At 71.8% G+C, this 55,148-nt stretch carries 53 protein-coding genes, 1 tRNA gene and 1 pseudogene (1 of these 55 running past the window's edge); 28 read left to right on the forward strand and 27 right to left on the reverse strand.

Annotated features, from left to right (window positions below; all coding sequences use genetic code 11):
- Together ACIWQI_RS09630 and ACIWQI_RS09635 are read left to right on the forward strand one after the other, a co-directional pair.
- Positions 1 to 1,111, forward strand: a 1,111-nt coding sequence (locus ACIWQI_RS09630) for a hypothetical protein (RefSeq protein WP_396656981.1), incomplete at its 5' end; no start/stop codon positions are given.
- A gap of 109 nt (positions 1,112 to 1,220) precedes the next feature.
- Positions 1,221 to 1,763, forward strand: coding sequence for an ASCH domain-containing protein (locus ACIWQI_RS09635; RefSeq protein WP_396657165.1), 543 nt, complete (start codon positions 1,221 to 1,223; stop codon positions 1,761 to 1,763).
- Here ACIWQI_RS09635 and ACIWQI_RS09640 read toward each other — a convergent pair.
- From ACIWQI_RS09640 to ACIWQI_RS09675, 8 genes and pseudogenes are all read right to left on the reverse strand, one after another.
- The gene (locus ACIWQI_RS09640) at positions 1,694 to 3,256 is read right to left on the reverse strand and encodes an alpha/beta hydrolase (RefSeq protein WP_396656982.1); all 1,563 of its coding nucleotides are present in this window, start codon (positions 3,254 to 3,256) and stop codon (positions 1,694 to 1,696) included. The two genes, ACIWQI_RS09635 and ACIWQI_RS09640, sit on opposite strands and share 70 nt — an antisense overlap.
- Before the next feature lie 104 nt (positions 3,257 to 3,360).
- Positions 3,361 to 3,815: pseudogene (locus ACIWQI_RS09645) on the reverse strand (SRPBCC family protein).
- 132 nt (positions 3,816 to 3,947) lie between these two features.
- Entirely contained in the window at positions 3,948 to 4,634 is a 687-nt protein-coding gene (locus ACIWQI_RS09650) for an ABC transporter ATP-binding protein (protein WP_396656983.1), read from the reverse strand.
- Positions 4,631 to 6,331 (reverse strand): ATP-binding cassette domain-containing protein, encoded by a 1,701-nt coding sequence (locus ACIWQI_RS09655; RefSeq protein ID WP_396656984.1) that lies wholly within the window; start codon positions 6,329 to 6,331, stop codon positions 4,631 to 4,633. The genes ACIWQI_RS09650 and ACIWQI_RS09655 overlap by 4 nt, the downstream gene beginning before the upstream one ends.
- Positions 6,331 to 7,557 carry an ABC transporter substrate-binding protein gene (locus ACIWQI_RS09660; RefSeq protein ID WP_396656985.1) on the reverse strand — a complete coding sequence of 409 codons (1,227 nt, stop codon included), beginning with the start codon at positions 7,555 to 7,557 and terminating at the stop codon, positions 6,331 to 6,333. Before ACIWQI_RS09660 ends, ACIWQI_RS09655 begins: the two co-directional genes overlap by 1 nt.
- The gene (locus tag ACIWQI_RS09665) at positions 7,527 to 8,408 is read right to left on the reverse strand and encodes a branched-chain amino acid ABC transporter permease (RefSeq protein ID WP_396656986.1); all 882 of its coding nucleotides are present in this window, start codon (positions 8,406 to 8,408) and stop codon (positions 7,527 to 7,529) included. Before ACIWQI_RS09665 ends, ACIWQI_RS09660 begins: the two co-directional genes overlap by 31 nt.
- Positions 8,409 to 8,412: 4 nt before the next feature.
- The gene (locus ACIWQI_RS09670) at positions 8,413 to 9,837 is read right to left on the reverse strand and encodes an amidase (protein ID WP_396656988.1); all 1,425 of its coding nucleotides are present in this window, start codon (positions 9,835 to 9,837) and stop codon (positions 8,413 to 8,415) included.
- Between the two features lie 87 nt (positions 9,838 to 9,924).
- Positions 9,925 to 10,500, reverse strand: coding sequence for a TetR/AcrR family transcriptional regulator (locus tag ACIWQI_RS09675; RefSeq protein WP_396656990.1), 576 nt, complete (start codon positions 10,498 to 10,500; stop codon positions 9,925 to 9,927).
- Positions 10,501 to 10,595: 95 nt separating this feature from the next.
- Between ACIWQI_RS09675 and ACIWQI_RS09680 the strand changes: the two genes are divergently transcribed.
- Positions 10,596 to 12,206 (forward strand): MFS transporter, encoded by a 1,611-nt coding sequence (locus ACIWQI_RS09680; RefSeq protein ID WP_396656992.1) that lies wholly within the window; start codon positions 10,596 to 10,598, stop codon positions 12,204 to 12,206.
- Positions 12,207 to 12,298: 92 nt separating this feature from the next.
- Complete coding sequence (locus ACIWQI_RS09685) at positions 12,299 to 12,715, forward strand: PRC-barrel domain-containing protein (protein WP_396656994.1); 417 nt, start codon at positions 12,299 to 12,301, stop codon at positions 12,713 to 12,715.
- A 7-nt stretch (positions 12,716 to 12,722) separates the two neighbouring features.
- Here the strand turns inward: ACIWQI_RS09685 and ACIWQI_RS09690 are convergent, their stop codons facing one another.
- The 3 genes from ACIWQI_RS09690 to ACIWQI_RS09700 are packed head-to-tail and all read right to left on the reverse strand — an operon-like array spanning position 12,723 to position 15,115.
- Positions 12,723 to 13,547, reverse strand: a complete 825-nt coding sequence (locus ACIWQI_RS09690; protein WP_396656996.1) for an ABC transporter permease subunit — start codon at positions 13,545 to 13,547, stop codon at positions 12,723 to 12,725.
- Complete coding sequence (locus tag ACIWQI_RS09695) at positions 13,544 to 14,464, reverse strand: ABC transporter ATP-binding protein (protein ID WP_396656997.1); 921 nt, start codon at positions 14,462 to 14,464, stop codon at positions 13,544 to 13,546. Before ACIWQI_RS09695 ends, ACIWQI_RS09690 begins: the two co-directional genes overlap by 4 nt.
- A gap of 18 nt (positions 14,465 to 14,482) precedes the next feature.
- Positions 14,483 to 15,115: a TetR/AcrR family transcriptional regulator gene (locus ACIWQI_RS09700; protein ID WP_396656999.1), complete on the reverse strand. Its 633-nt coding sequence runs from the start codon at positions 15,113 to 15,115 to the stop codon at positions 14,483 to 14,485.
- A gap of 134 nt (positions 15,116 to 15,249) precedes the next feature.
- Between ACIWQI_RS09700 and ACIWQI_RS09705 the strand changes: the two genes are divergently transcribed.
- Complete coding sequence (locus tag ACIWQI_RS09705) at positions 15,250 to 15,744, forward strand: hypothetical protein (protein WP_396657001.1); 495 nt, start codon at positions 15,250 to 15,252, stop codon at positions 15,742 to 15,744.
- Between the two features lie 6 nt (positions 15,745 to 15,750).
- Here the strand turns inward: ACIWQI_RS09705 and ACIWQI_RS09710 are convergent, their stop codons facing one another.
- On the reverse strand, positions 15,751 to 16,416 hold the full coding sequence (locus tag ACIWQI_RS09710) for a DUF6624 domain-containing protein (protein ID WP_396657003.1): 666 nt from the start codon (positions 16,414 to 16,416) through the stop codon (positions 15,751 to 15,753).
- A 37-nt stretch (positions 16,417 to 16,453) separates the two neighbouring features.
- Between ACIWQI_RS09710 and ACIWQI_RS09715 the strand changes: the two genes are divergently transcribed.
- A complete protein-coding gene (locus ACIWQI_RS09715; protein WP_396657004.1) occupies positions 16,454 to 18,130 on the forward strand; it encodes an aminotransferase class V-fold PLP-dependent enzyme in 1,677 nt (558 codons plus the stop codon).
- Between the two features lie 40 nt (positions 18,131 to 18,170).
- Here the strand turns inward: ACIWQI_RS09715 and putP are convergent, their stop codons facing one another.
- Both putP and ACIWQI_RS09725 read right to left on the reverse strand, forming a co-directional pair.
- Complete coding sequence (gene putP / locus ACIWQI_RS09720; RefSeq protein ID WP_396657005.1) at positions 18,171 to 19,703, reverse strand: sodium/proline symporter PutP; 1,533 nt, start codon at positions 19,701 to 19,703, stop codon at positions 18,171 to 18,173.
- A 122-nt stretch (positions 19,704 to 19,825) separates the two neighbouring features.
- Positions 19,826 to 20,326 carry an Lrp/AsnC family transcriptional regulator gene (locus ACIWQI_RS09725; protein ID WP_396657006.1) on the reverse strand — a complete coding sequence of 167 codons (501 nt, stop codon included), beginning with the start codon at positions 20,324 to 20,326 and terminating at the stop codon, positions 19,826 to 19,828.
- A 113-nt stretch (positions 20,327 to 20,439) separates the two neighbouring features.
- Here ACIWQI_RS09725 and ACIWQI_RS09730 point away from each other — a divergent pair, with 113 nt between their 5' ends.
- Together ACIWQI_RS09730 and ACIWQI_RS09735 are read left to right on the forward strand one after the other, a co-directional pair.
- Complete coding sequence (locus tag ACIWQI_RS09730; protein ID WP_396657008.1) at positions 20,440 to 21,669, forward strand: trans-sulfuration enzyme family protein; 1,230 nt, start codon at positions 20,440 to 20,442, stop codon at positions 21,667 to 21,669.
- A 45-nt stretch (positions 21,670 to 21,714) separates the two neighbouring features.
- Positions 21,715 to 21,933, forward strand: coding sequence for a hypothetical protein (locus ACIWQI_RS09735; RefSeq protein WP_396657009.1), 219 nt, complete (start codon positions 21,715 to 21,717; stop codon positions 21,931 to 21,933).
- Between the two features lie 21 nt (positions 21,934 to 21,954).
- On the opposite strand, the gene ACIWQI_RS09740 is transcribed toward ACIWQI_RS09735, so the two are convergent.
- The gene (locus ACIWQI_RS09740) at positions 21,955 to 22,557 is read right to left on the reverse strand and encodes a DUF1992 domain-containing protein (protein ID WP_396657011.1); all 603 of its coding nucleotides are present in this window, start codon (positions 22,555 to 22,557) and stop codon (positions 21,955 to 21,957) included.
- On the reverse strand, positions 22,554 to 23,399 hold the full coding sequence (locus ACIWQI_RS09745; protein WP_396657013.1) for a transposase: 846 nt from the start codon (positions 23,397 to 23,399) through the stop codon (positions 22,554 to 22,556). The genes ACIWQI_RS09740 and ACIWQI_RS09745 overlap by 4 nt, the downstream gene beginning before the upstream one ends.
- An 85-nt stretch (positions 23,400 to 23,484) precedes the next feature.
- On the opposite strand from ACIWQI_RS09745, the gene ACIWQI_RS09750 reads away from it, so the two are divergent.
- The gene (locus ACIWQI_RS09750; protein WP_396657014.1) at positions 23,485 to 24,534 is read left to right on the forward strand and encodes an NAD(P)-dependent alcohol dehydrogenase; all 1,050 of its coding nucleotides are present in this window, start codon (positions 23,485 to 23,487) and stop codon (positions 24,532 to 24,534) included.
- On the opposite strand, the gene ACIWQI_RS09755 is transcribed toward ACIWQI_RS09750, so the two are convergent.
- Entirely contained in the window at positions 24,499 to 25,698 is a 1,200-nt protein-coding gene (locus ACIWQI_RS09755) for an ROK family protein (protein WP_396657015.1), read from the reverse strand. The genes ACIWQI_RS09750 and ACIWQI_RS09755 overlap by 36 nt on opposite strands.
- 149 nt (positions 25,699 to 25,847) lie before the next feature.
- On the opposite strand from ACIWQI_RS09755, the gene ACIWQI_RS09760 reads away from it, so the two are divergent.
- Genes ACIWQI_RS09760 through ACIWQI_RS09775 form a run of 4 tightly spaced genes read left to right on the forward strand, consistent with a single transcriptional unit; the run spans position 25,848 to position 31,352 of the window.
- Positions 25,848 to 27,179, forward strand: a complete 1,332-nt coding sequence (locus ACIWQI_RS09760) for an extracellular solute-binding protein (protein ID WP_396657016.1) — start codon at positions 25,848 to 25,850, stop codon at positions 27,177 to 27,179.
- A 3-nt stretch (positions 27,180 to 27,182) separates the two neighbouring features.
- Positions 27,183 to 28,169, forward strand: coding sequence for a carbohydrate ABC transporter permease (locus tag ACIWQI_RS09765; RefSeq protein ID WP_396657018.1), 987 nt, complete (start codon positions 27,183 to 27,185; stop codon positions 28,167 to 28,169).
- A gap of 1 nt (position 28,170) precedes the next feature.
- Positions 28,171 to 29,034, forward strand: coding sequence for a carbohydrate ABC transporter permease (locus tag ACIWQI_RS09770; protein ID WP_396657019.1), 864 nt, complete (start codon positions 28,171 to 28,173; stop codon positions 29,032 to 29,034).
- Positions 29,031 to 31,352: a glycoside hydrolase family 3 N-terminal domain-containing protein gene (locus ACIWQI_RS09775; protein WP_396657021.1), complete on the forward strand. Its 2,322-nt coding sequence runs from the start codon at positions 29,031 to 29,033 to the stop codon at positions 31,350 to 31,352. The genes ACIWQI_RS09770 and ACIWQI_RS09775 overlap by 4 nt, the downstream gene beginning before the upstream one ends.
- Here the strand turns inward: ACIWQI_RS09775 and ACIWQI_RS09780 are convergent.
- Positions 31,330 to 32,349, reverse strand: coding sequence for a LacI family DNA-binding transcriptional regulator (locus ACIWQI_RS09780; protein ID WP_396657023.1), 1,020 nt, complete (start codon positions 32,347 to 32,349; stop codon positions 31,330 to 31,332). The genes ACIWQI_RS09775 and ACIWQI_RS09780 overlap by 23 nt on opposite strands.
- 115 nt (positions 32,350 to 32,464) lie before the next feature.
- On the opposite strand from ACIWQI_RS09780, the gene xylA reads away from it, so the two are divergent.
- Entirely contained in the window at positions 32,465 to 33,658 is a 1,194-nt protein-coding gene (gene xylA / locus ACIWQI_RS09785; protein WP_396657024.1) for a xylose isomerase, read from the forward strand.
- A gap of 157 nt (positions 33,659 to 33,815) precedes the next feature.
- Positions 33,816 to 35,099 (forward strand): xylulokinase, encoded by a 1,284-nt coding sequence (xylB, locus tag ACIWQI_RS09790; RefSeq protein ID WP_396657025.1) that lies wholly within the window; start codon positions 33,816 to 33,818, stop codon positions 35,097 to 35,099.
- Between the two features lie 81 nt (positions 35,100 to 35,180).
- Here xylB and ACIWQI_RS09795 read toward each other — a convergent pair whose 3' ends face one another.
- Positions 35,181 to 35,378 (reverse strand): hypothetical protein, encoded by a 198-nt coding sequence (locus ACIWQI_RS09795; RefSeq protein ID WP_396657026.1) that lies wholly within the window; start codon positions 35,376 to 35,378, stop codon positions 35,181 to 35,183.
- A gap of 201 nt (positions 35,379 to 35,579) precedes the next feature.
- Between ACIWQI_RS09795 and ACIWQI_RS09800 the strand changes: the two genes are divergently transcribed.
- From ACIWQI_RS09800 to ACIWQI_RS09815, 4 genes are all read left to right on the forward strand, one after another.
- Positions 35,580 to 35,942, forward strand: a complete 363-nt coding sequence (locus ACIWQI_RS09800) for a hypothetical protein (RefSeq protein ID WP_396657027.1) — start codon at positions 35,580 to 35,582, stop codon at positions 35,940 to 35,942.
- 30 nt (positions 35,943 to 35,972) lie between these two features.
- Positions 35,973 to 36,548, forward strand: coding sequence for an asparagine synthase (locus tag ACIWQI_RS09805; RefSeq protein ID WP_396657029.1), 576 nt, complete (start codon positions 35,973 to 35,975; stop codon positions 36,546 to 36,548).
- A gap of 104 nt (positions 36,549 to 36,652) precedes the next feature.
- Positions 36,653 to 36,725 (forward strand) — tRNA-Arg (locus tag ACIWQI_RS09810).
- A 92-nt stretch (positions 36,726 to 36,817) separates the two neighbouring features.
- Entirely contained in the window at positions 36,818 to 37,867 is a 1,050-nt protein-coding gene (locus ACIWQI_RS09815; RefSeq protein ID WP_396657031.1) for a pyridoxal-phosphate dependent enzyme, read from the forward strand.
- A gap of 3 nt (positions 37,868 to 37,870) precedes the next feature.
- Here ACIWQI_RS09815 and ACIWQI_RS09820 read toward each other — a convergent pair whose 3' ends face one another.
- Positions 37,871 to 38,029, reverse strand: a complete 159-nt coding sequence (locus ACIWQI_RS09820; protein WP_396657033.1) for a hypothetical protein — start codon at positions 38,027 to 38,029, stop codon at positions 37,871 to 37,873.
- Positions 38,030 to 38,128: 99 nt separating this feature from the next.
- On the opposite strand from ACIWQI_RS09820, the gene ACIWQI_RS09825 reads away from it, so the two are divergent.
- On the forward strand, positions 38,129 to 38,494 hold the full coding sequence (locus ACIWQI_RS09825; RefSeq protein WP_396657035.1) for a VOC family protein: 366 nt from the start codon (positions 38,129 to 38,131) through the stop codon (positions 38,492 to 38,494).
- 2 nt (positions 38,495 to 38,496) lie between these two features.
- On the opposite strand, the gene ACIWQI_RS09830 is transcribed toward ACIWQI_RS09825, so the two are convergent.
- A complete protein-coding gene (locus tag ACIWQI_RS09830) occupies positions 38,497 to 39,348 on the reverse strand; it encodes a TIGR03620 family F420-dependent LLM class oxidoreductase (RefSeq protein ID WP_396657037.1) in 852 nt (283 codons plus the stop codon).
- Between the two features lie 107 nt (positions 39,349 to 39,455).
- Between ACIWQI_RS09830 and ACIWQI_RS09835 the strand changes: the two genes are divergently transcribed.
- The 6 genes from ACIWQI_RS09835 to ACIWQI_RS09860 all read left to right on the forward strand — a co-directional run bounded on the left by ACIWQI_RS09835 (position 39,456) and on the right by ACIWQI_RS09860 (position 45,111).
- On the forward strand, positions 39,456 to 40,934 hold the full coding sequence (locus tag ACIWQI_RS09835; RefSeq protein WP_396657039.1) for an L-serine ammonia-lyase, iron-sulfur-dependent, subunit alpha: 1,479 nt from the start codon (positions 39,456 to 39,458) through the stop codon (positions 40,932 to 40,934).
- 145 nt (positions 40,935 to 41,079) lie between these two features.
- The gene (locus ACIWQI_RS09840; RefSeq protein WP_396657040.1) at positions 41,080 to 41,535 is read left to right on the forward strand and encodes an Hsp20/alpha crystallin family protein; all 456 of its coding nucleotides are present in this window, start codon (positions 41,080 to 41,082) and stop codon (positions 41,533 to 41,535) included.
- A 143-nt stretch (positions 41,536 to 41,678) separates the two neighbouring features.
- Positions 41,679 to 42,695 carry a DUF2804 domain-containing protein gene (locus ACIWQI_RS09845; RefSeq protein WP_396657042.1) on the forward strand — a complete coding sequence of 339 codons (1,017 nt, stop codon included), beginning with the start codon at positions 41,679 to 41,681 and terminating at the stop codon, positions 42,693 to 42,695.
- 197 nt (positions 42,696 to 42,892) lie between these two features.
- On the forward strand, positions 42,893 to 43,507 hold the full coding sequence (locus tag ACIWQI_RS09850; RefSeq protein WP_396657043.1) for a TetR family transcriptional regulator: 615 nt from the start codon (positions 42,893 to 42,895) through the stop codon (positions 43,505 to 43,507).
- A 54-nt stretch (positions 43,508 to 43,561) separates the two neighbouring features.
- Positions 43,562 to 44,380 carry an ABC transporter ATP-binding protein gene (locus tag ACIWQI_RS09855; protein WP_396657045.1) on the forward strand — a complete coding sequence of 273 codons (819 nt, stop codon included), beginning with the start codon at positions 43,562 to 43,564 and terminating at the stop codon, positions 44,378 to 44,380.
- Entirely contained in the window at positions 44,377 to 45,111 is a 735-nt protein-coding gene (locus ACIWQI_RS09860; protein ID WP_396657047.1) for an ABC transporter permease, read from the forward strand. Before ACIWQI_RS09855 ends, ACIWQI_RS09860 begins: the two co-directional genes overlap by 4 nt.
- 6 nt (positions 45,112 to 45,117) lie before the next feature.
- Here ACIWQI_RS09860 and ACIWQI_RS09865 read toward each other — a convergent pair whose 3' ends face one another.
- Complete coding sequence (locus ACIWQI_RS09865; RefSeq protein WP_396657049.1) at positions 45,118 to 45,549, reverse strand: MarR family winged helix-turn-helix transcriptional regulator; 432 nt, start codon at positions 45,547 to 45,549, stop codon at positions 45,118 to 45,120.
- Positions 45,550 to 45,602: 53 nt separating this feature from the next.
- On the opposite strand from ACIWQI_RS09865, the gene ACIWQI_RS09870 reads away from it, so the two are divergent.
- Positions 45,603 to 47,393, forward strand: coding sequence for a DUF2207 family protein (locus tag ACIWQI_RS09870; RefSeq protein ID WP_396657167.1), 1,791 nt, complete (start codon positions 45,603 to 45,605; stop codon positions 47,391 to 47,393).
- Positions 47,394 to 47,447: 54 nt separating this feature from the next.
- On the opposite strand, the gene ACIWQI_RS09875 is transcribed toward ACIWQI_RS09870, so the two are convergent.
- The 3 genes from ACIWQI_RS09875 to ACIWQI_RS09885 all read right to left on the reverse strand — a co-directional run bounded on the left by ACIWQI_RS09875 (position 47,448) and on the right by ACIWQI_RS09885 (position 50,156).
- On the reverse strand, positions 47,448 to 48,896 hold the full coding sequence (locus ACIWQI_RS09875) for a DUF222 domain-containing protein (protein WP_396657051.1): 1,449 nt from the start codon (positions 48,894 to 48,896) through the stop codon (positions 47,448 to 47,450).
- 311 nt (positions 48,897 to 49,207) lie between these two features.
- Entirely contained in the window at positions 49,208 to 49,873 is a 666-nt protein-coding gene (locus ACIWQI_RS09880; protein ID WP_396657052.1) for an SDR family NAD(P)-dependent oxidoreductase, read from the reverse strand.
- A gap of 79 nt (positions 49,874 to 49,952) precedes the next feature.
- Positions 49,953 to 50,156 (reverse strand): hypothetical protein, encoded by a 204-nt coding sequence (locus ACIWQI_RS09885; protein ID WP_396657053.1) that lies wholly within the window; start codon positions 50,154 to 50,156, stop codon positions 49,953 to 49,955.
- Positions 50,157 to 50,365: 209 nt separating this feature from the next.
- On the opposite strand from ACIWQI_RS09885, the gene ACIWQI_RS09890 reads away from it, so the two are divergent.
- Positions 50,366 to 51,607: an NAD(P)-binding domain-containing protein gene (locus tag ACIWQI_RS09890; protein ID WP_396657054.1), complete on the forward strand. Its 1,242-nt coding sequence runs from the start codon at positions 50,366 to 50,368 to the stop codon at positions 51,605 to 51,607.
- Here the strand turns inward: ACIWQI_RS09890 and ACIWQI_RS09895 are convergent.
- Together ACIWQI_RS09895 and ACIWQI_RS09900 are read right to left on the reverse strand one after the other, a co-directional pair.
- The gene (locus tag ACIWQI_RS09895) at positions 51,597 to 54,710 is read right to left on the reverse strand and encodes an ATP-binding protein (protein ID WP_396657055.1); all 3,114 of its coding nucleotides are present in this window, start codon (positions 54,708 to 54,710) and stop codon (positions 51,597 to 51,599) included. The genes ACIWQI_RS09890 and ACIWQI_RS09895 overlap by 11 nt on opposite strands.
- A 15-nt stretch (positions 54,711 to 54,725) precedes the next feature.
- Positions 54,726 to 55,148, reverse strand: the 3' end of a protein-coding gene (locus ACIWQI_RS09900; protein ID WP_396657056.1) for an NAD(P)/FAD-dependent oxidoreductase. It continues 783 nt past the right edge of the window; only the last 423 of its 1,206 coding nucleotides appear in the window; its start codon lies beyond the right edge, outside the window; its stop codon occupies positions 54,726 to 54,728.

A 55,148-nucleotide genomic window follows, 5' to 3' on the forward strand; every position in this document is an offset into this window, starting at 1 on the left:
CGGTGAGTCCGTGCCCGCGGCCTGGAATCCGCACCGCCTGGAGTACGCGTTCGCCGTGCAGGCCGAGCTGCCGTCCGGCCGCGTCGTGCTCGAGGCTCCCGAGTACACGTCGGGGCGGGTCGACTGGTCCGACTTCGACGCGGTCGAAGGCGATCTTGGCGCCGCACCGGCCGATCGCGCCGGCGTGACCCGATCTGCCGCGATGATCCCCTCCCCGGCGTCGTTCCCGGGCATGCCGGCCGACCGGCTGTGGGAGTTCGAGGACGCCCACGCCTACCTCGGCGGGCTGGAGGCCGGCCCGACCGACCTCGTCAAGATGGCGCTGGTGGAGTTCGCCCTCACCTACGGCGTCGACTGGTTCATCCTGCCGGTCGATGTCGCCGCGGGCAGCGTGATGCGCGTGGCATCGCTCACGGTGCGCGACACCTTCGGCCGCTCGGTGCCCGTCGGTCCGGCACGGACACCGGGCGGCTGGAGCATGTTCGGGCTCACGGCATCCGCCGACACGTCCTCGCGCGCCGACGTCTTCGTCATCCCGCCCGCGGTCACCCATGTCCTGGAGAGCGACCCGCTCGAGGAGGTCTCGCTGTTCCGGGACGAGATGGCGAACCTCGTGTGGGGAGTCGAGCGCGTGGTGCAGTCGCCGCTCACCGGCGAGCCAGTCGACCGCGCCCACGGGGCCCCGCCGATCTCGCTGCGGCAGGAGATGCCTGAGACTCCGACAGACGCATCCATCATCTACCGGCTCATGTCACCGGTCGCCGACCACTGGGTGCCGTTCGTCGCCGTGCCCGTCGCCGGCGGCCCCGCCGGGGCCATCGAGCTGGAGCGCAGGCGCCTGGTCCACCTCACCGACACCGGCAGCTACACGACCCACCCGCTGGGTGTGCTGCTGCGCTCGGCGCCCGACGCGGATCCGATGACCGACCATCTGCGGATCGCGGAGGAGGAGGTCCCCCGCGACGGGGCGATCGTGACCCGCCGCTATCAGATGGCGCGCACCCCGGACGGCGGACGTGCGCTCTGGATCGGCCGACGCAAGCGCACCGGTCAGGGCGAGGGATCCAGCGGCCTTCGCTTCGACACCGCGCTGCGCCCCGGTGAGCTCTGATGCGTCGCGCCGTCCGCCGGCGCGCCGTGCCCGATGTGCGAGGATCATGCGGGTGAGCCCGTCCAGCCAGGAGGATCCGCCGCCGATCGACCGGGGCGCCGCGGCCGCGATGTGGGACGCGTACGCCAGGGCGCACCCGGAGGCGGTCGCCGCGTGCCCCGAGTACACGGTGGAGAGGTTCGGCGACTCGGCCGCGCTGGCCGACGAGCTGCTCGCCGCGGTCCTCAGCGGAACCAAGCGCGCGACGTCGGAGCTGGTCGCGGCGTACCGCGCGGACGGCGACGACCTGCCCCGCATCGGATCCCACTGGATCGCATGCGACGGGTCGGGTGCCCCACGGATCGTCATCCGCAGCACCGCGCTGAGGATCGGGCCCTTCGCGAGCGCCGACGCGGCCTTCGCGTTCGCCGAAGGCGAGGACGACAGGACGCTGGAGAGCTGGCGCCGCGAGCATCGTCGCTACTGGACCCGGACGGCGGCCGCGCGCGGCGCGGAGTGGTCGGAGGACGACGAGATCGTCTTCGAACGGTTCGTCGTGGTCTGGCCGCCCGAGCATGCCGACCGCCACGACCTGCCGGCGGCTCAGGAGAACGGGGCGACGTCCGACGTGCACACGGTGCCCGGCGGAGGTGTCTCGAGGTCGACGAGGTAGCGCACCCGCCATCTGTCGACGCACGCGCTCGGGTCCTGGAAGGTCGGATGCCCGTAGCCCTCGTTCGTCAGGAGCACGGCGTTGCCGAGCAGCTCCTGCGTCGCCACGGCGCTGGCATAGCCCGTGTTGGGGTCATACCTGTTGTTGATGAGGAGGATCGGCACCTCGGTCGTCACATCCCACGGGCCCACCAGAGGGTGGTCTCCCGACGCCGGCCATCCCGACGCACACGGCGCCCACAGCCACCAGCCCTGGATCGCCCCGCCCATGCGGCTGTTCTCGGTGAACTCGCCGATCACCTCCGGCCACGCGTCCACGCTCTTGTCGGCAGGGGCGTCGAGGCACGAGATCGCCGACGACTTCGTGGCCTCCGTCCACATGGCCGTGGTGCGCGCCGCGGCCGCCGCAGTCGCCAGCGTCGAGGCATCCCCCTCCACCGCCGCTTCGAGCTGCTCCGCCCACGCCGGCCAGAGCGACGGGTTGCGCAGCGCCGCGAACGACGACATCACGAGATCGTTGTACGCGAGGTCTTCCGGCGGGTCGGCGTTCGGGGCGGGCAGACCCTGCTTCGCCAGTTCGAAGAGGCGATCGAGTCGCTCGGCGACGGGTTCGCCGTGCCCCGCCAGGGCGCACTTGTCACCCCCGGCGGCCTCGCAGGTCGCGATGAACTGCTCGAACACCCCGTCCGCCGACGATGCGCCGTCTGCGGCGCGCACCTCGGCGCTGGTCGCGTATTCGACGATGTTGACCAGGCCGTCCAGCAGCATGGCCCGCAGGTGCTCGGGGTACATGTTGGCGTAGACCTGGCCGATCACCGTGCCGTACGACAGCCCGACGTACGTCATCTTGTCCTCGCCGACCAGCTCGCGCATGTGCTCGAGGTCGCGCACCGTCTCGATCGTGGAGACGTGGGAGAGCAGATCGCCCATGACCTCGCCGCAGCGGCGGGCCAGCTCCTTCGAGTGTGCGGCGAAGGCGGCCGACTCCTCGGCGGTGGAAGGAAGGCGGATGCCTGCCCAGAACTCATCCGCCTCGGCGGAGGTCTCGAAGCAGTCGATGGGCGAGCTGGCATGCGTGCCGCGCGGATCCCATCCGATCCAGTCGAACCGGCCGTCTCCCCAGGCGTCGAGGTCGTCGCCGGCGCCCTTGATGAGTCCGACACCGGTGTCGCCGGGGCCGCCGGGATCGGTGAAGATCGTGCCGATGCGCTGATCCGGCTTGGTCGCGAGATGCTTGATGACCGCCAGCTCGATCTGGCGCCCGTCCGGGTCGTCCCAATCGAGCGGCACCGGGATCGTCGCGCACTCCAGTCCGTCTCCGCACGCCGTCCAGGCGATTCCGGCGACAGCCGTGCCGGTGGGATCGGGATCGTCACCCGACGCTGCCGTGCAGCCGACGAGGGCCAGCAGTGCGGCGGCGGTCACGACGGTCGACAGCGCACGACGGTTCCTGACGACGACCCCCGAGGGGTGCGCCGGGGCGGTTGCGTCCACAGGGACCCCCAGGTGCGACGGTCGGGCGTCGCCAGGATCCTCGATACTCCTCCCGCACTCGTGGTGTCAACCGGTGGCCTGCGGCAGGCTGCGGCTGCACTCGCTCAGGCCGGGACGTCTCCGCGCCAGGCGCCGGTCGCGCCGCCGCTGTTCTCGATGAACTCCTTGAAGTTCTCCAGATCCTTGCGGACCGCGTGCCCGCCGGCGCCGACGAGGTTGCCGACCTGCTCTGCGAAGCCCTCGGGCTCCCAGTCGATCTGCACCGTCACGCGGCTCGAGTCGTCGCTCAGCTTGTGGAAGGTCACCACTCCGGAGTGGGCGGTGTCGCCGCCCGTGCTCGTCCACGCGACCCGCTCATCCGGGTGCTGCTCGGCGATGGCGGCGTCGAACTCGCGCTCCACGCCGGCGATGTTGACCTTCCAGCGGGTGTTCCGGTCGTCGAGCTGCACCACGGACTCGACCTCGTCGAGGAACCGGGGGAAGGTCTCGAACTGCGTCCACTGGTTGTAGGCGACGCGCACGGGGCGTCGACGTCGATGTGTTCGATGATCTGAGCCATTTGTCTCACCTTGTCCATAGGGGCTTTCCCTCCACTGTGAACAGTCGACGCAGACCACGCCCAGGGGTTGACCTCTCGCGCCCGGGCCGCTAACCCGCGCGCCCGAGGCGTGCTCCGTCGCGGCGGACGGGCTCAGATCACCAGGAAGTCGAGCAGGCGCTGCGGATCGTCGCGCACCTCGGCGGCCGGGGCGTCGAGCACGATCGATCCCTTCTCCATCGCCAGGACCCGGGTGGCCGCGGCCACGAGCGCATCGGGCGACTGGTCCACCAGGAGCACCGCGACGCCGGCGGCGGCGAGCTCGCGGAAGGCGGCGAGCACGTCACGCACGAGCGACGGCTGCAGCCCCTGCGAGAACTCGTCGACCAGGATCGCCTTCTCGCCGGCGAGCATCGCGCGTGCGAGCCCGAGCTGCTGCTTCTGCCCGCCCGAGAGGTCGCCGGCGTCGACGTGCCGGCGCTCCCGGATGACCGGGAACAGCGCCGTCACATCGACGGGAGGCTCGTAGCCTCGCCGACGGGCGAGCGCGAGGTTCTCGGAGACGGTGAGGCGCGGGAAGACGCCCCGGTCGTCAGGCAGGAAGGACAGGCCCGCCCGGGCCGCGAGGTCGGCGCGGCCGGACCGCAGCGCCCGCCCTCCGAGCCTCAGCTCGCCGCCGATCGCGGGAAGCTGGCCGGCGAGGGTGCGCATGGTGGTGGTCTTGCCCATGCCGTTGCGACCGAGGAGGGCCGTCACTTCGCCCGGGGCGATGGTGAGGTCCAGGCCGGTGACGACCGGGACGCCGTCGTAGCCGGCGTCGAGCGCGTGCGCCTCGATCATTTCACCGCTCCCAGGTAGGCATCCTGCACGTCGTCGCGGGCGGCGATCTCCGCCATCGTGCCCTCGGCGAGGAAGCGTCCGTTCGCCAGGACCACGACCCGGTCGGCGAGTTCGCGGACGATGTCCATGTCGTGCTCGACGATCACCATCGTCGCGCCGGTCTCGGTGGCGACGCGGCGCAGCAGACGGGCCAGCGCGACCGACTCCTCGTGCGAGAGGCCGGCCGCCGGCTCGTCGAGGATCACGATCTCCGGTCCCCAGGTGAGCACCATCGCGAGCTCGAGGGAACGCCGGTCGGCCAGCGGCAGCGCCGCGGCGGACCGTGCGTCGTCGGTCTCGAAGCGTGCCAGCGCCTCGGGCAGCGGCCGCGCTTCGAGCGCCTCGCTGCGCGCGAGCCGGAGGTTGTCGGCGGGGGAGAGCTCGGTGAACACACTCGGGATCTGGAAGACCTTTCCCATGCCGGCGAGGGCGCGGCGGTGGATGCGCCAGCGGCTCGCGTCGGCGTCGAAGATCGCGACGCTGCCGCCGCTTGCCGACACGTCTGCGGCGACGATGTTCAGCAGGGTCGTCTTGCCCGCCCCGTTGGGGCCGATGAGGCAGAGCACCTCGCCGGTGGGGACGACGAGATCCACGCCCTCGAGCACCGCGGTCGCGCCGAACGACTTGCGGATGTCGGTGGCCCGCAGCGCGACGTCGCTGCGCGCGGGTGCAGCCCGCCGCGGCGCCGGGGCGGGCAGGCGCGCATCCTGGGCGGCGGTGCGGTGGGCGGGCCGGCGGAACACGCGGCGCACGAGGCCGACCAGTCCCCCGGGTGCGAACCGCACGACGATGAGGAAGATCACGCCGAGCACGAGCAGATACCACGACCCGATCGCCTCGCCGAGGTACTGCTGGCCCATGGTGACCAGCACAGCGCCTGCGAAGGCGCCGATGATCGTGCCGCGACCGCCCACGGCCAGCCAGACGAGCACCTGGGTGGAAAGGAGGATGCCGGCGGCCGACGGCGACACCAGGCCCATCACCGGCGCCGCGATCGCGCCTGCGGCCGCCGAGACCGCGGCGCTGACGATCAGCGAGGTCAGCCGGGTGCCGCGCACGTCGATGCCGAGGTGGGCGGCGCGGTCCGGGTTGAGGTTGACGGCGAGCACCCGGCGCCCGAGGCGCCCGCGGAGCACGAAGACCCAGACCGCGGCGACGATCAGCAGCACGGAGCCGGCGGTGATGTAGTAGTCGGGGATGAGTCCATGCGAGCGCACCACGATGCCGTTGCTGCCGTTGGTGACATCCGCCCAGGTCCGCGCCAGCTGCTCGAACAGCAGCGTGAGCGCGAGCGTGAGGATCGCCATGGTGGAAGGCAGAGCGCGGCGGCCCAGCCCCGCCATTCCGATCACGAGGGCGACCACGACGGCGATGAGGATGCCGGCGACTCCGCCGACGACGCCGGGCAGGCCCTCCCGCGCGGCGATCGCCCAGCCATAGGCTCCGAGGCCGAAGAACGCGGCGTGGCCGATGCTCACGATCCCGGTGCGGCCCCAGGCGATGTCGAGGCCGAACGCGAACAGCCCGTACACCAGCGCGAGGGTCAGCAGCGCGAGCGGATACGGCGGGAGGGCGAACGGGGCGAGCCCGAGCAGCACCACGGCTGCGGCGAACCCGAGGGCTCGCCGCAGCCGCACGCGCGGTTCGACGGCGGTCATCACGAGCAGGAGCGCGCCGTCGTGTCGTCGATCGGGTCGAGCACCTCGAGCGTCGTGTACACGCCGCCCTCGTCGATGCGGACCAGCACCATATCGCTGACGACGTAGTGGTTGTCCTCGCGGAAGCCGAGGTTGCCCAGCAGGCCGTCCAGGCGGATGGTCGACATCTGCTCGCTGATCGCGTCGGCGTCGTAGCTGCCCGCGGCCTCGACGGCGGCGGCGATGAAGCGCACCGCCTCGTACGCGGTCGCGGCGATCGCGGAGATCGAGCCGGTGTCGCCGTAGGCCTCGCGGTAGGCGGCGACGAACGCCTCGTTGTCGGCGCCCGGCGTCTGGTCGGAGTACTGCAGCGCCGTCGTGCGACCCTCCAGGATCGTGCCCAGTGCGCCGTAGAACTCCTGCTGCGACGTCGTGCCGGTGATGCCGCGCTCGTCGATCAGACCGAACTGGTCGGCCTGGGTCATGAACGAGACGGCGTCGCCGCCGACCACGGCGGTGAGGATCCAGTCCGGATCGGCCTGCTCGAGCTTGCCGATCACCGGCTGCCAGTCGGCGGTGCCCAGCTGGCTGTACTCCTCGGCGACGACCTCGCCGCCGTTCTCGGCGATGATCTCGGTGGCGACCGAGTGGTACGTGTGCGGGAAGATGTAGTCGTTGCCGACCAGTCCGACCCGCGGGCCGTACTCCTCGATCATCAGCGGGATGACATCCTCGACCATCATGCGCTCGCTCGCGCCGAACGGCCAGAAGTGCGGGCTGCAGAACTCGACGGTGCCGTTCACGACGGTCGAGAACGGCACGCCCGCCTCCGCGGCCACCGAGCCCGCCGCGACGGAGGTGTCGCCGGCGATCGTGCCGAGCACGTAGTCCACGTCGTTCTGGCGGATCAGCTGCTGCGTGACCTGCGTCGAGGTCGCGGCATCCGACTTGTCGTCTGCGACGGTCAGCTCGATGGGGTGGCCGAGCACCCCGCCGGCGGCGTTGACGGCCTCGACGGCCAGCGTGGCCCCGGCGACCAGCGAGTTGCCCTCGAGCGAGGCGACGCCGGTGGTGGGGGCGACCAGGCCGAGCCGGAAGGCGCGGTCCTCGGCGCCCTGGTCGGCGTCTTCGCCCGCGAACGAGCCGCCGCCGCAGGCGGTCAGCGCGAGGGTGATCGCGGCGAGAGCCCCGAGCGCGGCGGATGCGCGACGCCGGCTCAGGCGGCGCGTCGTTGGAGCGGTTTCCATGCTGTGAACCTCCAGTTCGGGCCCTGCGGCTGCAGGGCGATCAGTGCGATGAGTGCGATGAAGAAGATGACGCCGGCGGCGGTCTCGGGAAGGACGGTGCGCAGCCCGATCTCGAGGACCGCGACCACGAACGCGCCGAAGATCGGCCCGCCGATGCTGCCCGGGCGGCCCAGGAGCACGGCGAAGAACGTCGGCGCCAGCAGCGAGACCCCCACGTGCGGGGTGATGCCCAGCATCGGGCTCTGCAGGGCGCCGGCGAGCACGGCCAGGGCGGTGCCGACGGCGAAGGTGCCGGTGACCATGGCGCCGGTGGGGATCCCGAACCCGGCGGCCATGGAGCGGTTGTCGATCGACGCCCGCAGGCGCAGACCCAGGCTCGTGCGGTACATGACGATCACCAGAGCCGCGACGATCAGCAGCGACACCGTGGCGCTGACGAGACGGTAGACCGGGTAGTCGACCCCGAGGATCTCCACGGTCCCGGTGATGGGGGCGGCGACCGAGGCCGGCGTCGGGCCGAAGATCGCCTCGGCGGTCTGCCGCAGCACGATGCCGGCGCCCCACATCGCCAGCAGGGTGGCGAGCATGCCGTGCTGATACAGGCGGTTCAGCAGCAGCCGTTCGATGAGGATGCCGAGGATGATGCCGCCGATCACGCTCACGAACAGCCGCAGCGCGAACGGCACCGGCTGCAGCACGACCATGAGGTAGGCGCCCACCATCGCCATGTCGCCGTGTGCGACGTTCACCACGCCCAGCTGGCCGAAGATCAGACCCAGACCCCACGCGAGCAGGGCGTAGAAGCCGAAGGCGGTGAACACCGACAGCGCGAACAGGACGAACGGCTCCATCAGCTCACCACGCGAGCTCGGGGACGGGCAGCCGGTCCTGCAGCGCCAAGGCGATGGCCAGGGTCTCGGCGTCGGTCTCGCCCGGGCCGATGACCGAGACGCCGACGGGCAGGCCCGTGCGGGAGCCGATGCCCGCCGGGAGCGCCGCGACCGGGAACCCGGTGACATTCCAGGTCGCGGTGAACGCGGTGAGCGGATCGGTGCCGCCCATCGGGCGGCCGGCGTCGTAGCCGTGCCCGCGCAGCGGAGCGGTCGACGCGGCCGTCGGCTCCACGAGCGCCGCGATGCCGTTGTCGGTGAACCACCGCTGCCATGCCGCGGTGACGGCCAGGCGGCGCTCCTGCGCTGCGAGGTACGCGTCCACGCCCATCGGGGGAACCTCGTGCGCGAGGAATTCCCGCACGCTCGGGCGATACTCGTCCGCGCGGTCCGCGTACTGCGCGTGGTACGTCCGGGCTTCGGCGAGGAAGATCGTGTCGTAGTCGGCCTTGGCGAGGTCCGGGGGCGCCTCGACGGTGACCACCGTCGCGCCCAGCTCCCACAGGGCGGCGACGGCCTGCTCGAGCCCGTCGCGCACGTCCGGTTCGACGTCGACGAGGTCGGGGCGGTCGGTGACGGCCACCCTCACGCCCCGCAGGTCCGCCGGCGCCGGGGCTGGGATGCCGGGACGCGAGCCCACGCCGAAGGGGTCGCGGGCACGGGGCGCGGCGCTGAGGACCTCGAGGGCCACTGCGCAGTCGTCGAGCGTCCGGGCGATCGGGCCGGTGTGGTCGAGCGTCGCGGACAGCGGGATGACGCCGTCCGTGGGGACCCGGCCGTACGTGGCCTTGAACGAGGACACGCCGACGAGGGCCGCGGGGATCCGCAGCGAACCGGCGGTGTCGGTGCCCACCGTCAGCGGGACCATGCCGGCCGCCACCGCGGCGCCGGACCCTCCGCTGGATCCGCCCGGGCTGTGCGCGAGGTTCCAGGGGTTGCCCACCTGATCGGTCGTGCCGCCGGCGGCGAACTCGTGGGTGTGCGTGTGCCCCAGGTACACGGCGCCCGCCTGGGACAGTGCCGCCCAGACGGCGCTGTCCGCGGTCGCGGTCTCGTTCGCCCGGAGCCGGCTCGATGCGGTCAGGGGCTTTCCCGCCACGGCGAAGAGGTCCTTGAGGCCGACCGGGATGCCGGCCAGCAGCGATGGGTCGCCCGCGGCGATGCGCCGGTCCGCGGCATCCGCCGCCGCCATCGCCGCCTCGGGGTCGAGGCGCACCCAGGCGTTGATCGCGTCGGGGCTGCCATCGAAGTCGGGCTCCCCGCCGTTGCGCGCCTCGATCCGCTCGAAGGCGAGCGTGGCCAGCTCGCGTGCGGTCAGGCTGCCGTCGCGCAGCCGCTGCGACAGGCGGCGGATTCCCAGGTCCAGGGGGTGAGCATCATCGTTCGACACGAGTTCGATCATGCGAATTCGCGTCGCGCGGTGCGTGCGAAGTGAGACGACCCGCGCGGATCTGTCGCAGATCCCGGTGCGAGGCGCTCAGAACGGCTGCGGGGTGCCGCGCAGCAGGTGATGGACGTCCACCTGCGGCGCCACGAATCCGCCGACGACCGTGGCGAGCATCGGCGCGCGGCGTTCCTTGCTGCGGATCGATCCGACCAGTTCCACGGCATCGCGGGGATCGGCCCAGCGCTGCACTGCTCCTGCCGCCTGCGCGCTCCGCCACAGCTCGTCGAAGCGCGCGTCGAAGACCTCGCGCACGGGCCGGATCGCCGCGGGCGTCTGACCGACCTTCAGCCCCGCGGCCTGGATGAACTGGGCGTCGTCGCTGACCAGCCGCGAGAAGCGGTCGAGCACCGTGGTGATGTGGCGGATCGGCGACCGGGCGCCGCGCGAACTGCGGGCCCACTGGCTCATCCGCTCCCAGCGATCGACCGAGATCGCGTCGATGAGCGCCTGCTTGCTCGGAAAGTGCCGATAGAGGGTCGCCGAACTGACACCGGCGCGGTCGGCGATGTCGCGCGCGCTGATGTCGTCGGTTCCGGCCTCGGCGATCAGGTCGCACGCGGCGTCCAGCAGCAGCAGGCGGTTCTGCTGCGCATCGCTACGGAGCATCGGGCTACTCCCTTGAGAGTGAGCAGACACCATATCACCGGACGCGAGGAGGCGGAGTTTTGCCGACGCACCGTCGGAGAGTAGCGTGTGCTCTCGTGATCCAGGAAGACAGCCGGTTCCAGCGCCTGCGCTGGTGGGGCCTCGCCGCCATCTCGCTCAGCGTCGCCCTCATCATCATGGACGCGACGATCGTCTCGGTCGCGACGCCGAGCATGATCTCGTCGCTGGGCCTGACCACGACAGAGGTGCAGTGGGTCCAGGAGGTCTACACCCTGGTCTTCGCCGCATTCCTGATGGTGTGGGGGACCACGAGCGATCGCATCGGCCGGCGCCGCCTGCTCATCATCGGCCTCGCGCTGTTCGTGGCCGCCAGCATCCTGTGCGCCTTCGCACCGAACGGCACCCTGCTGATCGCCGCCCGTGCACTGCAGGGCGTCGGCGGATCGATGATCCTGCCCACCACCCTGGCGCTGCTGAACGCCACCTTCCGCGGCGGCGAGCGCAGCATCGCGTTCGCCGTGTGGGGAGCCACGATCGGGTCGATGGCAGCCGTGGGGCCGGTGCTGGGCGGCTGGCTCACGAGTGCATTCTCATGGCACTGGGCGTTCTGGATCAACCTCCCATTCGGCCTGCTCGCCGCTGCGGGCGTGCTCGTGTGCGTCGCCGAGTCGCGCCGGCGCGACTCGGGACGGTTCACCGACTGGATCGGCGCGGCGGCCTCGGTCCTCGGCTTCGGGATGCTCGTCTTCGCGCTGATCGAGGGTCGCGCCTACGGCTGGTGGGAGGCCACCGATTCGGCGCCGGTGAGCCTCGGCGGCTTCAGCATCATCCCGATCCTGTTCGCGCTGGCCGTGATCGTCCTGGGGCTGCTCGTCCTGCGCGAACGGTCGCGCGGCGCAGCGGGCCGATCCGTCCTGCTGGACGTGTCCCTCTTCCGCGTGCGCACGTTCGCCAACGGCAACGTCACGGCGCTCACGGTCTCGCTCGGCGAGTTCGGGCTGATCCTCGCGCTGCCGCTGTGGTTCCAGTACGCCCTCGGAATGGACGCCCTGCAGGCCGGGCTCGCCCTCCTGCCCCTGGCGGTGGGCTCGTTCCTGGCCAGCGGATCGGTGCACCGGCTGTCGCAGCGGATGACCCCGGTGCAGATGGTCCGCATGGGCGTGCTGCTGGAGATCGTCTCGCTCGCGGCGATGGCGCTGCTGATCCGACCGGACTCGTCGCTCTGGGTCACCGGCATCCCGCTGTTCTTCTACGGGATGGGCGTCGGCTTCGCGACGGCGCAGCTGACCCAGCTCATCCTCGCCGACATCCCGGTGGACAAGTCCGGGCAGGCCTCGTCCACGCAGTCGACCGCCCGACAGGTCGGCTCGGCACTCGGCATCGCCATCCTCGGCACCGCGCTGTTCACGACGCTGCGGGTGGGTACGGAGGCGCGCCTGAGCGATCAGGTGGCGGCCGACCCCCAGATCGCCGAACTCGCCCGTGCCGTCACCGACTCGGCGGGCGCGCTGATCTCGCAGCTCGCCGCCGACCCGGCGACCGCCTTCATCGCAGACGCCGCGCGCGACGCGCTCACCCAGGGCGTCGCGGTCTCGGCCTGGCTCGCCGTCGTCGCGCTGGTGATCGGCCTGCTGACCACCATCCCGCTCGGCCGGCCTGTCAGGGCGGAGTCTGAGGAGGTGCCCGGCTCGCAGCGCTCAGTATGAGCGACCGCACCCGCGATCGCCAGCCCCTCCCTGCATTTTCCGGTCGCACGTAGCGTGACCGGCAGAACGGCTGCAGAAGGGGGCGTGCTGACATGAGCGACACGACGTATGGGCTGGTCGCGCTGGGCGACAGCGACCGGGCGGTCTCGACCGCGGACGAGGACATCCGCGGCTATGACGTGAAGGACGCGGCGGGCGACGACGTCGGCACCGTCGACGACCTGCTGATCGATGAGGCCGAGAACAGGGTGCGCTTCCTCGTCGTCGCCTCGGGGGGCTTCCTCGGGCTCGGCGAGCACAAGTCCTTCCTCCCCGTGGACGCCGTCACCGGCGTCGGCGACGGCGAGGTGCACATCGGCCAGCCCCGCGGGCGACTGGTCGGCGCACCCGCGTACGATCCGAGCCTGGTCAACGAGCGCGACTATGGGGAGAGCGTGTACGGCTACTACGGCTACACGCCGTTCTGGTCGCCCGGCTACGCCTACCCGCGCTACCCCTACTATGGCTGAGGCGATCTCAGCCGAGGACATCGCGCCGTCGCAGTGCGATGACGGCGATGAGCGTGAACACCGCGGCCCCGCCCCACAGCAGCGCCAGTCCCAGGCCGTCGAACCCGTTCGCCAGCGGACTGTGCCCGTACGCCCAGTGGTAGGGCGAGAGCGCACGCAGCCCGTCGAGCTGCTCGCTGTTGTTGGCCACGGCCTGCAGCACGTAGCCGCCGACCGCGACGACCGCGCCCGCGCCGATGCCCCACGCGCGCCTGCCGGTGAGCGCGCCTGCGGCGAGGGCGACCACGGCGATGATGGCGCCGAGCCCCACCCAGGCGACGGTGACCGCCAGCAGATCGACCGCATCCAGTTCCAGCTCGGCCGGCTCGTTGAGCATCCAGATCACGATCCAGACGACCCCTCCCAGCACGAGCAGCTTGACGACGATGGCCAGCGCGCTCTCCAGCCCGTAGCGCGTGCGTCCCACGGCGTGCGAGAGGACGAGCTCGAGCCGGCCGGATTCCTCCGCGCCGCCGATGGCCGCTGCCCCCCAGCTGATCGCGGCGATGGTGATGAGCGCGAAGCCGATGAGCCCGAAGAAGGTGGCCTGGGTGTATCCCGCGCCCGAGGTGATGTCGTCGTAGCCCAGCGTTCGCACCAGTTCCGGCGGGAGCGAGTCCAGCACGGCGAGCAGTTCGGGGCTCTTCATGGCGGGGTACAGCGGCAGGTAGAGGAGGGCGACCGCGGCGCAGCCGATCGCCCAGCCCGCCAGGCCGCGCCAGCCGTCGAAGACCCGCCGCCGGAACACGGGCAGCGGTGCGGATGTCCGGCCAGAGCGCGCGATCGTGGTCATGCCAGGTCCTCCTGCCGTGCGTACAGGGCGAGCACGGATTCCTCGAGATCCGGTTCTTCGACGGTGAGATCGCGGATCGTGCCCGTGCCGATCGCGCGGATGACGGGGTCGATCTCGCCGCGCGCCGTCGCCGAGACCCGGACGAGGTCGCCCGCCGCCTCGACGGTGAGGTCGTCCAGGCCGTCGACGGGCGACATCGCGGCGGTCACCGCTTCGGCCGTGGTGTCGGTGAGCGCGGCGCGGATGCGACGCACGCTCGCCAGCCGCAGCGCGTCGATCGTGCCCTCGGCGACGATGCGGCCGTCCGCGAGCACCGCGACGTCGTCCGCGGCCTGCTGGATCTCACTCAGGACGTGCGAGCTCAGCAGCACGGTCTGCCCGGCATCCCGCGCCTCCCGCACCATCGCCAGGAACTCGCGCTGCATCAGCGGATCGAGGCCGCTGGTGGGCTCATCGAGCACGAGCAGCGCCGGCCGGTGCATGAACGCCTGCACGAGACCGAGCTTCTGCCGGTTCCCCTTCGACAGCGCCCGGACCGGACGGGCCAGGTCCAGGGCGAGCCGCTCGGCGAGCCCGTCGATCGCGCCCGCAGGGACCGCGCCGCTGATCTCGGCCAGCTGACGCAGGAGCGCGCGTCCGGTGATCCGTCCGCCGAGCCTCAGCTCGCCCGGCAGGTAGCCGATGCGGCGCCGCAGGGCGGGCCCGCCGGAGCGCGGTGATTCGCCGAGGACGGTGACCTCGCCGGAGGTGGGCCGGATGATGTCCAGCAGCATCCGGAGAGTCGTGGTCTTTCCGGCGCCGTTGGGCCCGATCAGCCCGAACACCGAGCCCGGGGCCACGTTCAGGTCGAGGCCGTGGAGAGCCGTATGCCGGCCGTAGCGCTTCCGCAGCGCTCGGGTTCGAATCGCGAGGTCCATGCAGAGCCCGTCCTTCCCTCATTCCTCGCCGCCGGCGAGGGCCGCCTTCGCGGCGGTCAGCAGACTGTCGTCGGGGTAGACGCCGTGCGTCAGCAGCTCCAGACCGGGCACGGCCAGCCGGCCGGCACCCTCGGGGGAGAGCGGGTCGGCTCCGAGGTTGCGGGCGAGGTGGCTCTGCAGCACCAGGGGTGCCAGGCCGTAGGCGGTCAGCAGCAGCGCGGTGGCGTCCGGATCGCTGAAGCGAGAGGGGTCCTTCTCGGCGATGTCGCGGATGAAGGCGCGGGTGTGCGCAAGCAGCGCATCGAAGGTCTTCGCACCCAGGTCACCGGGCTCGGCCAGAAGCCGGGCCAGGTAGTCCAGCCGCGGGCGGTCGTCCTGCAGCTTCGCGAAGACGGCGGCCATTCCCGTGCCGGGCTCGGCGGCCGCGGTCCGATCCGCGAGCAGGCTCGAGACCACATGCTCGTCGCACGCTCGGCGCAGAGCCGCCTTCGATCCGAAGTGGTGCAGCACCAGGGCGGGGCTGGCCCCGGCGCGGGCGGCGATCGCACGCACAGTGGCTCGATCGAAGCCGCTCTCGGCGAAGATCTCGACGGCCGCGTCGCGGATGCGAGCGCGCATCGTGAGGTCGCCGGCATCCGATGCTGAACGCATGTACAGGATACTAACCGCTTGTTCAGGACTCGTCCACCGGAACGGCGCGTGTCGGCGCCGCACCCGCTCCGGCGGGCGTAGTATCGACGCCTGTCTTCGAATGGGACAGAACCCGGAACGGAAGGCGATTTGCGTTGAACGCCCCCTTCATCGTCCGCGGCGACGAGCTCACCGTGCTGAACCTGCTCGCCGCGCAGCAGGCCCCGGCATCCGCCTCGCCGCGCGCACTCGTGTGGGGCGTCGACCTGCGCGACGCCCCGTCGCGGCCTGCGGCCAAACGGCAGCTGCGTCAGGCCTGCCGCGACGCGCACCAGTACGCGAAATCGTGGTCGGGCATCGTCCATGTGATCGTCGTCTACGTGCAGCGCGGCTCGCTGCCCTCGGGGGCGTGCCTGGGCGCGGCGGCCCAGTCCGCCAGTCGCACGCACGCCGAGCTGGAGCGCACCCGCGGCAGGTACGTGGACGTCGTCGTGCTCGATGTGACCGGCTGCGAGGGCGGCGAGCTGCTCCGCGACCGCATCATGGAGGCGGTGACCGCCCGTCCGGGCGTCGCGGGCGACGCGGCACTGCCCTGGGAGGAGATCACCTCCCGCTCGATCCACGAAGCGGCGCTCCAGCAGGCCTTCTGAGCCGGTCTACGACACCTCCGCGCAGATCTGGGCCATCTCGGCGAGATAGTCCTCGAACGGCGGGAGGCCCGCGGACGCCCGGAACTGGTCGATCCGGGCGGGATCGACCAGGGGTGTGGCCGGTTCGGGGCCGGTGTCGGCGCAGGCGACCTGGGTGCCGTACCGCTGCGGCTCGCCCGCGCCGGCGTGCACGCGGTCTTCGAGATAGGCGAGATTGCCCGGCGAGGCCTGCTCCGCCTCGACCGCCGCGCGCAGGTGCTCGAGGGCGCAGCGCTGGGCGGCGGCATCCAGATCGGAATGCTGGGCGATCGCCCACGCGGCATCCTCCGCATCCTCGCCGACCAGCGCGAAGGTCGGCCAGCCGTGCACGACGATGATCTCCATGAGGCGGTCGGTGCGCGCCTGATCGCCCTCGTCGTCCTGACCGGTGCCCAGACGACCGGCCTGGTCGCGCTCGAGCATCGCCATCAGCTCGTCGTGCAGGTCCTGATCGAATGAGGTGCCGGGCGTCGGCGGGCGCACCGGAGGGCAGTCGGCACCGGCAGAGGGGGATGCCGCGGGCGCGACGCTCGACGGCGACGGCGACGGCGCCGTGCCGGCATCCACGGCGCACCCGCCCAGCAGGACGGCGAGCACCGACGCCGCCGCGAGGCCACGCGCGCGCCCACCCATGGCAGGCGATGGTACCGGAGGCGTATCCTGTCGTGCCATGCAGGACGAACCGCCCCTGCTGGCACGCATCCGCGCGGCCGTCATCGGCGACGATCAGCTGATGCACGGCCCGTTCGGCCCGCGCCGCGTCACGTACGCCGATTACACGGCGAGCGGTCGCGCGCTGACCTTCCTCGAGGACTTCGTGCGCGACGAGGTGCTGCCGCGGTATGCGAACACGCACTCCGAATCCAGCGGCACGGGGCTGCAGACCACGCGGCTGCGCGAGGATGCGCGCGCCATCATCCACCGCGCGGTCAAGGGCACCGACGACACCGTGGTGATCTTCGCCGGCAGCGGCTCGACCGGGGCGATCAACAAGCTCATCGGCATCCTCGGGCTGCGCATCCCCGCCGACCTCGACCGCGAGTACGCGCTGTCGGCGCAGATCCCCCGGGAGCGCCGCCCGGTCGTCTTCGTCGGCCCCTACGAGCACCACAGCAACGAGCTGCCCTGGCGCGAGTCCATCGCCGACGTCATCACGATCCCCGAAGACGCCGACGGTCATGTCGACGTCTTCGCGCTCACCGCGCAGCTGGAGCGCCACGCCGCCCGGCCGCTGAAGATCGGCTCGTTCAGCGCGGCGAGCAACGTCACCGGCATCCTCACCGACACGGTGCGGATCACCGAGCTGCTGCACGCGCACGGCGCGCTCGCGTTCTGGGACTACGCCGCCGCCGGCCCGTACCTCGACATCGACGCGTCGGACAAGGATGCCGTCTTCCTGTCGCCGCACAAGTTCATCGGCGGTCCCGGGACCCCGGGCGTGCTCGTGGTCGCGCGCGGGCTGCTGTCGAACTCCGTCCCGGAGGCGGTCGGCGGGGGCACGGTCGCCTACGTCAACCCGCTCGAGCATCGCTACATCGCCGATGCGGCGCACCGCGAGGAGGCGGGCACTCCGGCGATCGTCGAGTCGATCCGGGCCGGTCTCGTCTTCGCGCTGAAGGAGGCGGTCGGCGTCGACACGATCCGCGCCCGGGAGCGCGCATTCCTGGATCGGGCGCTCCGCGCGTGGCGGCGGCATCCCGCCATCCAGATCCTGGGAAGTCCCACCGCCGACAGGCTCTCGATCCTGTCGTTCGTCGTCGCCCGGCCGGGCGGGAGGTACCTGCACCACAACCTCGTGGTCGCGATCCTCAACGACCTGTTCGGCATCCAGGCGCGCGGCGGATGCTCGTGCGCGGGTCCCTACGGCCATCGGCTCCTGGGCATCGACCTGGAGCGCTCGCATGAGTTCGAGCGCGAGATCACGCGGGGCTGCGAGGGCATCAAGCCGGGCTGGGTGCGGGTCAGCTTCAACTACTTCCACAGCGACGAGGTGGCCGATTACATCATCGAGGCGGTGACGCTCGTCGCCGAGCACGGCCACAAGCTGCTGCCGCAGTATCGCTTCTTCCCCGACACGGCGCTGTGGCGTCACGAGAGCGGCATCGTCGAACCGCCGCTGCGGCTGGACCAGCTCAGCTACGCCGCCGACGGCACGCTCGAATACCCGCGCCACGACGACCGCGCCGGCGAATCGATCCTCGCCGACCACCTGGCGCAGGCGCGGGCCCTGTTCGCCGAGCTGCCCGAGCCGCCCGAGCCGGACGGACCTCCCGCCGACGAGCGGCTCAGCGAGGACTTCGAGCACCTGCGCTGGTTCGACCTCCCGGCGGTGTGCCTGCGGCCCTGAGCCGCAGGCACGCGCCTCCGGCCGGGCCGGGGAGCGCCGGTCAGGGCACCTGCCGCACGGCCCGGCGGCCGCGCACGCCGTTGACGGTCAGCAGCGTGCCGGTGTCGGCGAACTCCTTGTGGATCTCCTGCTGCTTCTCCGAGTCCGGGTGGTAGGTGAGAAGGCTCACGACCACCGCGACGACCATCGCGCAGATGAAGGCGGGGAGCAGTTCGTACATCTCCGGCCACACGACATCCCAGACGAAGACCCCGACCGCGCCGACGAGCATCCCGGCCAGCGCGCCCCAGTTGGTGAACCGTCGCCAGAACAGGCTCAGCAGCACCAGCGGCCCGAATGCGGCGCCGAAGCCGGCCCACGCGAACGAGACGAGCCCGAGGACCGTGTCGTCCGGCACGAGCGCGAGGATCACGGCGATGACCGCGATGACGAGCACGGCGAGCCGGCCCAGCATCAGCACGTGCTTGTCGCTGGGCGGCGTCTTGCGCACAACCTTGTACAGGTCTTCGATGAGCGCGGACGAGCACACGATCAGCTGGCTGGAGATCGTGCTCATGATCGCCGCGAGCACGGCCGCGAGGACGAGGCCCGCCACGAACGGGTTCAGCAGCGTCTGCGCCATCACCAGCACGACCGTCTCTGCGTTGGTCAGGTCGATCCCCTGGCTGGCCATGTAGGCGATGCCGACCAGTCCCGAGAAGACCGCGCCGAACAGCGAGATGATCATCCAGGTCATGCCGATGCGGCGGGCGGACTTGGCCTCACGGGGGCTGCGCAGCGCCATGAAGCGCACGATGATGTGCGGCTGGCCGAAGTAGCCCAGACCCCACGCCAGCGCGGAGATGATGGCGAGGATCGTCCCGCCGGTGAGCGCGGTTCCTCCGATGAGGGAGAGGTGTCCGGGGGCGAGCTCGTCGATCGCCGCGCCCATCTCGCCGAACCCGCCGATGGTGATCACCGCCGCGACCGGGACGACGATGAGGGCGAGCAGCATCATGATGCCCTGCACGACGTCGGTGAACGAGGCGCCCAGGAACCCGCCGAACAGGGTGTACAGCAGGGTGACGCCGCCGACGATCGTCATGCCCAGGATGTAGTCCGAGTTGAACGAGCTCTCGAAGAAGAAGCCGCCGGCGACCATGCCGGAGGAGATGTAGAGCGTGAAGAACACGAGGATGACGATGCCGGCGAGGATGCGCAGGAGGTGGGTGCTGTCGCGCAGCCGGTTCTCGAAGAAGCTCGGCACGGTGATCGAGTTGCGCGACACCTCGGTGTAGGCGCGCAGGCGCGGCGCCACCAGCAGCCAGTTCAGGTAGGCGCCGATCGTGAGGCCGATCGCGATCCACGCCTCGATGAGTCCGGCGAGGTAGATCGCCCCGGGAAGGCCCATCACGAGCCACCCCGACATGTCGGACGCGCCGGCGCTGAGCGCCGCGACCCACGGCGGCAGGTTCCTGCCCCCGAGCATGTAGTCCTCGGTGTCGGTGGTGCGTCGGTACGCGATGTAGCCGATCACGAGCATCGCGATCAGATACAGGGCCAGGGCGAGGAAGGTGAGCAGTTCCGCGGACATCATCGTCCTTCCGTTTCGTATGTCTCGTTCTGTGGGAGATCGTCCCGCTCGCTGATGGGCCCCCATCCTGCCAGTGCATCGCGCCGAGAACCAGGCCCTCTGCGGGCGAGGGCCCGGGGCGCTCAGCCGCGCAGGTCGGGCAGCACTCCGGCTCCGGAGCGCTGTTCGAACACGATCTGCGTCTCGGTCGAGCGCACCGCCGGGTGCACGGTGATGTGCTCGAGCACGATGTCGCGCAGGGCGCCGGCGTCGGCCACGGCGACGTGCACGAGGAAGTCGTCGCCGCCCGAGACGTGGAACACCTGCAGCACGCCCGGAGTCGTCTCGAGCGCGTCGAAGACCGTGTCGACTCCCTGCTGGGTGTGGCCGCCCATGCGCACCCGGATCACGGCCTGCAGGGGCCTGCCCAGCGCGGCGAGGTCGAGCAGCGGCGGCCCGGGTGACACGACGCCGCGCTGCCGCAGCGCGCGCAGGCGGTAGGCGCAGGTGGACTCGGCGGCGCCCACGCGCCGGGCGAGCGCCTTCGTCGTGAGGTCGGGGTGGTCGACGATCGCGGCGAGGATCGCCCGGTCGAGGGCGTCGAGGGGCGCGGACGCCCGCGCGGTCGGTTGCGGATTCGACAAGGGATGCCTCCTCCCGGCACGGAATGCTGCTGAACATGTTACGCAACAGGCTCTCGCCTGTGCTCAGCGCAGCTCCTCTCGCTATTCCTTGCGTGATCCGGCAACCTGGCCGTATGTCCGACCGTCCTCTGCGCCCCGACACGATTGCGGTCCACAGCGGCCGCGAAGACCTCACCGCGCTGGGGGTGCACGCGCCGCCGCTCGACCTGTCGTCGACCTATCCGCTCCCCGACATCGAGCACGGCGGGGACGCCTACGAGTCGCTGGCGACGGGCGGCCACCCGCTGGCCGAGGGCGGCATGGTGTACGCGCGGCTGTGGAATCCGACGGTCGCACGGTTCGAGCGCGCGCTCGCCGAGCTCGAGCACGCCGCGACGGCGGTGGCGTTCTCGTCCGGCATGGCGGCGACGACGGCTGCCGTCCTCTCGCACTGCGCCGGTGCGCAGGGCACGCCCGGAAAGCGCCACATCATCGCGGTGCGACCGCTGTACGGCGGCACCGACCATCTGCTCGACTCCGGGCTGCTCGGCGTCGAGACCACCTTCTGCGACGAGGACGAGGTGGCCGGTCACATCCGGCCCGACACCGCTCTCGTGATGATCGAGACCCCCGCGAACCCGACTCTGCAGCTCGTCGACATCGCCGCGGTGGTGGCGCAGGCCGGCGATGTCCCCGTGCTCGTGGACAACACATTCGCGACCCCGGTCCTGCAGAACCCGCTCGATCTCGGCGCGCGCATGTCGCTGCACAGCGCGACGAAGTACCTCGGCGGGCACGGCGACGTCCTCGCCGGCGTCATCGCGTGCGACGAGGAGACCGCCACCAGGCTGCGCCAGGTGCGGGCGATCACCGGCGGCATCCTGCACCCGCTCGCCGCGTACCTGCTGCACCGCGGCCTTGCCACCCTGCCCACTCGCATGCGCGCCCAGCAGGCGAACGCGCAGCGCATCGCGCGCTGGCTGTCGGATCACCCCGCCGTGCGCGAGGTCCACTACCCGGGGCTCGACGGCGACCCGCGCGGCATCCTCGGCCGGCAGCAGCAGGGCCCCGGAGCGATGATCGCCGTGTCGCTGGTCGGCGGCTTCGCGGCCGCGAGCGCCGTGACCTCGGCCGTCGAGATCTTCACCCACGCGGTGTCGCTCGGCGGCGTCGACTCGCTCATCCAGCACCCCGCGGCTCTGACCCATCGTCCGGTGCCGCCGGAGGCGCGTCCTTCGGCCGATGTGCTGCGACTGTCGATCGGGCTGGAGGACGCCGACGACCTCATCGCCGACCTCGACCGGGCGCTGGGCGCCGCCGCCCGCGTGACCGGGGCGCTCTCCGAGGACGCCGTTCACGCCTGAGTCCCCCGGGCGCGTAGGCTGTCGTCCACCCGCGAAGGAGCGCACATGGCCGGACGATTCGACCTCGAGACCACGACCCTGCAGGATCTCCTCGACGACCCAGAGTCCCGGGCCATCCTCGACGAGGTCGTCCCCGAGCTGCCCGAGCACCCGATGCTCGAGTTCGTGAAGGGGATGCCCGTGAACCAGCTGCTGCAGCTGGCCGGAGCCCAGATCCCGGCCGACAAGGTCGCCACCCTGCGCGAGCGCATCGAAGCGCTCTGACCCACGCCCCCTGCGCGGCCGTCAGCGTCGCCGCCGGCGGCGGCCAGTGGTGCGCGCCGCCTCCTCGGCCTCCCGCTGCGCGCGCTCGGCGGCCCGCCGTTCCTCGCGCCGCTGCCGCCAGGCCGCGACCTCCGCGTCCACGTCGCGCGTCGGCGTGACCACCGGGGGGCCGCCCAGCAGCTGCCGGCGCGCCTCGATCACGCGGCGGTTGAAGTCCTCCAGCTCCTCGCGCACGTCCTCCTCGCGGGCCATCGCGTCGAGCCGGTCGTCGAGCTCGGCGTCCTCGACGCGCAGCATGATCGCGGGCGGGCCCAGTCCGCGCAGCTGCTCGGTCTCGATCTTGCGGCGGATCCACCAGTCCGGGTCGTGGGTGCCGCCGAGGTCCGGCAGGGGCTTTCCGGCACCGGGCAGGTCGTCGAAGTCGCCGCGGCGGATCGCCTGCTGGATCGCCGTCTCGACGTACGCCGCACGGTCGAGCGCCGTCGGGTTCCGAGGGGCGGATGCCTGCGGCAGCCGCTCGGGTGCGACCTCCTCGGAGTCGTCCCCGCGCTCGCGTGCCTCTTTCTCGAGGCGATAGCGCGCAGCGGCCTCGCGCGGGTCTTCCTGGGGCGGGCGCCGGCTCATCCCGCCTCTTCCGCAGCCGCCGCCGCGACGTCGGCCTGACGCCGGGCCTGCGCGGCACGCCGGGCCGCGGCATCCCGCGTCCGGTCGGCCTCGATGACGGCGGCGTCGGCCCGCTCGGCATCCTCCTCGATCCGGCTGAGCTCGGCACGGAGACCGTCGATGCGCTCCCGCAGACGATCGGCGTGGTCGCGCGCCCGCTCCAGCGCCGCCTCGGCGGCGCGCAGTTCGCGGTCGGCGGCGCCGGCGTTCTGCGCGGCTTCGCGCGCGGCGCGCTCGGCGGCCTTGCGGGCGCGCCGCTGCGCCAGGTCGTCGCGTGGCGGCTCCGGGGCGGTCTCGGGCAGGTCGCCCGCGACGGCGCCGTCCAGGTCGGCGCCGTCGAAGCCGGCGATGTCGAGCGGGCGCACCAGCCGGCCGGTCAGCACGGCGGCCGCCGCCGCGGCATCCCGCATCGCCGCGTTGAGCGTCTTGTCCACGTCGGTGAGGGCCGCCGGACTGACCGCGACCCCGCGTTCATCGGCGAGCGATGCGGCGCGCCGGGCCAGACCGGCCACGAGCGCACGACGCTGCTTGGTCAGCTCGGAGAGGGTCTGGGCATCCAGCTCCTCCTGCGCTTCGCGCAGCGCCGCGCCCAGTTCGAGCGCCTGTTCGAGGTCGGTCCGCGCTTCGCGCGCGAGCAGGTCGACGACCCACGCGGCAAGCGACGGCTTGCGCAGGGATCGGATGCCGTCGCCCAGCGCGGCTGCCGCGACGGACTTGGCGCGGGCGTTCCGCTCGCGCGTGAACGCGTCCAGCGGCAGGGCGTACAGCTCGGCCGCGACTTCCTCCAGCGTGGGATCTGCCATCGCCTCCATTGTGCAACGACCCCCTGCCGAACAGGTCCGCGCAGGGCTAGCGTCGAGGCAGACGACGCGACACCCAGGAGGAATCATGCGCGCAGTGGTCTTCGAGCAGTTGCGGACGCCGCCCGTCCTCATCGACCGCGACCGGCCGAGACCAGGTCCGGGGGAGGTGCTCCTGAAGGTCGCCGGAGCGGGTGCCTGCCACTCCGACGTGGCCGTCTACCACGACTTCGACGAGGCCAGCGCGCCGCCGCAGCTGAAGCCCAGCTACGTCCTCGGCCACGAGAACTCCGGCTGGGTCGAAGAGCTCGGTGAGGGCGTGACGGGGCTCGCCAAGGGCGACGCCTATCTGGTCTACGGGCCGATCGGGTGCGGGCGCTGCCCCGCGTGCTCGCGCGGCCAGGACACCTACTGCTACAACGTGGCCGACATGCCTTACCTGGCCGCCGGCCTCGGGCGCGACGGCGGCATGGCCGAATACATGACGGTGCCGGCCCGCAACCTGGTGCCGCTCGGCGACGCCGACCCGTTCGCCGCAGCGCCCCTCTCGGACGCCGGGCTGACCCCGTATCACGCCATCAAGCTGTCGCTGCCGAAGCTGGCCGGCGGGGGCAAGAGCGCGCTGGTGATCGGCCTGGGCGGGCTCGGGCTGGTGGCGGTGCAGATCCTCGGCGCGCTCACCGGCGCGACGGTGATCGCCACCGACATGAAGGCCGAGGCGATGGCCCGCGCCGAGGAGTTCGGGGCGGTGACGGTGCCCGGCGGCGACGGTCAGGCCGAGCGCATCCGCGAGCTGACCGGCGGCCAGGGGGTGACCGCGGTGTTCGACTTCGTCGGAGTGGCGCCGACGATCGCGCTCGCGATGGGCGTCGTCGCGCGCCAGGGCCGGGTCACGATCGTCGGCATCGCGGGCGGCGTCTACGAGTGGAGCTTCTTCGCGGCGCCGTACGAGGTCGACCTCACGAGCACCTACTGGGGAACCATCGAGGAGCTGCACGAGGTGGCGGCGCTGTACCGTGCGGGCAAGATCGCGCCGGATGTCGAGTATTTCGCGATGGACGACGCGCTCGAGGCTTATCGACGGCTCGAGGCCGGAGAGATCTCAGGGCGCGCTGTCGTGACTCCGCACGGGCGCTGACGCCAGGAACGCGAGCGGATCGCGCAGCAGGTCGGCGAAGGCCGCCTCGGCCGCGCCGACGAGCAGGCGGTCCTCGGCGAGCACGGCGGTGCGGATGGTGAGGTCCTCGCCGTTGGCGGGCATCGCCTGGGCGCGGACGGCATCCTCCAGACCAGGGATGTCGCGCTCGGCGATCGTCGCGAGGAAGCCGCCCAGCACCACCACCGCGGGGTTCAGCACGTTGACGGCGTTGGCGAGGGCGGTCGTGAGGATGCGGCGCTGCCGCTCGACCTCCGCGGCGACCACCGGGCGCGTGCTCTCGGCGAGCACCGCCGCGAGGGTCGGCTCATCGGCCGAGGCGAGCCCCACCGCGTCCAGCAGCCGGGCGCGGCTGACCTCGTCCTCGAGCACAGCGCGGTCGGTGCGACCGTCTGCGCCCGCGGCGACGCGGTTCTGCCCGAACTCCCCGGCGTAGCCGGCGGCGCCGGCCACCGGCATCCCGTGCACGATCAGCCCGCCCCCGATGCCGCTGGCGCCCCCGTTGAGGTAGACGACATGGTCGACGTCGCGCGCCGCCCCGAACAGGTGCTCGGCGAGGACGCCCAGCGTCGCGTCGTTGTCGACGGCCACCGGCAGACCGGTCGCCCAGGCGATGTCGTCGCGCAGCGGCACGTCGACCCAGCCGAGGTGCGGAGTGTTGCGCACGAGACCGTCCGACGCGCGCACGAGGCCGGGCACGGCGACGCCGATCGCGACGACGCGGGCATCGGCGAGGACCCCGGCGCGCCACGCGGTGAGGCGATCGGCGATGATGCGGACGGTCTCGTCCGGGCGGACGAGGTGATCCATGTCGACGCGTTCGCGCACGGGGATGGAGCGGTCGAGTCCGACCGCGGCGATCGTGACGGCATCCACTTCGGGGTTGACCGCGATGGCCACCACGTCCCCGCGGGCGGCGACGATCGGCGACGGCCTGCCCACGCGCTTCACGGCGGCGGGCGCGCGCTCCTCGATGAGCCCGAGACCGCCCAGCTCACCCACGAGATCGGCGATGGTCGAGCGGTTCAGCCCCGTCGTCTCGGTGAGGGCGGCGCGGGAGACCGGTCCGTCCACGTGCGCCAGGCGCAGCACGCGCGCGAGGTTGCGCTGCCGCACGCCTTCGACCTGTCCGTTCGCGTCGCTCACCCGCATCACGATACCGAGCAGATCGTGATGTGTCGGTTATTTGTTGCTATTGACCACGAATCCGGTCCGTCCTAGTCTGAGGCTGTCCAGATCACTTTCGATTCCGGTGTCGAAACTTTCGTACCGACCAGAGGAACAGAGGTTCAAAGATGAACAGACGCAGCATCGCGCGCGTCACCGCCGGCGTGGCCGCCGCGGGGATCGCGATCGGAGCCCTCGCCGCCTGCTCCGGCGGTGGGGGCGGCGACGCCACGGCCACGTCGGGCGAGGAAGTCTCGATCACGTGGTGGCACAACGGCACCGGTGAGCCGCTCAAGTCCTTCTGGGAGGAGGTGGCCGCGGAGTTCGAGGACGCCAACCCGGGCGTGCAGGTCACCGTCGAGGCCTTCCAGAACGAGGATCTGCAGCGCACCCTGATCCCCAACGCCCTGCAGTCCGGAGGCGACGCCGCGCCGGATCTGTTCATGGTGTGGGCCGAGGGCGAGATCAAGGCTCAGGTCGAGGCCGGCTACCTCCGAGACCTCAGCGGCCTCACCGAGGTCGTCGAGAGCGTGGGTGGCGCGGGCACCGGATGGAACGTGGACGGCAAGCAGTACGGCATCCCGTTCCGGTTCGGCATCGAGGGCATCTGGTACAACCAGGACATCTTCGATGAGGCCGGCATCAGCGAGAACCCGGCGACGTTCACCGAGTTCGATGCGGACATCGACAAGATCGCCGCCACCGGCGTCGCGCCCATCGGCGTCGGTGCGGCGGACGGCTGGCCCGCCGCGCACTGGTGGTACCAGTTCGCCATCAAGACATGCTCGGCCGAGTCGCTGCAGCAGGCCGCCGACACGCTGACCTTCGACGACCCGTGCTTCGTCGAGGCGGGCGAGAACCTCAAGGCGTGGATGGACGGCTTCCCGGGCGACCTGCCGTTCCAGGCGAACCCGACCAGCACCCCGGCGCAGAGCGTGCCGAACAGCTCGGCCGGACTGCTCGCCTCGGGCGCGACCAGCATGGAGCTCATGGGCACGTGGCACCGCGGCGAGGTCGCCAAGCTCGTCCCGGGTGCTCCGGCCGACAACCCGCCGTCGCCGGAGTGGCTGCGGTGGATGCCGGTGCCCGACATCGAGGGCGCTGACGGTGCTCCGGGGGCTGCGCTGGGCTCGGGCGACGCCTGGGGCGTCTACAAGGACGCTCCCGACCAGACCCTCGACCTGCTCAGCTACATCATGAGCGTCGACGTGCAGACGCGCTTCGCCGAGACCGGGGAGATCCCGACGGTCGCCGGCGCCGAGGCGGGCATCAGCGATCCGGTGCTCATGCAGATCGCCGAGGGCACGCAGAACGCGACGCTGGTGGTCACGTGGCTGGACACCCAGTACGGCCCGGTCATCGGCAAGGCGATGAACGACGCCATCGTGAACCTCATGTTCGGCGACGGCACGCCGCAGCAGGTGCCCGACGCGATGAACGCCGCGGCGGCCACACTGTAATCCATGACCGCACTCGACGACGCCGGGCCCGCGCTTGCCGCGGGCCCGGCCCCCGTGGGCGACCGCCGCCCGTCCACCCGCGTGCGGCTGCGCGCATGGGGCGAGATCACCCTGTTCGCCGGGCCTGCGGTCCTCGTGTATCTGCTGTTCGTCCTGCTGCCGGTGGCGCTGGCGGCCTACTACAGCTTCTTCAACTGGAACGGCCTGGGCCCGCTCGAGCGCTTCATCGGCATCGACAACTACACCCGGCTGCTGGCCGACCCCGTGTTCCACCGCTCGGTGGCGAACAACTTCTTCATCGTCGTCATGTCCCTGCTCATCCAGGGGCCGCTGGCGATCCTGGTCGCGCTGCTCATGAATCGCCGCCTGCGCTTCCGCGGCCTGCTGCGCGCGCTCATCTTCGTCCCCTACGTGCTCAGCGAGGTGACGGCCGGAATCGCGTGGCAGATCATGCTGCAGTCGGTGCCACCGGCGCGATACGGCCCCGTCGACACGTGGCTGCGGATGCTCGGGGTGGAGAACCCTCCGGCGTGGCTCGCCGACCCGAACGTCGTCATGTGGACGATCTTCGGCATCCTCACCTGGAAGTACCTGGGGCTGGCGATCATCCTCATGCTCGCCGGGCTCGCCGGCGTGCCCGAGGAGCTCTACGAGGCCGCCGCGCTCGACGGCGCCGGGTGGTGGAAGACGCAGTGGTACGTCACCGTGCCGCTGCTGGGTCCCACGATCCGCATCTGGGCATTCCTGTCGATCATCGGCTCGCTCCAGCTCTTCGACATGGTGTGGATCGTCACCGGCGGCGGACCCCTGCACGCGTCGTCGACCATGGCCGTGTACATGGTCGAGTACGGCCTCAACGTCACGCAGATCGGCTACGGCAGCGCCGTCGCCGTCGTGCTGTTCCTCATCTCGCTCGTCATCGCCCTGTTCTATCAGCGCTTCGCGCTGCGCCGAGACCTGCAGGGCGCGGTCACCACGGGGGTGCGCTGAGATGACCTCCGTCGCCACCCGACCCGGTCGCCGCGGCTTCGACTGGAGCCAGCCTGTCGTCTACCTCGTCGCGCTCGTGATCGCCGCCCTCGCGGTGGGCCCGGTGCTCTACGTGACCGTCGCGGGCTTCCGCACCAACCCCGACTTCTTCGCCGATCCGGCGGGCCTGCCGAACCCGTGGGTCCTCGACAACTACGCGAGCATCCTCGGCGACGCGCAGTTCTGGCGCCAGGTGCTCGCGAGCACCGTGACCGCGCTGGGCACGACCGCCGGCGTGATGCTGCTCGGGGTGATGGCCGCCTTCGTGATCGCGCGCTACGAGTTCACCGGGCGCCGGTTCCTCTACGCGCTGTTCACGACCGGGCTGCTGTTCCCGCTGACGATCTCGATCCTGCCGCTGACGGTCCTGCTGCGGCAGCTGAATCTGTTCGGCTCGTGGTGGGGGCTCATCATCCCCCAGGTGGCCTTCGCGCTGCCGGTGACGATCATCATCCTCGTCCCCTTCCTGCGGGCCATCCCCGGCGAGCTGGAAGACGCCGCGGTCGTGGACGGAGCCAGCCGGATCGGATTCTTCTGGCGCATCATGCTGCCGCTGTCGATGCCCGGTCTGATGACGGTCGGGGTGCTCGCCTTCGTGGGCAGCTGGAACGCCTACCTCCTGCCGCTCTTCGTCCTGCAGGCCGGGGGCGCGGGGCCCGACAACTACACGCTGCCGCTGGGCGTGCAGTTCTTCTCGACCGCGTACGGGCAGGACACCACGGGAGTGCTCGCGTACACGTCGCTGGCGATGCTTCCGGCGATCCTGTTCTTCACGCTCGCCGAGAAGCGCATCGTCGGCGGACTGCAGGGAGCGGTGAAGGGATGACGCACAGCGCACGCGTCGACGAGCTCGTCGACGCCATGACCCTCGAGGAGAAGATCGCCCAGCTCTACGGGGTGTGGGTGGGCGGCTCCGACGACGGCGGGGACGTCGCCCCCCACCAGCACGACTTCGGCGGTGAGATCGCGATCGAGCTGGACGAGCTCCTGCCGACAGGTCTCGGGCAGCTGACCCGCCCGTTCGGCACCCGCCCCATCGACGCGGCGATGGGTGCGGTGTCGCTGGCCCGCACCCAGGAGCGCATCCGCGCCGCGTCACGCCACGGCATTCCCGCCCTCGCCCACGAGGAGTGCCTCGCCGGCTTCGCCGCCTGGGGGGCTACGGCCTATCCGGTTCCGCTGTCGTGGGGGGCGACCTTCGACCCCGGCCTGATCGCCGAGATGGCGGCACGGATCGGCGCGGACATGCGGTCGGTCGGCATCCATCAAGGGCTGGCCCCGGTGCTCGACGTCGTGCGCGACGCCCGCTGGGGCCGTGTCGAAGAGACGATCGGCGAGGATCCGCACCTGGTGGGCACGATCGGAACGGCATACGTGCAGGGCCTCGAGTCCGCCGGCATCATCGCGACCCTCAAGCACTTCGCCGGATACTCCGCCTCGCGCGGCGGCCGGAATCTCGCCCCGGTGTCGATCGGTCCGCGCGAACTCGCCGACGTCATCCTGCCCCCCTTCGAGCTCGCGGTGCGCGAGGGCCGGCCGCGCAGCGTGATGAACTCGTACACCGATCTCGACGGGGTGCCCACGGCCGCAGACCGCGCCCTGCTGACCGAGCTGCTGCGCGAGACGTGGGGGTTCGACGGGACGGTCGTGGCCGACTACTTCTCGGTCGCCTTCCTCAAGCTCCTGCACGGGGTCGCCGATTCGTGGGCGGATGCCGCCGGCCAGGCGCTCGCGGCCGGGATCGACGTCGAGCTGCCCACCGTGCACACCTTCGGCGAGCCGCTGCGCCGCGCGGTCGCCGACGGCGTCATCGACATCGCGCTGATCGACACGGCGCTGCGTCGAGTGCTGGCGCAGAAGGAGGAGCTCGGCCTGCTCGACCCGTCGTGGTCGCCGGTGCCCCCGGCGCTCGCCGACGCCGACCCGTCGCAGCCCGAAGCGCTGCGCGGGCTGATCGACCTCGACCCCGACCGCAACCGCGCGCTGGCCCGTCGCGTCGCCGAAGAGGCGATCGTGCTCGTCCGCAACGACGGCACGCTGCCGATCACCGCACCGGGGTCGATCGCGGTTATCGGTCCGAATGCGGACGATCCGTACGCCATGCTCGGCTGCTATTCGTTCCCCACCCACGTGGTGAGCCGGCACCCGGGCGTCGAGCTCGGCATCCGCATCCCCACGCTGCTCGAGGCGCTGCGCGCCGAGTTCCCGACCTCCCGGGTGACGCACGTGCACGGCACGAGCGTCGACGGCGGCGAGGTCGACGGCATACCCGAGGCCGTCGACCTCGCCGCTGCGTCCGACCTGGTGGTGCTCGCGCTCGGCGATCGTGCGGGGCTGTTCGGTCGCGGCACCAGCGGCGAGGGCTGTGACGCCGAGTCGCTCGACCTGCCGGGTGCCCAGCAGCAGCTGGTCGACGCGGTGCTGGATGCCGGCACGCCGGCCGTGCTGGTGCTGCTGACGGGCCGACCCTACGCGCTGGGGCGCGCGACGACCGAGTCCGCCGGCATCGTGCAGGCGTTCTTCGCCGGAGAAGAGGGCGGACCGGCGATGGCGGGCGTGCTCAGCGGACGGGTGAACCCCAGCGGGAGGCTGCCGGTGAGCATCCCCGCGACCTCGGGCAGCCAGCCGACGACGTACCTGTCGTCGGCGCTGGGACAGCGCACCGAGGTGTCGAACATCGACCCGACCGCTGCATTCCCGTTCGGGCATGGACTGTCCTACACCGACTTCTCCTGGTCGCAGCTCGTGACGGACGCCGCCGAGGTCGCGACGTCCGGTGCGGTCTCGGCCTCGCTGCGGGTGCGCAACGCCGGCGACCGTGCCGGCGTCGACGTCGTGCAGCTGTATCTGCACGATCCCGTCGCGCAGGTTCCGCGCCCCGTGCGGCAGCTCGTCGGGTATCGACGGGTGGCGCTGGCGGCCGGTGAGGAGGCGACGGTGCGCTTCGAGGTCCCCGCGGACCTCTTCTCCTACACGGGCCGCGACCTGCGGCGCATCGTGGAGCCGGGCGAGATCGTGCTCAGCGCCGGACGATCCAGCGGCGACGTCGCCTCGTCCGTGTCCGTGCGTGTCACGGGCCCGATGCGCACCGTCGACCACACGCGCGCGCTCGTGCCGAGCGTCACCGTCGTGCGCGGTCGCTGAGCGGCGCGGTGCTGCCCCGCACCACCAGGTGGGTGGCGAGGTCCATGCGCAGGGTGTCGGGCTGGGCGCCCTCGGCCATGCGCAGCGCCAGGCGTGCCGCCTCCTCGCCCATGCGCCGCAGCGGCTGGTGGACGGTGGTCAGCTGGGGGCTCATCCAGCGTGCCAGGGCGATGTCGTCGTAGCCGACGATCGACAGGTCGCCCGGCACCGACAGACCGGCCTCCTGCGCAGCCGCGATCGCACCGAGCGCCTGCAGGTCGCTGCCCGCGAAGATCGCCGTGGGCGGCTCGGGCAGGGCCAGCAGCTCACGCGCGCGCGTCTGCCCGCCGGAGGTGTGGAAGTCGCCGAACGTGATCCACTCCGGCGCGATCGGCAGACCGGCGGCGTTCATCGCCGACCGGTAGCCGTCGATGCGGGCCAGCGAGCACATCATGTCCTCGGGGCCGGTGATCGCGGCGATCCGCCGGTGCCCGAGTTCGATGAGATGGCGGGTCGCCATGACGCCGCCCGACCAGTTCGCCGAGCCCACGGAGGGCACATCGGGCGACGGGTCGCCGGCGGGGTCGACGATGACGAACGGGATGCCGCGGGAGCGCAGCTTGTCCCGGTTCGGCGTCGCCACATCGGAGAAGACCATGACGACGCCGACGGGCCGGCGGCGCAGCACGCCGTCCACCCAGTCCGCGGCCGGGGAGTGCCGGCTTCCGCTCACGGTCAGAACGAGCGACAGCCCGGCGGCCTTCGCGACGTCCTCGACGCCCTCGATGACCTCCATGGACCAGCTGCTCTCCAGCTCGTGGAAGACCAGCTCGAGGAAGTCGCCGCGGCGTTCGCGGCCGCGTCGGGTGTAGCCGTGGCGGAGGAGGTGCTCTTCGACTCGTGCCCGGGTCGCGGGCGCCACATCCGCCCGGCCGTTGAGCACCTTCGAGATCGTGGCCAGCGAGACGCCCGCCTCGGCGGAGATCTGCGCGAGGGTGACGCGGCCGTTGCCTGGCATGTTTCGATCCTAGGGTCCGAAAGTATCGCGAAGGTGCTGGACGTGGCGGGGCGAGAAGCGATAGGTTGTGCTCAGCAACATTTTAGCAGGCTCGCCGTCGCAGTTGAGGAGCGCCATGTCCGCACCCACCCCCACCCCCGCCGACAAGTTCACCTTCGGACTGTGGACCGTCGGCTACAACGGAACCGACCCGTTCGGCGGCCCCACCCGGCCCCCGCTCGACGTCGTCCACGTGGTCGAGAAGCTGGCCGAGCTGGGCGCCTACGGCCTGACCTTCCACGACGACGACCTGTTCCCCTTCGGCTCGGACGACGCCGAGCGGCAGCGGCAGATCGACCGGCTCAAGGGCGCCCTGGACGCCACGGGGCTGCAGGTGCCGATGGTCACCACCAACCTCTTCTCGCCCCCGGTGTTCAAGGACGGCGGCTTCACCTCCAACGACCGCGCGGTGCGGCGCTTCGCTCTGCGCAAGGTGCTGCGCCAGATCGACCTGGGCGCCGAACTGGGCGCGCAGACGATCGTGATGTGGGGCGGCCGCGAAGGAGCCGAGTACGACGCGGCCAAGGACGTGCGTGCGGCCCTCGAGCGCTACCGCGAGGCGGTGAACCTGCTGTCGCAGTACGTGCTCGACAAGGGGTACGACCTGCGCTTCGCGATCGAGCCGAAGCCGAACGAGCCGCGCGGCGACATCCTCCTTCCCACGGTCGGCCACGCGCTCGCGTTCATCGGCAGCCTCGAGCACCCCGAGATGGTGGGCCTGAATCCCGAGGTCGGGCACGAGCAGATGGCGGGCCTCAACTTCGCCGCGGGCATCGCGCAGGCGCTGTATCACGGCAAGCTCTTCCACATCGACCTGAACGGCCAACGCGGCATCAAGTACGACCAGGACCTCGTCTTCGGCCACGGCGACCTCCACAACGCCTTCGCCCTCGTCGACCTCCTCGAGAACGGCGCAGGCGGAGCGCCCGCGTACGACGGTCCGCGGCACTTCGACTACAAGCCCAGCCGCACCGAGGACGAGACCGGCGTCTGGGAGTCGGCGGCGGCGAACATGCGCACCTACCTCCTGCTGAAGGAGCGCGCGCGGGCGTTCCGCGCCGACCCGGAGGTGCAGGCGGCCCTGGAGGCATCCAGAGTCGGTGAGCTCTCGGTCCCCACGCTCGCCGAGGGCGAGACGTACGCCGACCTGCTGGCCGACCGCTCCGCGTTCGAGGAGTTCGACCCCACCGCGTACTTCGGCGGGCAGGGCTTCGGGTTCGTGCGGCTGCAGCAGCTGGCCACCGAGCACCTCTTGGGCGCGCGGGGCTGACGGACGACCTCTGGCTGCCGCCCCACCCGGGCCGAAAGTCGGGTCGGCGATGCCGACACCCCGATGATGGATGTCCCGACCCGGCGTGTCACGTGACCGACCCGACTTTTGGCCCGGGTGGACGGGGTGGCCGACGACGAGACGGGAGTGGATCGAGATGAGCCTGGTGATGGGGGTCGACTCGTCGACCCAGTCGTGCAAGGTGGTGATCGTCGACGCCGCCACCGGTGACATCGTGCGACAGGGCCGCGCCCCGCACCCGGCGGGGACGGAAGTGGATCCGGATGCCTGGTGGCAGGCGCTGCAGCAGGCGATCGCCGCCGCGGGCGGCATGGACGACGTCGTGGCGTGGTCGATCGCCGGGCAGCAGCACGGCATGGTCGCCCTCGATGCACAGGGCCGCGTCATCCGCCCCGCGCTCCTGTGGAACGACACCCGCTCGGCGGGGGCGGCCGCAGAGCTCGTCCGCGAGTTCGGCGCCGATCGCCTCGCCGAGCGGACAGGGCTCGTGCCCGTGGCATCCTTCACGATCACCAAGCTCCGCTGGCTGCGCGACCACGAACCCGACGCCGCCACCCGGGTGGCTGCCGTCGCCCTGCCGCACGACTGGCTGACCTGGCGGCTGCGCGGGTTCGGCCCCGATGCGCCCGCGCTCGACGAGCTGATCACGGACAGATCGGATGCCTCGGGCACCGGCTACTGGAATCCGATCACCGGCGACTACGACCGGGAGCTGCTGGCCGCGGCACTGGGGCACGATGTCGTGCTGCCGCGTGTGCTCGGCGCCGACGAGTGGGTGGGCGAGGCGCCGCGGGTGGCCCCCGGCGCCGGCGACAACGCCGGCGCGGCCATGGGCCTGGGAGCGGGCCCCGGCGATGTCGTCGTCTCGATCGGCACGAGCGGGACGGTCTTCGCCGTGAGCGAGCGCCGCACGATCGACCCCACCGGCACCGTCGCGGGATTCGCGGATGCGACCGGGCGGTTCCTGCCCCTGGTGGCCACCCTCAACGCAGCCCGCGTGCTCGATGCGATCGCCGGGCTCCTCGAGGTCGACCACGCCGGGCTCAGCGCACTCGCACTCGCCGCCGAGCCGGGTGCCGGCGGTCTCACGCTCGTGCCGTACTTCGAGGGGGAGCGGACACCGAACCTGCCGGACGCCACCGCGTCGCTGTCCGGGATGACCCTCGCGAACACGACGCGCGAGAACGTCGCCCGGGCCGCGGTCGAGGGGATGCTCGGGGGCCTGGCTGCGGGTCTGGAGGCGCTGCGCGGCCTGGGCGTGCCCCTGGAGCGCGCGCTGCTGGTCGGCGGCGGCGCGCAGTCGCCCGCGGTGCGCGAGATCGCGCCGCGCGTGCTCGGCCTCGACGTCGAGGTCCCAGAGCCGGCGGAGTACGTCGCCCTCGGCGCAGCGCGCCAGGCTGCCCGGATCGCCGGCGCCTGACCCGGCCGCGCGTCCCACGCCGCCCGCGCACGACAGAGGGCCCTCGAGTACTCTCCAGGGCCCTCCGTGTCTGAGCGCGCGTCACTCGTCGCGCATCGCCTCGTTCGCGTCGTTCTTCGCGTATGTCGCGTCGCGCTCGGCTTCGGCCTTCTTGACGTTGGCGTCGGCCTTCATCTCGTCGAACTTGTCGTCGATCTTGTCGGTGGTGTCCTCCCAGGCATCCTGGATCTTCCGACCGGCGGTCTCGGCGCCATCCTTTGCGTCGTCCATGATTCCCATGAGCTGACTCCTTTCGTGAGCGGTGCGATCACGCTACGTGCTCCGAACCCGCGCGACTCAGGGGTTGAAAATGCGGCGGCGCCGCGCTAGTGCCATCGCGGGCCGCGGCGTGACGTGTCGTACCGGGAATGTGCTGGCCGCGGCGGCGGGGGCCGACAACCGGTGTGAGCGTCGCATGGCCAGTCGCATGGCCAGTGAAACGTGAGGACGGTCGCCCTGAACGCCGCGCGACTGTCGAGCGCCGTCGCCGTGGCGGCGCTTTTCACCGTGGGTCTGCTCGCGGCACCCGGAATGGGTGTCGCCCCCGCCGAACCGGCATCCGCGATCGGCGCCCTCGACGTGAGCACGCACAAGCGTCTCGACTTCCACCTGGGCGATGCGGCCCGCTTCGCTCGTCGTGTCGCCGACCGTCGCCGGGAGGTGTCGAACTTCATGCCCGGCTCGCTGCCGGTCACCGGCGGCGAGTTCGCGGAGGTGCTCGCGGCGATCGGCGCCGTGCTCGCGATGCGGGGTGCAGGACTGCTCCTGCTGAGACGGATCCGAGCCCGGCGGCGGACGCTGTAACCGGTAGCCTCGTTGCCGAGGAGGTGAGGGGTGGGTCGCACAGCGGAAGCCGTCGCCGAGGGCGTTCAGATCGCGTGGGCGGCCGCGCGGCTCGCTCTGAAGAACATCATCCTCGTCGAGACGATCGCGCAGGAGAAGGAGTTCATCCCGGGCGCCGTCGCCGCGGCCGCGCGTGAGGTGCTGCTGGGGCTCGCCCGCGAGCAGCAGGCCGCCGCCGACCTCGCCGAGCGGCAGCGCAAGCGCGCGTGGGGGCGGTTCAGTGAGCCGGACGGCACCCACGACTACCGCGACCGCGACACCCGCAATCTGCGCCGCCGGCAGAAGCAGTACGCGGGGGTCGCGAAGGCGCTGCGGGAGTACGCCGACGACGACGCCACGCTGCTGACCCTCGTCGAGGAGGCGCGCGAGGCGGCATGGGCAGACGTCGAGGGCAACCTGTCGCGGCGCCTCGCTGTCGAGGGGATGCGGGCCGACGCGGACCCCGAGTACGCGTCGATGCGGGATGCCCGGATGTCTGCCGTCGCCCTGATCGACCTGCAGCGGCTGGAGGCGCGGCAGCGCAAGCTCGGCCACCTCCCCGAGGAGCCCGCACCCGCCGACGCGTGAGACGGCGTGGCCGATGCGCACGGATGCCGTGTGGTTCGCGGGCCGGCCGCGCGTGAGGTATTCTGGACGCTGGCCTGCGCGCCGCAAGACGCGCAATCCGACCAGCGCTCGTAGCTCAATGGATAGAGCATCTGACTACGGATCAGAAGGTTGGGGGTTCGAGTCCCTTCGAGCGCGCACACGGATCATCTCGAGAAAAGTCCCGTCCCGGCGGGGCTTTTCTCGTTTCCGAGGTCCGGCCGTGTGGAGCGCGCAGAAGGGACTCCGCGATGAGCACCTGGTACCCCAATGAGCGGGACCCGTCGTGGACCTGCCCCGCCCCGACCCGCGACGCGCTCACGTTCCACCGCTCGCTCGACGGCTACGCGCCCACGCCCGTGGTCGATCTGCCGGCGCTCGCCGACGAGCTGGGCGTGGGGCGGGTGCTCGTCAAGGACGAGTCCGCGCGCCTCGGCCTTCCCGCCTTCAAGGCGCTGGGGGCGTCGTGGGCGGTGCATCAGGTGGTGGAGCACCGCGCAGGTGCACCCGGGACGCTCGTGACCGCGACCGACGGCAATCACGGACGGGCGGTGGCGCGCTTCGCGCGGATGCGCGGCCAGGACGCCCGGATCTTCGTCCCGCGGGGGGTCGGTGCACCCGCGATCGCTGCGATCGAGGGCGAGGGCGCCCCGGTGACCCGCGTCGACGGCACGTACGACGACGCGGTGGCCGCGGCGGCGCAGGCGGCGCGCGAGAACGACTGGGACCTCGTGCAGGACACGGCATGGGACGGGTACCACCAGGTGCCGGCCTGGATCGTCGACGGCTACGGCACGCTGCTGGTCGAGCTCGACGCTCAGGCCGAGGCGCTCGGCGCCGCGCCCATCGATCTTGTGATCGTGCCGACCGGCGTCGGGTCGCTGCTGCAGGCGGTGATCGCCCACTGCCGCACCCACCCGGGCGGGCCGGCGGTGGTCGCCGTCGAACCCGACGTCGCCGCATGCATCGGCCCGAGCCTCGCTGCAGGTCACCCCGTGACGGTGGAGACCGGCATCACCTCGATGGCGGGTCTGAACTGCGGCACTCTGTCGCCGATGGCCTGGCCGTACATCCAGCAGGGACTGGACGCCGCGGTGACGGTCTCGGATCAGCAGGCGGCGGATGCCGCGGAGCGACTCGCGCACGACGGGGTCGGCGCCGGCCCGTGCGGGGCGGCGTCCCTCGCCGCCCTTCGGGTCGTCGTCGACGGTGCCGCCGGGCGTGCTCGCTGCGCCCACCTCGGACTCGGGCCGGACAGCACGGTCGCGCTGCTGGTCACCGAGGCAGCGCCGAGCGCCTGATTGCTATGCCCCGCGCCGGATGTACCGCATCAGGCCGACGATGATCGCGATCACGAGGATCACGATGCCGACCCACAGCAGGAACTTCGCGGCGCTGACGAAGATGCCGAAGAGCAGCAGCACCAGGCCGATGATGAACAGAACCACAGCTAAACCGATCATGCCCACCAGCCTGCGGCATCCCTCCGCCTGATCGCACCCCCTTGCGCACAGCGGCGTGCGCGGCTAGGCCGGCCCCCGGCGAAGTGGGAGACTGCAGGGATGCGACTGGTGCAGGTGGCGCTGCGCGCGACCGATCTCGACCGCGCGGCCGAGTTCTACGCGCTGCTGCTGGAGTCGGCGCCGGTGGCGCGGTTCGACCCGCCCGGGCTGGTGTTCTTCGACCTCGACGGCACGCGGCTGCTGCTCGATCGCGCTGCGCCGTCCTCCCTCGTGTACCTCCAGGTTGAGAACGTCCACGACACCCTGGAGCGCCTGGACGGCGTCGCCGAGGTCGTCTCGCGACCGCACGTCATCTTCACGCACGAGGACGACAGCCTCGGCCCCGAGGGCCATGAGGAGTGGCAGGCGTTCGTCCGCGACTCCGAGCGGAACACGGTGGGTCTCGTCGCGTTCCAGCGGCGGTAGCCTCAGCGCAGCCCGAGCTTCTGCGCCAGCGCCTCCAGCGGCGGCGTGGGGTCGTCGCGCTGGGGCAGGAACTGCACGCACACGTGGTCGGCGCCGGCGTCGAGGTGCGCCCGGACGGCGGCGGCGTGCACAGCGGGGTTCCCGTGCGGCACGAGGGCATCGACGGCGGCATCGGTGGCGCCGTCGTCGAGGTCGGCCGCGGCGAACCCGTGCGCCTCGAGGGTGCGCCGATAGTTCGACAGGCCCAGGTAGCGGTCGAGGAACCTCCGCGCGGTCGCCCGCGCGGCGACGGGATCCGTCTCGGGCAGGAGCCGCTGCTCGGGCGCGATGATGGTGCCGGTGCCGACGATCTCGCGCGCGAAGCGCGTGTGCGCCGGGGTGGTCATGTAGGGGTGCGTGCCGGCGGAGCGTGCGGCGGCGAGCCGCAGGGTGCGCGGGCCGAGCGCTGAGATGAGCCGGCGCTGCGCCGGCACGCCCTCCGCGTCGAGCACGTCGAGGTAAGCCTGCAGCGCCGCGAACGGCTTGCGGTACACACCGCCGAGCGACTCGGGGTGACCGATGCCGATCCCCAGCAGGAAGCGACCGGGGTGGCTGGCCTCGAGGCGGTGGAACGATGCCGCCACCTCGAGGGCCGGGGCCTTCCAGATGTTGACGATCCCGGTCGCCACGGTCGCCGTCTCGGTGCCGTCGAGGATGGACTCGGGGCCCCGCAGGTCGGCATCCGGCGATCCGCCGACCCAGATCGTGCTGTATCCCAGTCGCTCGACGGCCGCCGCGAGTGCGGGGGTGAGCAGACCTCCGGCCCGCCAGAAGCCGATCGGGCCGAGGTCGGGGGCGGCGGGGGCAGGGGGCATCGCGAGGCTCCAATCGACGGATCTTCCACGGTACCGGGATCACCCCGGCATCCGGCCTGGCCGCATCCTGCGCCTCCGATCGCCCTCGTCCCAGCTAGCCTGAAGGCGTGAGCGCCTACGTCTCGGCGTTCGAGCTGTTCTCCATCGGTGTAGGACCCTCGAGCTCCCACACGGTCGGCCCGATGCGGGCGGCCGGCGACTTCGCCGCGCGTCTGCGCGCGACCGGGGCGCTTCCGCGGGTCGCGCGTGTCTCCTGCTCGCTGTTCGGCTCGCTCGGCGCCACCGGCCTCGGCCATGGCACCCCCGATGCGGTGGTCGCGGGATTGCAGGGTCTGGCGCCGGAGACGGTGGACCCGGATGCCGTGCGCGCAGCGTGGACCGAGTGGCCCGACGGTCGCGAGCTCGCCGTGGACGGCACGCATCCGGTGAGCTTCGCCCGGGACGACATCGTGCTCGCGCCCCGCACGCGGCTGCCCGGGCACCCCAACGCGATGACCCTGACCGCGTTCGACGCGGCCGGGGCCACGGTCGCGGAGGAGACGTACTACTCCGTCGGCGGCGGCTTCATCCGCCGGGAGGGCGAGGCGGCCGAAGCGAGCCCCGCCGCCGGCCGCTTCCCGATCCGCTTCGCGACGGCCGACGAGCTGCTCGCGATGTGCGACGACCGCGGCATCACGATCGCCGAGGCCGCGCGCATCAACGAACAGGCCCTGCGCGGCGAGGAGCAGGTCGCGGCCGGGCTCGACGAGATCTGGAACGCGATGGCGGGATGCCTCGAAGCCGGCCTGCAGGCAGAGGGCACGCTGCCCGGCATCCTCGGCGTGAGGCGTCGTGCCGCCGGCATCCGCGCTCAGCTCGAGGCGGCCGAGGCCGAGGGGCATCGTGAACTGCCGGGCGAATGGCTCGGCGCCTTCGCGCTCGCCGTCAACGAGGAGAACGCCGCCGGCGGCCGGGTCGTGACGGCGCCGACGAACGGTGCCGCCGGGATCGTCCCGGCGGTCGCGATGTACTGGTGGCGCTTCCTGGCCGACTCCGGCCTCGGCGCCGACAACGCGGTCACCCCCGACGGCGAGCCCGCCGGCAGCGCGCTCCTCGGCGCGGGCATCGACCCGCTCGACGCGGCGATCGTCGCCGAGGCCAACCGCCGCCGAGGCATCCGCCGCTATCTGCTCACCGCGACCGCGCTGGGGAGCCTGTTCAAAGCGAACGCCTCGATCTCGGGGGCCGAGGGCGGCTGCCAGGCCGAGGTGGGCTCGGCGTGCGCGATGGCCGCCGGAGGGCTCACCGCGGTGATGGGCGGCACGAACCGCCAGATCGAGAACGCGGCCGAGATCGCCATGGAGCATCATCTCGGCCTGACCTGCGACCCGGTCGCCGGGCTCGTGCAGATCCCGTGCATCGAGCGCAACGCGATCGCCGCCTCGACGGCGGTGACCGCGGCTCGCCTCGCGCTGCGCGGCGACGGCAGCCATCACGTGAGCCTGGACACCGTGGTCGAGACGATGCGGCAGACGGGCATCGACATGTCGACCAAGTACAAGGAGACCAGCGAGGGCGGTCTCGCGGTCAACGTCATCGAGTGCTGACAGCCGCGGCAGCGATCCACAGCGTTCGCCCATAGCGAACAGCCCGGCCTCCACAGTTAGCACTCTCGCCCATGGAGTGCTAATCTGAAGGTAGTTGAGTCGAACCCGCTCAACTTTGGACGACAACGACAACGAAGGAGTACCGATGGCCACCTATGATCCGTTCCGTGACCTCGAGCGCCTTGCGTCGGGCCTCTTCGACGCACGACGCGGGCCGCGCACGATGCCGATGGACCTGTACCGCGACGGCGACACGTACGTCCTGACCGCTGACATGCCCGGCATCGATCCCGGCTCGGTCGACGTCGACGTCGACGGCCAGCTGCTCACGATCCGCGCCGAGCGCACCCTGCCCGAAGGCGAGGGCGTGAAGTGGATCACCCGAGAGCGCGAGGCGGCGAGCTTCCTGCGCCAGCTGAACCTCGGCCAGGGCATCGACACCGACCGCATCTCGGCGAACTACGCCAACGGCGTGCTCAGCGTCACCATCCCGGTGAGCGAGAAGGCCAAGCCGCGCAAGATCGCGGTGTCGACCGAGGCGCCCGCGCCCGTCCTCGAGGCGCACGAGTCCGACAAGAAGAAGGTGGATGCCGCGAGCTGACGCCGCTGCATCACCCCACGACCGCCCCGCGTCCGCCACCGGACCGGGGCGGTCGTCCGTTTGCGGCGGCGCCCGGCGCCGCGACATCATCGAGTGGCCCGCGCCTTCGAGCCGCGGCATCCCCGTCCCGTCGAGGAGGACCTGTGACCGAGCGCGAACTCACCACGCCGGTGTCGCTGACCCTGCCCGACGGGCGGCTCAACCACGACGCTCTGGGGTGGGCGCGCCGGCCCCTCGTCGACACGTCCGGCATCGGCGGCCGCTTCTGGGGCCGCAACAAGCGCTGGGAGTACTGGAACGTCGCCACCCCGACGCACATCATCGCCCTGACCGTGTCGTCGATCGACTACGCCGCCGTGCACGAAGTGTGGGTGTTCGACCGGGGGAGCGAACGCCAGTGGCACGCGTCGGCGACCGTGCTGCCCGCGCGCGGCGTCGAGCTGCCGGGATCGCTGGACGGAGGGCCGGCGCGGGCACGGGCGAAGGGGCTCGAGATCGACATCGACCCGTCACCCGGCCCGGAGACCGCGGCGCCGGGCAACCGCCTGCGCGCCCGGATCGACGGCGCACGGTTCGACATCGTCGCCGCGCTTCCCGCGGGGCATGAGCGCCTCGCAGTCGTCGTGCCCTGGAGCGACACCCGCTTCCAGTACACGGTCAAGGACGTCGCCCGCCCCGCAGCCGGGTGGCTCGAGCTCGACGGCGAGCGATTCGACGTTCCGGACGGCGGATCGTGGGCCGTGCTCGATCACGGCCGCGGGCGCTGGCCGTACGACGTCCGGTGGAATTGGGGCGCGGGGTCCGGGGTCTCCGGCGGCCGGGTCATCGGCATCCAGGTCGGCGGCATGTGGACCGCGGGCACCGGCTCCACCGAGAACGCGTTCTTCGTCGACGGTCGCCTCCACAAGATCCACGAGGAGCTGACCTGGGACTACGACATCGCGCGGTGGCGCGAGCCGTGGCGAATCAGCGGCGGAGGGCTGGATGCCGTGTTCACGCCGTTCTACGACAAGGTCACCCGCACGAACCTCGTCGTTCTCGCCGCGCGCACCGATCAGTGCTTCGGCCACTGGTCCGGCACGTTCCGCACATCCGCCGGCGAGACGATCCCGTTCGACGGGATCCTCGGGTGGGCGGAGGAGGTGCACAACCGCTGGTAGCGATGTTCGCTCTGGGCGAACAGCAGCCCCGACGTATCAGAAACGCCGGCGCGGGCTCCGTGATCATGACGGCCGGCGGTGGGGACCCCGCCCGTCGACCGGATGCCTCGGGTCGTGCGCCGTCGGGGCGGCGGGCCTGAGGCCTGCGCGCCGAGCCGAGGCATCCGGACCCGCGTCCGCCCGCCTAGGCTGAACGCGTGACCGACAAGGCCGGCGTGACGGGCAGCGGCAGGCGCGGACGCGGACGCCCGCGCGGCGGCCGGTCCGATGCACGCGAGCGCATCCTCGCGGCGGCCGTCGACGAGTTCGGCGAGCACGGCTACGACGGTGCCACCATGCGGGCGATCGCGGGGCGGGCGGGAGTCGATCCCGCGCTGCTGCACCACTACTTCGGCACGAAGGCCGATCTGCTGGCGGCGACCATCGACATCCCGCTGCGGCCGGACCGGGTCGTGCCGCAGATCGTCGCGGGACCGCGCGCCGAGGTTGGCGCGCGCATCGTGCGGTTCGTGCTCGAGCAGATGGAGGATCCGCACACGCGCAAGCGCGCGATCGCTCTGCTGCGCGCCACGATCGGAAACCGGCTGACGACGCCGGTGATGGCGGCGTTCCTGCAGCGCGAGCTCATCGAGCGGATCGCCGGCGCGCTGGAGGTGCCCGACGCGAAGCTGCGCGCCTCGCTGGCCGGCAGCCAGATGGCGGGCATGCTCGTCGCCCGCTACATCGTCAAGCTGCCCGCGCTCGCCGACGCGCCGGTCGAAGAGCTCGTGGATCGCATCGGCCCCACCGTCCAGCGCTACCTGTTCGACTGATCGTCGACCGACTGACCGTTGACGGCCGGGCGACGCAGGCGCATAATTCAACACATGATGAATAAGCAGGATGTCGCGGGCACCCGCGCCGCACCGGCGGCGGCCGTGTCGGTGCGCGGCCTGCACGTGCGCCGCGGCCGCACGATGGTGTTCGACGGCATCGACGTCGACATCCCGCACGGCCGCATCACGGGCCTCCTCGGGCCCTCCGGCTGCGGCAAGACCACCCTCATACGGTCGATCGTCGGCGTGCAGAAGGTGCAGTCCGGCACCGTGACGGTGCTCGGCCAGCCCGCCGGCAGCCGCGCGCTGCGCCACCGCGTCGCCTACGACACGCAGGCCGCGTCGGTCTACGACGACCTCACCATCGAGCAGAACCTGCGCTACTTCGCCCGCCTCATCGGCGCGCCGCGCAGCGACGTGACCCGCGTCATCTCGCAGACCGGCCTCGCCGACCACGCCCGCCAGACGGTCGACTCGCTCAGCGGCGGGCAGGAGAGCCGCGTCTCGCTCGCGGTCGCGATGCTCGGCTCGCCCGACGTCCTCGTGCTCGACGAGCCCACCGTCGGCCTCGATCCGGTGCTGCGGTCCGAGCTGTGGGATGTGTTCCACGAGGTCGTCGACGCCGGCGCCACCCTGATCGTCAGCAGCCACGTGATGGACGAGGCGCTGCGGTGCGACCGGCTCCTGCTCCTGCGCGCGGGTCGCATCATCGCCGATACGACACCGGAAGAGTTCCTCGCCGAGACCGGGCAGGCCGATCCCGACGAGGCGTTCCTCGAGCTCGTGCGCCGCGACGAGGCGCAGCATCAGCCGCTGCGCCGCACCGCGCGGGAGGCTGCCCGGGAAGAGGGAGCGGGGGCCCCGCGATGAGCGCCGTGCGCACCTTCGCCACCGCCGGGCGCGTGCTGCGCCAGCTCGGCCACGACCATCGCTCGGTGGCGCTGATGCTGATCGCGCCGAGCCTGCTGGTCGGGCTGTTCGCATGGCTGTTCGTGGACCAGCAGCAGGTCTTCCAGGTGGTGGGCCCCGCCATCCTCGCCCTCTTCCCGTTCGTCGTGATGTTCCTCATCACCTCGATCACCACGCTGCGGGAACGCCGTTCGGGCACGCTCGAGCGGCTCATGACCACGCCGCTGGGCAAGGGCGACTTCATCGCCGGATACGCCATCGCGTTCGCCGCGGCCGCCGTCGCGCAGGCGCTCATCACCGTCGCGTTCGCGGTGTGGGTGTGCGGCCTCGAGGTCGAGGGCCCGCTCTGGCAGCTGGGCCTGGTCGCGGTGACCGACGCGGTGCTGGGCTCGGCGCTGGGGCTGCTGGCGAGCGCCTTCGCGCGCACCGAGTTCCAGGCGGTGCAGTTCATGCCGCTCATCGTGTTCCCGCAGATCCTCATCGGCGGCATCCTCATGCCGCGCGACCAGATGCCCGAGGTGCTGCAGGCGATCAGCGACTGGATGCCGCTGAGCTACGCGGTCGACGCGGTCAACGCGGTGACGGCGGGGAACGAGGGGTGGGATGTCACCGGACCGCTGCTGGTCGTGGCGGCCTTCGTCCTGGGCGCCGTCGTGCTCGCGTCGCTGACGCTGCGGCGCCGAACGCCGTAGCGGGACTCAGTCGACGCGCCGCAGCTTCGCGGTGAGGTCGCGCAGCTGGGCGAGCTCGTCGTCGCTGAGCACCGACATCCGCTTCGCGACCGTCACGGCGTGCCGGGTGGCCAGTTCGTGGAAGGCGCGGGCGCCCTCGTCGGTGGCCGTCACCAGCGACCCGCGTCCGTCCTCGGGGTCGCCGCGCTTGGTCACGAGCCCGCGCGCGACCATGCGGTCGACCAACCGCGACACCGACGGCTGGCTCACCAGCGCGAGCCGGGTGATGTCGCGCAGTCGCGCGGTCCGCCCCGGTGCACGGGTCACGGTGAGCAGCACGTCGTACTCGTCCTGCGTGAGCTCCTTGCCCTCGAAGTCCGACCGGATCTCGTCGAACACCTCGTGCTGCGCACGGAAGAGGCTTTCCCAGGCGTCCACGGCGAGGCGGCGATCTGTCATGGGTGTCAGGGTAGCGGGATCGACGCGCCCCGTAGGCTGGCCGCGTGAGAAGGATGCTGCGCGCCCTCGCCCTGTTCGCCGTGCTCGTCGCCGGCTTCGCCGTCGCGGCGCCGATCACCGCGCCGCCAGCCGTCGCCGGCGTGGACGACTTCTCGTTCCGGAGCCTCGACGTCGACTACACGCTCGGCCGCGCCGAAGACGGCACGAGCACTCTCCGGGTGGTCGAGACCTTCGTGGCGAAGTTCCCCGAGTTCGATCAGAACCGCGGCATGCGGCGGTACATCCCCGAGACGTACAACGGCGTGCCCCTGCATCCGACCCTGGTCTCGCTCACCGACGGCGACGGGCGGCCGCGCCCCGTCGAGACCGACAGCGAAGACGGCTACCTCGTCGTCACCTCGCGCGCGGACGACTTCGTGCACGGTGCGCAGACGTATGTCTTCACGTACACGATGGTCAACGCCACATGGCATTTCGACGACACCGACGCCGACGAGTTCTACTGGGACGTCAACGGCACGGGCTGGGCGCAGCCCTTCGGCTCGGTGACGGCGACCGTTCATCTCGACCCCGAGCTGGCCGGAGCGCTGACCGGGTCGCAGGCCTGCTATCGCGGATACCAGGGCGCGAGCGACCGGTGTGAGATCACCCTGGCCGAGGAGGCGGACGGCTCGGCCACCGTCGTGGCCCAGGCATCGGACCTGTCCGCCTACCAGACCATGACGATCGCGATCGGATTCGAGTCGGGAACCTTCACGCCGTTCGACGCGTCGTACCTCGCCTCGCCGTGGGGGTGGGTGCAGGGCGGCGCCGGCCTGGCGGCGCTGGGCGCGCTGGGCTGGGCGATCGGCGTGCGCCGCCGCACGCTCGCGGACGCGCCGGGACGGGGACTGGTCATCCCCGAATACACGTCGCCGCCGACGGTCGACGCGCTGCTGGGCGCGGTGCTGCTGGGGAAGACGTCGAAGGCGATTCCGGCAGAGGTGCTCGAGCAGGCGGTGGTCGGAAGCATCCGCATCGTCGAGGGTGGCCGGACGTGGACGGGCAAGCCGAAGCTGCGCGCCGAACTCGTCGACCCTTCGCGCGCCGACGGCGACGGCATCATGCTCATCGACGGTCTGTTCGGGCCGATCGCACAGCCCGGCGACGCGTTCGAGTTCGGCCGGAGCGACTCGCGATTCGCGAAGGCCGCGCAGCACATCGTGAGCTGGGCCGGCAAGGAGCTCGTGGCCCGGGGCCTGCGCAGGAAGGTCGCCGCGAGTGCGCGGGCGTGGCCGGTGCTGATCGGGATCGCGGCGCTGGTGGTGGTGTTCTTCACCGGCATCGCGGCGCTGGATGCGGGCGTGGTCACCGTCGTGCCGATTCTCGTGATCATCGCCGCGGTGGCCGCGGTCGTGGCGGTGTTCATCCTTGTCTCGCGCAAACCGCTCACCGCGCTCGGGACGCAGACCCGCGAGCATCTGCTCGGGCTGAAGATGTTCATCGAGTGGGCCGAGGCCGACCGCATCCGGATGCTGCAGTCGCCGACCGGCGCCGAGCGCGTGCGGGTCGACGTGAACGACCCTCGGCAGATGCTGCACCTGTACGAGACGCTGCTGCCGTTCGCGGTCGTGTTCGGCCAGGAGCGCGAGTGGTCGGATCGGCTCGCTGTGCTGTACACGCAGTCGGGGGCCACAGGGCCGAGTTGGTACTACGGCACGGGCGCGTTCAACGCCGCCGCATTCTCGGCCGGCATCGGGTCGCTCTCGGCGTCGGCGGCCTCGGCGTCGTCGACCTCGGGCGGGTCGGGCGGCGGCGGCTCCGCCGGGGGCGGTGGCGGTGGCGGTGGTGGCGGCGGGGTGTGACCTCGCTCGGTGATCACGTGGGGTGATCACGTGAGGTGATCTCCCGTCGGGTGGTCACGTCGGCGCTCGCCCTCGTCGCCGACGGCTCTGTCGCCGAAGCAGCGGTGACGGAGGCACGCGGCGCCAGAGCATCTGCGCGTCGATGTAGGACGGCGCTCTGACTTCGGGCACGCCGGCGACCATGCGGATGTGCCAGCCGCTGGTCTCGAGCGTCCGGTGGTGCCACCAGCACAGCGTCACACCATTGTCGACGTGCGTCGGCCCGCCCTTCGCATGGTCGATGACGTGGTGGAGCTCGCACCACTCGGCGGGCACGTGGCACCCGGGGATGATGCACTCGCCGTCGCGCGCCGTGATCGCGCGACGCTGGTGGGCGTTGAAGGTGCGGTCCGGGGTGCCGAGGGCGACGAGGCGCCCATCAGCGGAGATTCTGAGCTTCTGGATGCCGCCCGCGCACGCGATCTGCCGCGCGACGAATGCGGGCACGGCGACGTCGGTGCCGTCGACGAATCCGACGCCGTCGTGACGGTCGAGGTCGTCGGCCGGGATCGTGACGAGGAGCGTGGGCGGCGCGCCGCCGATCGACGGCGTCTCGGCCGTGCGGCCGGCGACGCCGAGGACGGTGGCGAGCACATCGTGCAGCTTCTGCCCGCGAGTGCGCTCGTCGTGCGGGATGAGGCTGTCGTCACTGTCCGTGTCGTCGCGGAACACCGGACCCGGATCCGTGCGGTCGTCGACGCGGGGAGAGTTGTGGGCGTGGGCAAGGCGCAGGAACTGGGCGGCGACGTCCGGAAGGACGTGACCGCGGAGCGGGACGAGGTTGTCGCGCTCCCGCCCCACGGTCAGCGAGCGCTTCCGCATGGCCTGCTCGTAGTCGGGGCGCACGCCATCGGGGTCGAGCACCAGAGACCACACTTTCACCTGGATGCGGATGTCGTCGGCGCTTGAGGCGGGTGCTCCGTCGGGGGCGGTGCCGGTCGCGGCCTGCACGAGTTCTTCCTCGGCGGCGACCAGCAGCGCGGGGTCGGCGCGATCGGCTGTCTGCGCGAGGCCACCGGTGATCTCGGCCGCGGCATCCAGTCCCAGCAGTCCGGCGGTGAGCGCCTTCTGCACGGCCGGGAACCGCGCCGGCAGTTCGTCGCCGGTGAGTGTCAAGGAAGGATGGCAAGACCTCCCGAGCCGGATGCGTGCGGAGGCCGTTCGAGCGCTGATCTGGGTGAGGCGGGTCACCAGCTCGGTGGCGTTCGCGCAGCCGTGCTCCGCCGACATCCGCTCACGGCCCCGCTCGACTCGGGACCGCTCGTCGATCTCTCCCGCACACGCGACGCGAAGCGCGTCGACCTGGCGCCCGACGACCTCGACCTGCTGGGTGAGCTCGCGCAGCTCCACATCGGTGACCGAGCGGATCGCTCCGTCGCCGGCGACGGGGTCGATGGCATCGGCGAGCATGGTGGACACGCGGTCGAGCGCTTCCAGAAGCCTTGTCGCCGGTGCCGTGTTCATGCCTCCAGTATCGCGAGGGGGTACGACATCCGATCCATCAGAATCCCAGATGAGATGCGGAAATCTGTGGACAACTCCACACGTCGTCACCCTGTGGACAACCGGCGCATCCGCAACGCGCCGAGGGCAAGAGTAAGGGCCGGTCGGAGAGGCTTACCGACCGGCCCTTGTCCCTTGCACCAAGAGTGTCCTGCAATCACATGCCGGCAGCTGCCACAGCAAAACAACTACCGTGCTGGCACTCTATAACGAGGAGATAACGGAAAGCAAGGGCTGCTCGTTATCTTTTCGTGACCGGCGTGAGCGCCATGTCAGTACCGCGCCGAGAAGCCTCCGTCGACGTGGAGAAGCTGCCCGGTGATCCATCGTCCCTCGGCCGAGAGCAGGAAGGCGGTGACCCCGGCGATGTCACTGGGCGTGCCGAGTCTGCCCAGCGGATGACGCGGGGTGAGGGCCGCACGCGCGTCCTCATCCATCCAGCCGGTGTCGATCGGACCGGGGTTGACGACGTTCGCCGAGATCCGGCGTGGGCCGAGTTCGCGGGCCGCCGAGATGACGACGCGGTCGAGGGCTCCCTTCGACGCCCCGTACGACAGATTGCCCGTGGTGTGGTCGCTCGTGTACGCGACGACGGCCCCGCCCGACTCGTCTGTCTGAGCCGCGAACGCCTGGATGAGCAGCAGCGCGGCCCGGGCGTTCACCGCCATGTGCCGATCGAAGCTCTCGGCCGTCGTGTCCATGATGCTCGACTCCACATCGTGGGCGTGGCTCAGAACGAGTCCGCTGATCGTGCCGCGGTCGGCGTGCACTCGGCCGATGAGCGCGGCCGCTGCAGACGGATCGGAGAGGTCACAGGGGTGGTCGCCCGCTTCGAGGTCGCTCGTGCAGACATCCCATCCGTCCGCCTCGAGCCGTGGCACGACCCCGGCGGCGATGCTGTCGGCCCCGGCGGTGCCGGTGATCAGGGCGAGGGGCATGCATCGACGATAGGGGAAGCCGCGGGAAGGCCGCGGACATCAGTGCCCGCCTCGCACCCCGCGGCAGCCCCTCGAGCGATCAGGTGTTGAGAGGCCGGGGCGCCCGGAACGTGGAACGTCGCCGGGGCCGGGGCCAGGCGATGGCCAGGCGACGCCAGAACGGCCCTCGCTGCCGGCGCCGCTCGCGATCGCGCTCTCTCTGCTCGGCCTCGCGCTGCCGCTGCAGCAGGCTCTGCCGAGCGGCGGGGGCGATCACGATCTCTTCGATCATGAGCGGTTGCATGTCGTTCTCCCTCTGATCAGGCCGCCGGCCGGGCGGTCTCCCGGGGCGTCCGATTGGAACGACGTCAGTGTCGCGAGTCCGCCTTCCCGCGGCCTTCCGCGCTGCGTTCGGCCGCCGCCGGGAGGAAGGAACCGGGAAGCGCGGGAGGGGATGCTGTCGGCGTGCCGAAGCACCGAGACCCGATTCGAGAGCAGAGAGGAGGTGGCCACATGACGACGCACGTCGAGACGCTGATCGTGGGAGCCGGTCAATCCGGGCTCGCCGTCAGCGCACTGCTGAGCGCCGCCGGACGCGAGCACGCGGTCATCGACCGCGGCGACGTCGGCGAACGCTGGAGGTCCGAACGCTGGGACTCGCTGCGCCTGCTCACCCCGAACTGGCTCTCGCGCCTCCCGGGCTGGTCGTACCGCGGCCCGGCCCCCGAGGGACACATGACCGCGCACGAGGTCGCCGCCTATCTGGACGAGTACGCCGCGTCCTTCCACGCGCCGATCGTGCCGCAGACGGCTGTCCTGCGAGTCACACGGGAGTGCGGCCGGTTCCGGGTGGTGGCGTCGCGGGGCGACTGGATCGCCCGCAACGTGGTGGCCGCCACCGGTGCCCACGTGCTCCCGCGGGTCCCCGCGGGAATCGGCACCACCGGCATCCCGGTGGTGCCGAGCACGAGCTATCGGCGGCCGTCCGACCTGCCTGCCGGAGACGTGCTCGTCGTGGGGGCGTCGTCGTCCGGCGTCCAGATCGCGGATGAGCTCGCCGGCGCGGGACGTCGGGTCGTGCTCGCCGTCGGTCGGCACACCCGCGTCCCGCGGAGCTATCGGGGAATGGACCTGTTCTGGTGGCTGGAGCGGCTCGGCAAGCTGGCGCGCACGGTCGACGAACTGCCCGCGCGCGCGGCGGCGCGGCCGGAGACCTCGCTGCAGCTGGTCGGATCGGCCGGCCCGCCGCGGGCGGTCGATCTGCTCGCCCTGCAGGCGCGGGGCGTGCAGCTGACCGGACGCCTGCTCGAGTTCAGCGACAGCCGCGTGCGGTTCGACGACGGACTCCGGGATGCCGCGGCGGCCGCCGACGCCGCGATGCACCGGCTGCTCGACCAGATCGACGCACACGTCGCGGCGGCCGGACTCGAGCGCGAGGTGCTCCCGGCGCGCCGGCCCCCGGCCGTCGCGCCGTCGATCGTTCCGCTGCGGACGGCCCCGCACCCGCAGGACTTCGCCTGCGTCGTGCTCGCGTCGGGGCTCCTGCCCGACTGGTCGTGGCTGGGCGATCCGGTTCCCGGTGCGCACGGGACGATCGCGCAGCACCGCGGCGCGACGGAGGTGCCGGGACTGTACGTGGTCGGTCAGCACTTCCAGCATCGGCGCGACTCGACCTACATCGACGGCGCCCGGCACAACGCCCGCGATGTCGTCGGCCACCTGCTCGCCGAGGCGCCGCCGGTCGTCAGATCGTGACGAGTGCGTCGCGACACCGGTCGGCGTCGCGCAGCTGGCCGGCGATGCGGAAGAGCCGGTCGGCCTCGCCGAACAGGGCCCTGGCATTCTCGGGCGAGCCTTCTGCAGCGGCGACGTGGGCGCGGGCCTCCGCCACGGCGGCCGTCCAGGCAGGCCCTTCGAACCGGACGGCGGACTCCTGTGCGATGCCCAGCTGACGATGCGCCTCCTCCAGGTCGCCGACGCGCGCGCAGGCGATGGCGGCGGGAACCGCGAGCATGACATCGCACACGATGCAGCGATCCGCGTCGGTCATCACCGCCGTCGCCCGGTCGACGACCGATCGGGCCACGTCGGGGTCGGGGGCGGCGGTGATCATCGCACCGTAGATCCGCTGCAGCAGGTGCGGGCTGAGCACGGACCAGCGGGCCAGCGGCAGGGCGTCATGGAGCAGTTCGTTCGCCTCGTCGAGCCGGCCTCGTGCGAGCTTGACCTCGGCGAGGCGCTGCATGCTGTGGGCTTCGCCGCCGGTGGCGCTGATGTCGCGGTGCAGGGCGATCGCCTCCGACAGCTCCTTCTCGGCGCGGTCGAGGTCGCCCTTCAGCAATGCGGCCTCGCCGATGAGCGCCGTCGCGAACGCCGTGCCCCGCATCGCGCCGGACTCGAGGGATGCGGCGCGCAGCTCTTCCGAATACGAGATGACCTCGTCGTACGGCATGTCGCCGTACAGCACGTACTCGGCGACGCACAGATGCGCATCGAACACGCTCGTGGCGAGCGACTCCCGTCCGCTGGTGCGTCGCAGCTCCATGCGGAACCGACCGAACGCGTCTCCGCGGTGGTGGGCGATGAGACCCTGCAGAGTGGCCAGATCGAGGATCTGCCAGTCCACATCGCCCAGATCGACGCGATCGCGCGCCTGACCCGAGATCAGCCAGGCGCTGTCCAGGTCGCCGCGGAAGTACGCCAGCGTGCCGCGGGCCAGCAGGGTGGGGGCGTCGGCGGCGTCGCCCTCGGGTGCCTGATCGCCCAGGGCCGCCTCGGCGGAGTCGAGGTCTCCGGCGTACGCGAGGACCCGGGCGAGCCGGGCGCGGGCGAGCCGGTGCTCGGTGCCGGTCGTCACCGCCAGCGCGGTGCGGTACGCCTCGGCCGTCTCCGGCGAGCCGATCGCGAAGAGCAGGTCGGCGCGTCGGGCGAGCAGGTGCGCCCGCTCGGTGGGCGGAGCGTGGTCGATGACGCGGTCGACGAGATCGAGCGCATCGCGGTACGCCCCCACCGCGCCGGCCTTGTCGACGGCGCGCACGACATAGGGCACCGCCTGCGCCGGCTGGGCGGCGTCCAGCAGCAGCCGCGCGACCCGGGCGGGAGCGGCGCCCAGCGCACTGAGGCGTGTGGCCACCTCCCGCTGCTCCGACGCCAGCTCGTGGGGAGGGATCGCCTCGACGATGGAATCCCGCAGCATGGGATGCCGGAATCGGTACCCCGTCTCGGTCGGCTCGATGAGCATGGCCCCGACAGCCTGGCCGAGCTGGGCGTAGGCCGCATCGGTGTCGACGTCGCTCATGGCGAGGAACTCGTCGGTCATGAACGTCGTGCCCAGCAGCGCGAGGCGGCGCAGCGGCCGCATCGCGGCCGGCGCCAGGGCCGAGAACGGCTGGCCCGCGGCACTGGTGGTGCGCCGCCGCGCCAGCTCGAGCGCCGTGAACGGGAGCCCTGCGCTCGCCTGGGCGATCGCGGTCACCAGTGACACGGGCAGCTCGGGGTGGGCGTCGGCGAGCAGGCGCTCGATGGCCGCGGCAGGCAGCGGGGTGACCTCAACGGTCAGGTCGCCCTGGTGGGCCACGATGCTCTGCACCTCATCGTCGTGCGCGCCCCCGGGCCGCCCGGCGAGCAGAAGGAGGACCGACTCGTCCTGCACGAAGCGAGCGAGATAGTGGAGCAGGCTCAGGGATGCCTCGTCCGCCTCGTGCACGTCGTCGATCACCACCAGCAGACCCCCGCCGGCGGATGCCACCCGGAGCAGCTCGGAGGTCGCCACGAACAGCCGGGAGTGGGCCGCTTCGCCCGTCCAGGTCAGATCGCCCGCCGCCATCGCGGCCTCGATCTCCTCACGGAGCGGATCGCCCAGTCCGTCCAGGAGCGCCGGATGACTGCGACAGAGCCTGCCGAGGGCCGCCATGACCGGGCCGTAAGGCCATTGCGATTCCACCGCCGATGCCGTCCAGCGCGCGATCCGGAAATCCCGGCGCGCCGCACCCGCGACGGCGAGGTCGAGCAGTGCGGTCTTGCCGACACCGGCGGGCCCGCGCAGCAGCATGACGCCGCCGCGACCCTCCGCGGCCGACTCGATCCGGGCCCGCAGGCGCTCGGCGATCTCCCGCCGGCCGATCAGCCGGGTGGGCGCGGGGACGGGGGCACGGGGCGCTGCGACGGCGACCCGTCCGCTCAGCTCCTGCTTCAACGCCCGCGCCGGTGGCCCGAGGTCCGCCCCGAGCTCGCGCTGGAGTGCGCGCTCGAGCCGCTCCAGCTGTCGCAGCGCCGCGCGGTGGTCGCCCTGCTGGATGAGCCGGCGGGCGACGGCCACCTGGGCCTCCTCGTCGGCAGGGTCGAGTTCGGCGAGCTCGGTCCAGCGGCCGGCGATCCGCAGCAGGGTGCGCTGCAGCTCGCGCAGCTCGTCGCGCGCCGGTGCGGCCCATTCCTCGTAGATGTCATCGGGCAGCAGGTCGCCGCCGTACAGCGCCAGGGCGGCCTCGGCGCGCTCGGCATCCTCCTCGGCGATCGCCTGACGCGCCGCCGTGCGGAACGCTCCGACGTCTGTGGTGACCAGGTCTGCCGGCTCGAGGGCGACGATGTCGCTGCGCAGCGAGATCGTCACTTCGGTGCGCTCCAGCGCCTTGCGTGCGAAATGGGCGGCCTTGTGCAGCCTGGGCGCGGCCTCCTCGAGGCTGAGAGCCGGCCACAGCTGGGTGACGACCTGCTCTCGGTGGAGCCGATGCCGTTCCGAGAGCGCGAGCAGCTTGACGAGCGACGCCGCGTGTCGTCTCGCCCAGGCCACCGGAGGCACGGACGCGCCGTCGACTTTGACGGTGAACCCGCCCAGCATCCGGAACTCGGTGCCGGTCATCACCTGAGCTCCTCCTTACCCTGCATAAGGTAGTCGCACCGCGGGGAGCGGTCCAGACAGGTGGGGCACCCGGGCGGGGAGAGAGGAGAGGTGGTCGACCTCGTCGCTCATCGCCGCGCTGTGCGCACGCAGCAGGCCACGCAGCTGCTCGAACGTCCAGTCGTACGCGGCGATCCGATCCGAGATCTCGAACAGACGCCGCGAGAGGCGGTCGCGCAGGACGCGGTACTCCGCCATCGCCACGGCCTCCGGCAGCCCTCCCGACATCGTCTCGACGACGGCCGTGGCCAGCAGGTCTGCGTCGCGCAGCGCGTCGGTCATCCCGTGCGCGGTGATGGGATCGCGGAAGAAGCCGGCGTCGCCGACCAGCGCCCAGCCCGGACCGGACGGCTGGCGCACCCACCCCGGGATGCCTCCCCAGCTGTGCAGCCGGCCGGA

It is taken from the genome of Microbacterium sp. (assembly GCF_044508325.1).
Taxonomy (GTDB): domain Bacteria; phylum Actinomycetota; class Actinomycetes; order Actinomycetales; family Microbacteriaceae; genus Microbacterium.

Bases quoted from the DNA above. Each gene is read 5' to 3' on its own strand.
- ACIWQI_RS09860 (WP_396657047.1), top strand. From the start codon at position 44,377: ATGAGCGCCGTGCGCACCTTCGCCACCGCCGGGCGCGTGCTGCGCCAG.
- ACIWQI_RS09740 (WP_396657011.1), bottom strand. From the start codon at position 22,557: ATGAGCCGGCGCCCGCCCCAGGAAGACCCGCGCGAGGCCGCTGCGCGC.
- ACIWQI_RS09840 (WP_396657040.1), top strand. From the start codon at position 41,080: ATGGCCACCTATGATCCGTTCCGTGACCTCGAGCGCCTTGCGTCGGGC.
- ACIWQI_RS09765 (WP_396657018.1), top strand. From the start codon at position 27,183: ATGACCGCACTCGACGACGCCGGGCCCGCGCTTGCCGCGGGCCCGGCC.
- ACIWQI_RS09875 (WP_396657051.1), bottom strand. From the start codon at position 48,896: ATGAACACGGCACCGGCGACAAGGCTTCTGGAAGCGCTCGACCGCGTG.
- ACIWQI_RS09655 (WP_396656984.1), bottom strand. From the start codon at position 6,331: ATGACCGCCGTCGAACCGCGCGTGCGGCTGCGGCGAGCCCTCGGGTTC.
- xylB (WP_396657025.1), top strand. From the start codon at position 33,816: ATGAGCCTGGTGATGGGGGTCGACTCGTCGACCCAGTCGTGCAAGGTG.
- ACIWQI_RS09685 (WP_396656994.1), top strand. From the start codon at position 12,299: ATGAGCGACACGACGTATGGGCTGGTCGCGCTGGGCGACAGCGACCGG.
- ACIWQI_RS09890 (WP_396657054.1), top strand. From the start codon at position 50,366: ATGACGACGCACGTCGAGACGCTGATCGTGGGAGCCGGTCAATCCGGG.
- ACIWQI_RS09825 (WP_396657035.1), top strand. From the start codon at position 38,129: ATGCGACTGGTGCAGGTGGCGCTGCGCGCGACCGATCTCGACCGCGCG.
- ACIWQI_RS09780 (WP_396657023.1), bottom strand. From the start codon at position 32,349: ATGCCAGGCAACGGCCGCGTCACCCTCGCGCAGATCTCCGCCGAGGCG.
- ACIWQI_RS09660 (WP_396656985.1), bottom strand. From the start codon at position 7,557: ATGGAAACCGCTCCAACGACGCGCCGCCTGAGCCGGCGTCGCGCATCC.
- ACIWQI_RS09730 (WP_396657008.1), top strand. From the start codon at position 20,440: ATGTCCGACCGTCCTCTGCGCCCCGACACGATTGCGGTCCACAGCGGC.
- putP (WP_396657005.1), bottom strand. From the start codon at position 19,703: ATGTCCGCGGAACTGCTCACCTTCCTCGCCCTGGCCCTGTATCTGATC.
- ACIWQI_RS09820 (WP_396657033.1), bottom strand. From the start codon at position 38,029: ATGATCGGTTTAGCTGTGGTTCTGTTCATCATCGGCCTGGTGCTGCTG.
- ACIWQI_RS09710 (WP_396657003.1), bottom strand. From the start codon at position 16,416: ATGGGTGGGCGCGCGCGTGGCCTCGCGGCGGCGTCGGTGCTCGCCGTC.
- ACIWQI_RS09815 (WP_396657031.1), top strand. From the start codon at position 36,818: ATGAGCACCTGGTACCCCAATGAGCGGGACCCGTCGTGGACCTGCCCC.
- ACIWQI_RS09895 (WP_396657055.1), bottom strand. From the start codon at position 54,710: ATGACCGGCACCGAGTTCCGGATGCTGGGCGGGTTCACCGTCAAAGTC.
- ACIWQI_RS09675 (WP_396656990.1), bottom strand. From the start codon at position 10,500: ATGCTCCGTAGCGATGCGCAGCAGAACCGCCTGCTGCTGCTGGACGCC.
- ACIWQI_RS09855 (WP_396657045.1), top strand. From the start codon at position 43,562: ATGATGAATAAGCAGGATGTCGCGGGCACCCGCGCCGCACCGGCGGCG.
- ACIWQI_RS09745 (WP_396657013.1), bottom strand. From the start codon at position 23,399: ATGGCAGATCCCACGCTGGAGGAAGTCGCGGCCGAGCTGTACGCCCTG.
- ACIWQI_RS09775 (WP_396657021.1), top strand. From the start codon at position 29,031: ATGACGCACAGCGCACGCGTCGACGAGCTCGTCGACGCCATGACCCTC.
- ACIWQI_RS09760 (WP_396657016.1), top strand. From the start codon at position 25,848: ATGAACAGACGCAGCATCGCGCGCGTCACCGCCGGCGTGGCCGCCGCG.
- ACIWQI_RS09880 (WP_396657052.1), bottom strand. From the start codon at position 49,873: ATGCCCCTCGCCCTGATCACCGGCACCGCCGGGGCCGACAGCATCGCC.
- ACIWQI_RS09750 (WP_396657014.1), top strand. From the start codon at position 23,485: ATGCGCGCAGTGGTCTTCGAGCAGTTGCGGACGCCGCCCGTCCTCATC.
- ACIWQI_RS09865 (WP_396657049.1), bottom strand. From the start codon at position 45,549: ATGACAGATCGCCGCCTCGCCGTGGACGCCTGGGAAAGCCTCTTCCGT.
- ACIWQI_RS09870 (WP_396657167.1), top strand. From the start codon at position 45,603: ATGCTGCGCGCCCTCGCCCTGTTCGCCGTGCTCGTCGCCGGCTTCGCC.
- ACIWQI_RS09690 (WP_396656996.1), bottom strand. From the start codon at position 13,547: ATGACCACGATCGCGCGCTCTGGCCGGACATCCGCACCGCTGCCCGTG.
- xylA (WP_396657024.1), top strand. From the start codon at position 32,465: ATGTCCGCACCCACCCCCACCCCCGCCGACAAGTTCACCTTCGGACTG.
- ACIWQI_RS09770 (WP_396657019.1), top strand. From the start codon at position 28,171: ATGACCTCCGTCGCCACCCGACCCGGTCGCCGCGGCTTCGACTGGAGC.
- ACIWQI_RS09715 (WP_396657004.1), top strand. From the start codon at position 16,454: ATGCAGGACGAACCGCCCCTGCTGGCACGCATCCGCGCGGCCGTCATC.
- ACIWQI_RS09635 (WP_396657165.1), top strand. From the start codon at position 1,221: ATGTGGGACGCGTACGCCAGGGCGCACCCGGAGGCGGTCGCCGCGTGC.
- ACIWQI_RS09665 (WP_396656986.1), bottom strand. From the start codon at position 8,408: ATGGAGCCGTTCGTCCTGTTCGCGCTGTCGGTGTTCACCGCCTTCGGC.
- ACIWQI_RS09885 (WP_396657053.1), bottom strand. From the start codon at position 50,156: ATGCAACCGCTCATGATCGAAGAGATCGTGATCGCCCCCGCCGCTCGG.
- ACIWQI_RS09700 (WP_396656999.1), bottom strand. From the start codon at position 15,115: ATGCGTTCAGCATCGGATGCCGGCGACCTCACGATGCGCGCTCGCATC.
- ACIWQI_RS09830 (WP_396657037.1), bottom strand. From the start codon at position 39,348: ATGCCCCCTGCCCCCGCCGCCCCCGACCTCGGCCCGATCGGCTTCTGG.
- ACIWQI_RS09695 (WP_396656997.1), bottom strand. From the start codon at position 14,464: ATGGACCTCGCGATTCGAACCCGAGCGCTGCGGAAGCGCTACGGCCGG.
- ACIWQI_RS09650 (WP_396656983.1), bottom strand. From the start codon at position 4,634: ATGATCGAGGCGCACGCGCTCGACGCCGGCTACGACGGCGTCCCGGTC.
- ACIWQI_RS09735 (WP_396657009.1), top strand. From the start codon at position 21,715: ATGGCCGGACGATTCGACCTCGAGACCACGACCCTGCAGGATCTCCTC.
- ACIWQI_RS09795 (WP_396657026.1), bottom strand. From the start codon at position 35,378: ATGGGAATCATGGACGACGCAAAGGATGGCGCCGAGACCGCCGGTCGG.